We start from the raw sequence: 57,671 nt of genomic DNA on the forward strand, positions 1-57,671 counted from the left end.
TGACTGATGAGTCAGCTTGAAGGCTCGCCCTCAAAGCAGCAAGTGCCTTGAATGTTTGATCGTCATTTCGTTTGAGGGTGCAGTCAGAAGCGCGCCTCCTGCGCTTAAGGGCAGCGTGCCTCCTACGCGCTGCCGGTGCGCTGGCTTGCGGCCAGCAATCTCGATAATCGCAAGCCTGGCAACGGTCGAGGTCTCGTTTAATCGCTCGTTCTAGAGCGCGTCAGACTAAAGTCGGGGCTATCATTCCACGACACATCCTTGCTAAATTCACGATGTGGTTCCCTTCACCCGTAATAAAAATAAGACGGAGAACGTCATGGCCGACAGCGACAAAACAAATGCTGCTGCGTACTGGAAGGCGAATGTTCGCCTGATAACTTGGAGCCTGGTGGTCTGGGCTCTTGTCTCATATGGTTTCGCCATCCTATTGCGCCCTTTACTCGCCGGTATCCCGGTTGGGGGTACTGACCTGGGGTTCTGGTTCGCTCAACAGGGTTCCATCATCACGTTCATTTTGATCATCTTCCACTACGCGTGGCGGCTGAACAAACTGGACAAGGAATTCGGGGTTGAGGAGTAACCACAATGAGCCAATATTGGATCAACATGATGTTCGTGGGCGCCTCGTTCCTGCTCTATATAGGAATCGCGGTCTGGGCTCGCGCAGGGTCAACTAAAGAGTTCTATGTCGCCGGTGGTGGTGTTCACCCCGTAACCAACGGCATGGCAACGGCGGCAGACTGGATGTCTGCAGCTTCCTTCATTTCCATGGCTGGTCTGATCGCCTCCGGCGGTTATGCCACCTCGGCTTACCTGATGGGCTGGACCGGTGGCTACGTGCTGCTGGCGATGCTGCTGGCGCCTTACCTACGCAAGTTCGGCAAGTTCACGGTTCCGGATTTCATCGGCGACCGTTTCTACAGCCGTGGCGCGCGCCTGGTAGCGGTGGTCTGCCTGATCCTGATCTCCGTGACCTATGTAATCGGCCAGATGGCAGGTGCGGGCGTGGCGTTCTCTCGCTTCCTTGAAGTGAGCAATTCCACCGGTATCTGGATCGCAGCCGTGATCGTGTTCGCCTATGCGGTATTTGGCGGCATGAAGGGCATCACCTACACCCAGGTGGCGCAGTACGTGGTTCTGATCATTGCCTACACCATTCCGGCCGTGTTCATTGCGATGCAGCTGACTGGCAACCCGATCCCGATGTTCGGCATGTTCAGCACTCACACCGAATCCGGTATGCCGCTGCTCGACAAACTGAACCAGGTTGTCACCGACCTTGGCTTCGCCGCTTACACCGCGGACGTCGACAACAAGCTGAACATGTTCCTGTTCACCATGTCGCTGATGATCGGTACCGCCGGTCTGCCGCACGTCATCATTCGCTTCTTCACCGTACCGAAGGTGGCTGACGCTCGTTGGTCCGCTGGCTGGACACTGATCTTCATCGCTCTGTTGTACCTCACAGCACCGGCCGTTGCCTCCATGGCACGCCTGAACCTGGTTCAGACCATCTATCCGGAAGGCCCGCAGGCTGAAGCGATCCGTTACGAAGATCGTCCAGAGTGGATCCAGACCTGGGAAACGACTGGTCTGATCAAGTGGGAAGACAAGAACGCCGACGGTCGTGTGCAGATGTACAACGACACCAACGCTACCTTCGCTCCGACCGCTACTGAGCGTGGCTGGAATGGCAACGAGCTGACCGTGAACAACGACATCATTGTTCTGGCCAACCCGGAAATCGCCAACCTGCCGAGCTGGGTCATCGGTCTGATCGCTGCGGGTGCTATCGCTGCTGCGCTCTCGACTGCTGCGGGTCTGCTGCTGGCGATCTCCTCTGCCATCAGTCATGACCTGATCAAGACACTGATCAATCCGAAAATCAGCGAGAAGAACGAAATGCTGGCCGCGCGGCTAGCCATGACGGCAGCGATTCTGCTGGCGACCTGGTTGGGCCTCAATCCTCCGGGCTTTGCGGCTCAGGTGGTGGCTCTGGCGTTCGGTCTTGCAGCCTCGAGCCTGTTCCCAGCGCTGATGATGGGTATCTTCTCCAAGCGTGTGAACAGCAAAGGCGCTGTCGCAGGGATGCTGGTTGGTGTGATTTCCACCGCCGTGTACATCTTCCTGTACCTGGGCTGGTTCTTCATCCCTGGCACTGCAAGCATCCCGAACACGCCTGATCAGTGGTGGATGGGCATCTCCCCGCAGGCCTTCGGTGCCGTAGGTGCGATGCTGAACTTCGCTGTAGCCTACGCCGTGTCGATGGCTACCGAGGCTCCGCCGCAGGAGATTCAGGACCTGGTCGAGAGCGTTCGTACCCCGAAGGGTGCTGGCGTTGCGCTTGATCACTAACTGATAATGCAGCCGAACGTCAGACATGCTCTGACACAAGGTTGAGGTAGAAGTCGGGCTTCCATATGGAAGCCCGATTTTTTTAGGGGAGTTGTATATGTTCTGGCATCTAATCGCGGCAATCGTCGCGGGTGTGGCGGGGGCAGGTATTGGACTGCTGCTGCGCTCACTGACGCGTAAGCGGTTGCCGATGTGGATCATTCCTGTATGTGCGGGTCTGGGAATGCTGAGTTACACCATCCACTACGAATACACCTGGTTCGAAGCCAAACAGGCACGCCTGCCCGAGGGCAGCGTGGTCGTTTCGAGCGATGAGGGGGAAATGTTGTGGCGCCCTTGGACCATGATGTATCCCATGCCGTTGAGCTACACGGTACTCGATCAAGCCAACGCACAGGTTCAGGATACAAATCAGGGCCGTATCGCCCGCTTTGTTCTGTATCGCTTCGACAAGCAGCATCTGACTTCCACTGTGGTCAGTCAGCGCTATCAGATGATTTGCGCGGAGAAAGCCATGTTCAGGTTGAACGAGGCAGGTCAGGCCAAGATTGAAACCTTGACCGAACTGGAGGCCGATTCGTCGTTATATCAGCGCATCTGCGTATCCGACATGCGTTAAGCCTGTCGCGATCGAAGCGTTGTTTCGATCTGATGGAGCGCAACGCAGTTCGCAGCGACGCCTGGTCAGGAAGGCCGGGCGGCAGGCTGAAGCCTTGGGGAATGTCAGTCCTGGTTTCGAGGCTGCCCTGCTTGGGCGGGTGCTGTCATTCTCCTGCGCAGCAGCGGCCATACTCCAAGTGCTGCCGGCAGGCCTAGGCCGAGCCAGGCAAGCACATCCCACCAGCCATCCCCCAGCAGCGCAGCGAAAAGCCCGACGAGGCCGAGCCCCGCAATCAGGCCCGGCAGCAGGAAGTTTGATTCGCGCCAGCTCATGCAACTGCCTCGCGAGCTGAGGCCTGCATGCCACGGCGGCGTACCCACCAAAGATAAAGCCCGCTGCCGAGGACGATGATTGTAAGAACATCGAGCACGGCCCACAGAATCTGCATTGGTCGACCGCCGTAATCACCGAAGTGCAGGGGTTGAGACAGACCCAGTGCATCCATGTACCAGGGGCGATCGCCGACGGCAGTGGCCTGCAGCGTTTGCGCATCGATCAACACCGGGGTAAGCAGGTGCGAAGTCAGATGGTTGCTGCCATTCATGAATACCGTGTAGTGATGCTCGCTGGAAAAGCGCGTTCCCGGAAAGGCGATGAAGTCTGGCTGCATACCCGGCGCTGCCTGGGCTGCGATCTGCAGCAGATCGTTGGTCGGGGCGCGGGTCGTCAGGGGCGGCGCGTCACGGTAGGGCGCGAGCATCGTCGCCAGTGACTCAGCGCGCCATGCCTCGATCAGCAGATCGGCGCAGGCGCTGACCACGCCAGTAATGCCCACCACCAGTGCCCAGCTGAGCGTGACGATACCGATCAGGTTGTGCAAATCGAGCCAGCGCGTCCGGCTGGAGCGCTCATGACGCACCCGAGCGAACTTCAGCCGCCGCATGAAGGGCGCGTACAGCACCACGCCGGAAATGATCGCCACGATAAACAGAATGCCCATGGAGGCCAGGAACAGCTTGCCAGGTAGCCCGGCAAACATGTCCACATGCATGCGCAGGAAAAACATCATCAGCCCGCCATTGGCCGCCGGCATTTCAACCGCTTCGCCGGTACGTGCATCGAGCATGAAGGTATAGGACGAGTTGGGCTCGGTCGCCGCGGTGGCTGCGGTAATCGCCACGACGCCGTTGGGCTCGTCCGCTTCCCAGCCGAAATACTGCACGACCTCATCCTGGCGGTGCCGTTCGGCGGCGGTCACGAGTTGTTGCAGATCGAGATGCGGCGTACCGGGCGCCATCTCACGCAGCTCCGGAGCATCGCCAAGCAGATGCTCCAGTTCGTGATGGAATATCAACGGCAAGCCGGTGACCGCCAGCAACAGCAGAAACAGCGTGCAGATCAGGCTGGTCCAGGTGTGGATGAAGGACCAGCGGCGGATGGTGGCGGCCCGCATTAGAACTCCAACTGCGCCGATAGCTTGAGCGTGCGTGGTGCTCCAAGGTAATGGCTGCTCAGCCAGTATTCCTCGTCGGTGAGGTTGCTCAGGTTGGCGCGTAGGGTCAGGGCACGCTCATCCCCCAAGGCCATGCGATAGCGACCGCCCAGGTCGAATGTGGTGAAAGACGGGATGGTGTTGTCGTTGGCCTCGTCGGTGTACTGCTTGCCCGTGTAGAAGGCGCCACCAGTGAGTGTCAACCCGGGTACGCCGAATATCGCGTATTCGCCGTAGAGCTTGGCCAAGTGCCGCGCCACGTCGACCGGCCGGTTGCCGTCGTTGGCAGCATTCGCCGCGCCTTCCACGACTGGATCGAGCAGGGTGACGCCGCCCACCAGTGTCAGCGCTGGGGAAACGTGGCCGGTGATGCCGAACTCCAGACCCTTGTTGTGCTGCATGCCATCCTGAACAAAGAAATTGGCGGCGTTGGTGTAGGTGTTGGGCTTCTCGATGTCGAACAGCGCAACGGTGAACAGCGCACCGCCAAGCTCGGCTTTCGCACCGATTTCGTACTGTTCGCTGACGATCGGCGCCAGCGCCTGCCCGGAGTTGTTCGTGCCGCTCGGCGCTACGCCACCCGTCTGCAGGCCTTCGATGTAGGTTACATACGTGGTAAGCCACTCGATCGGCTTGTAGACGAGCGAGACGTTGGGCGAGGTTTCGGTTTCGCTGTAGTCCTCGATCACCGGCGCGCTGCCGAACGCGTCGACCCAGACGAAGTTGTCGCTGAAGGTCTTGATACGCGAGTGCGTCACGCCAAGGATCGTCGACCACTGCTCGTTGAAGGTGATGACGTCACCGATCAGCACACTGTCGCCCTGGCTGCGGCTGGCCAGATGGTAGTCGCCATCGCCGAGGTCGTAGGCCGGCTTGGCCACCTGCGGCCGCTCGCTGAAGGGCGCTTCGGGTGTTACCGATACATATTGAGGGCCCGGGAAGGGGATGTAATCGGTGTTGTAGCGAACCCGGGCGATGTTTCCCTGGTAACCGAAGGTCATCGCGTGGCCGACACCTGCGGTGTCGAAAACCGCATCGAGGAACAGGTTGCCCGAGGTCTCTTCGGTTTCTACCGGGGCGAATGCATAGAGCGGCTGAACGTACACGTCGGCCGAATTCACGGTCGGTCCCGTATAGGCGTATTCGGTGGTGTATTGGCTGTAGCCGAGCGCACCGCGCAGGCTGAACACGTCGCCCAGGCTCCACTGGAAGCGGCTGCCGACGCGGTCATGGCGACTGTCGTTGTAAGCCCAGCGCTGGCTATAGAGCTCGTCGTTCTCCAAGTCGTCGGCATCGGGCCGGAATGTTTGATCGGCGAAGTACCAGTAGCTGGTGAGGCCCCGCGTCTCGCTCTGCTTGTGCGAGGCGTCGAACTGGATGAGCAGGTCGTCGCTGACGTTCCAATCCAGCGCAACACTGGCCATGTGACGACGTTCGACCTGTCCGTCGATGGCGGTTTCACCATCCTGGGCGAGCAGGTTGACGCGGTAGGCAAAGCGGCCTTCGCTGTCGATCGGCCCGCCGAAGTCGCCATGCAGGTACTGGTTATCGCCGCCGGGGGTGCCGTAGGTCACGCTGTTGTAGCGCTCGGCAGTGGGGCGCTTGAGCACGTAGTTGACCAGTCCGCCGGGGCTGGCCGGACCATAGAGGAAGCCGGACAGACCGCTGAGGATTTCCAGCCGTTCCATTTCCTCGATGAAGTTGCCGCCATCGTAGCTGTTGCTGAAGCGCAGGCCGTCATTGGCGATGCTCAGGTTGCCGACGCCGCTGAAGCCGCGAATGGCCACTGCGCTGGCGTAGCCGGCGCTGGTCGGGGAGGTGAACTGAGTGGTGGGGCTGAGCTTGAAGATGTCGTCACTGGAGGTGGCCTGGATGTTGTCCATCAGCTCCGAGGAAATCACGGTTACCGAATAGGGCGCATCTTGAAGAGCCATTCCACCCAGCGCGCCGACGTTCTGCACGGCACTGGCGCGGTAGCCGCTTTCTTCGCCGCCGTTTGCCGCCGCCTCGGTTGCCATCACGGTCACATCCGGCAGAGCCATCGCATCGGTCACAGCAGGATGAAGGCTATAGCTACCCGACGCGCTCTGGCGCAGCTCAAGCCCGGTTCCTCGCAGCGCTTCCTGCAGTGCACCCTGGCCATCGAAGCGGCCTTGTACCGGCTCGGCCATGCGGTCGCGGGTCAACGCCGGATCGATGCTGAGCACCAGTCCCGCTTCGCCAGCGATACGGTTGAGCGTCGAGCCCAGTGGCCCGGCGGGCAGGGCGTACTCGCGAACCTCGCCAACAGCCGCTTCGCCGTTGGGCCCCTGGGCCAATAGGGGCAGTGGCGTGACGGCAATTGCAACGGCCAGGAGGCTGGGGCGAAACAGTGAAAACGATGGCATTTGTGAATAACTCCCGAATAGGAATATGTCTCAGTTATTCATCAGGCCGGATCAGAAATAAAAAGTGATAGGGGCAGCTGAAAATATTTTCGTAGGCCTGCAGCGCCCCTGTATGGGCGCCGCCGTTACTTGTCCGGCCGGCTGACGGGTTGCGCTGGCACCACCTTGACCCACCAATCGGTGTGGCGCTCGATTTGCACCGGTAGGCTGGGTGGCAGCGCAGCCAGCGCGCGGTCAGTATCGTGCAGCGGGAAGCTGCCACTGATACGCAGGGATTCGAGGCTTGGATCGAGACCAAGGTAGCCAGGGCGATACTCGCGAAGTTTTGCCAGCAGCTCGGCCAATGGCAGGTCTTCCACAACAAGCATGCCCCTGCTCCAGGCATCTGCCGCGGCCGGCGCCTGTTCATTCTGGTCGAGATGATCGCGGTGCATCAGTACCTGCTCGCCTGCCTGCACGGTGCGACCAGCTTGCAGGCCGCTGGGAAGCGCGGCCACGGCTGATCGGAGCACGACTAAGCGGGTTGCGTTACCTTCTTGCCGAACGATGAATCGCGTACCGAGCGCACGCAGATCGCCCTGTTCGGTTTCAACTATGAAGGGTCTCGGATCGTTACCCGGTGCTGTTTCAACAAGCACTTCACCGCGGTGCAGAAACACTCGGCGCTCTTGCTGATCGAAGTGAACATCCAGAGCGCTGCGGCTGTTCAGTTGTATGTAGCTGTTGTCGGCCAGCGTAACGCTCAGCTGTTCACCCGCGCCGGTGTGCTCGTCGGCCAACCACACGGGTAACGGCTGCGACTGCAGGGCCGTTCCGACACCCAACGTGCCCAGCAGGGCCAGACTGAGAAGCGCGCGCCCAGCCGTTCGCCGTCCGGAGTTCGCACTGAGCTGCAGCGCTCTTCGCGCGGTTGGGGAGTCAATGGTCCCGAGTTGCTGATCGATACCGCCTAGCTGCGCCCAGGCCTTGCCATGCTCAGCACTTTCGTTCAGCCAGCGCTGCAGCTCTTTTCTGGCCTGAGCGCTTACGGCACCGTCGCCAAGGCGTAGCTGCCAGGCGATGGCCTGGTCGAGAACTCGGGCTGATACCGGCTGCCGATCCAGGCTCATCTTGGCTCACCGTAAACGGCGATGTAGCACTGGCGCAGAGCCTGGGCGAGATACTGGCGCACGCGCGGGACGGATACGCCGAGCCGTGACGCGATCTCCGCATGGGGCAGACCGTCCAGACGGTTATAGAAGAAGGCTGCACGTGCATTGGCTGAGAGCTCGCCCAGCATCAGGTTCACTTCGCGCAATGCCTGAAGTACCTGCAATTGCTCTTCGGCACTGGGCTGCGTTTCTTCCGGCTGCTGGGCGAGTTCATCAAGGTAAGTACGCTCCAGTGCACTGCGACGAAAATGGTCGATCAACAGGCCGCGGGCAATCGTCGCCAGCAAGGTGCGTGGCTCACGCAAATCGCCTATGTCGTCACGCTTGAGCAGTCGGACGAAAGTGTCCTGGCTCAGGTCTTCGGCGCGATGAGGGCACGCCTGGTGGCGGCGCAGCCAGTTCAACAGCCAGCTGCGATGATCGCGATACAGCGAGCCGACGAACTGTTGATGGGTTGACCCAGCCGACAAGCGAATGCTCCAAGGCCGATGGATGGCCAGTAACGAGAACTATTCGCACATGATCGCAAGTTGTCGCCAGCGGCGCAACGCAGATGTCGCGCTCATTCATCCGTGACTGTTTAGCCGAGCGCTACATGAATTGAGCCTGTTGCCGTTTGCGCCAGTTAGCCAAGCGCAGGTTGATGGCATCCAAGCTGTCCAGCCCTTGTCGGTGCGCCTTGCTGAACAGAATCAACGCCAGCTCGGCGGTGGCCAGTGCATCGGCGCTGGCGTGATGGCGCTGCAGCACATGCAGCCCGAAATGCGTGCACCAGTCGTCCAGACCATTCTGTCGCGGGCGGTTGTCTGGGCAGAGCATCGGCGCCAGTTCGGCGACATCGATGAAAGGATGACGCAGCTTGTAACCGAGCGTTTGCTTCAGTGCACGGGTCAGCATGCGCTGGTCGAAACCTGCGTGAAACGCCAGGATCGGGCTGTCGCCGACAAACTCCATGAGATCCAGAAGCGCTTCGGCAGGGTCCTCGCCCGCTTCGAGTTCGCTGGGCGCGATCCCGTGGATCAGCACGCTCTCGCTAACCTTTTGTGCCGGGCGCAACAGGGTCGATTCGAACTGATCGCCCAGTTGGATGCCGCCTTGATCGATCACCACGGCGCCAATGGACAGGACGATATCGCGACGCATGTCCAGGCCGCTGGTCTCAAGATCGAGCACTACCATGCGCTGCGTGGGCAGCGGACAAAGGCCCAGCGCGGCGGGCTCGGCAAGCTGATCGCGCCGTTGCAGTTGTTGCAGTTCGAGGGTCGGGCCGCGATGTCTGAACCAAGGCATATTCATAGCTGATAGCGAACCGCCAGGCTGCTCTGCAGGCGCTGCGCCTGGCGAAAGGATTCACGCAGGATACGCCGGTCAAGATGGTTGAGGGTGTCGGGGTCGAGTCGGTTTGAATACGGCCGTCCTTCGCGCGCCTGCTGCTGATGCTGCTGCATGCGGGTCTGCTGGATGAAATGGTAGGCCTCTTCGTAGGCCGCGCCATCCTTCTCGTCTATGACATCCTTTTCGACCAGCTGGCGCAGGCGGTCCAACGTGTTACATGCGGTGATGCCGTGGCCCAGCGCGAGCAGGCGCGCGCCGTCGACGAAGGGCGTCAGGCCCTGCACCTTGAGATCCAGGGTCGCCTTGCCGTCGCCTTTGCGGGTCACCACGAAATCGCGAAAACGCCCCACAGGCGGGCGATGGCGCAACGCGTTTTCCGCCATCATGCGCTGGAACAATCGGCTCTCGCCCACTTCTTCAAGCATGTTGGCGCGCAGCTGCTCGCAGCCTTCGCTGGGCCCCCAGATTGCGCGCAGGTCGAAATAGATGGTGCTGCTCAGCAGATTTTCCGGTGTCGATTCGCGAACGAAGGCACTGAAGCGTCGCTGCCATTCCAGCCGTGACAGGCACAGCTGTGGATTGCTGGCCATGATGTTGCCTTTGCACAGGGTGAAACCGCAGGTGTCCAGATCGCGGTTGATGCGCTCTGCGAGCGGCAGCAGGGACCCTCGGATCTGTGCGGCTTCGGCTGCATCGGCGGCTTCGAAGAGTATGCCGTTGTCCTGATCGGTATGCAGGGTCTGCTCGCGACGCCCTTCGCTGCCGAAACACAGCCAGGTGAAGGGAATGCCGGGGTCACCGAGCACTTCGATGGCCAGCTCAATCACGCGGCAGACGGTATGGTCGTTGAGCAGGGTGATGATGTGGGTGATCTGTGTCGACGACGCGCCGTGTGCCAGCATGTTGTCGACCAGTTGCAGAATGCGGCTGCGGATGATCACCAGTGTCTCGACGCTGTCGGCGTGGGAAATCGCCTGCGCCAGGTGAACCAGGTCGACGCGCTGCAGCGAGAACAGGTCGCGTTCGGAAATCACTCCACTGAGCAGACCTTTATCGACGACACAGACGTGAGCGATATGACGTTCGGTCATCGCAATCGCGGCATCGAACGCGGTTGCATCCGGTGGCAGATGGAAGGGGTCCTGCGTCATGAACTCGGCAATCGGGACGGACAGGTCGGTCGTACCGGTACCGATCACCCGGCGCAGATCGCGCAAGGTGAAGATGCCCTGCGGGTGAAGTTCGAGGTCGGTGATCACGATGCTACCGGTGTTGTTCTCGTGCATCAGTGCTACCGCATCGGCCAGTGGCATCGATGGCAGACAGGAGACCGGATGGTGCAACGCGAGCTCGCCGATGCTTGTCTCCAGCGAGTATTGCTCGCCCAGGCTTTCCACGGCCCGCATCTGCGCCTGCTGATTGACCAAGTCGAGCAGGCTGCTGACGCCACGCATGGCGAAGTCACGAAATGCGGCCGATTTGGACACCAGCTTGATGAAGGCGGGCTTGCTCAACAGATAACAAAAGGTATCTTCGGCGGCGAAGTGCCCGGTGCGAGTGGCCCGTTCGCCCATTAGCGCGGCCATCGGGAAGCATTCGCCAACGATCACTTCAAAAGTGGTGTCGGTGCCGCGCTTGCTGGTGTGTGGGCGCTGGCCATGCACGCGGCCCTGCTTGATGATGTAAAAGTGTTCGACGACACCGTCATCGGGCGAAATAATGCAATCGCCTTCACTGTAGAAGCGCAGCTGGCAGTTCTCTACCAGATAGGCGAGATGTCCCGGTTCCATCTGGTTGAAAGGCGGGTACTTGCGCAGAAATTCCATGGTCCCATGAATGTTCTGCAGCACGGCGGTCTTGCCTGCCTCGGCGAAAGCATCGGCTTTGCTCATGGTTCGGTTCCATTTTTTGGGCCCAATGGTGGGCTGTGGGTCCGGCGTGGCACATTGGACGTAAGTCTAGTCGCGCGGGCGCCACATCGGGCTGACACGGGTCAGCTCATGGAGCCGGGGTGTTGCAGGGTTTTTCGCTCATAAAAAAACCGCCCGATGCAGACGCAAGGGACGGTTCTTTCAGTTGCAGGTCAAGATCACGGCAGGGTGAACAACACCTTTACCGAATCGTTGACTGCCGCGCTGTCGACGTAGCCGATGGCGTCGGCTTCCGCCGCAACTTTCGCGACCATTGTGGCCTCGTCGGCCACACTGGTCATCGGCTGGCCTTTACCAGTGAACACCAGACCGGACCAATACGACTTGAGCTGCGACTCGTTCTTGTTGGTCACCGCCGAGTAGAAGCTCTCTTTGGCCGGCGTCCAGTCCTTGAGGTCGACGCCTTTCATGGACTTGTCCTTGCCCAGAAAGATGTTGGCGACCTCAGACTGCGACGGCGCTTTGGCCGCGCCTGGATTGACGATGACGGCGACCTCGGCCTGAGCCAGGGATGCCATGCCAAGCAGTGCAACACTGCCGAGGATGCGAAGGGATGCTTTCATCTGGACGCTCCTCAGAATACGAAATCGACGCCGACGGAAACGATGTCGCCGTCGTAGTTGCGGGCAGGAACGCCGCCGCGTGCGCCACCGAAACGCTCGTATACGGCGTTTTCGTAGACTTCCTGGGCGTTGCGGGTGAACACGCCGTCATAGCCGTTCTTGGTGTCGACGCGCTTGTACTCGCCCTTGACCACGACGGTCGGGGCGGCCTGGTAGTTAAGGCCCAGGGTCCAGGAGCTCTGACGACCGCCGTTGTCGTCCAGCTGTGCATAGGTCACGTGTGGCAGAAAGTCGCCGAAGCGACGGCCGCCCATCAGGTAGAAGGAATCGATCGATTCCATGTCGTCGTTCTCGATCATGCGCGAGGTCCACTCGTTGCTGCTGACCCAGACGCCGTTGTCGTACTGGTAGCCAATCGAGGTGAACTTGCCTTTCTCTTTGTCCAGTGTGAGCAGGCTCAGGGGCGCAACCACACCCGGCGCTACGGTGACGGTGCCGCTGATGTCGGTGGTGATGTCGGCTTCCACATAACCGATGCGCAGGGTGCCGAAATCGTTGGTCGCCATGCTCACGCTGGCGCCGAACAGCTTGCCGTAGTCGATATCAAACTGCTCGTCGTAGGCATAGTAGTCACGATTCTTCGACTGGCCACCGGCAACCTGGAAGGTCACCGAGCCGTAGGACAGCGGCACGGTGTAGACCGCGTCAACGCCTTCGTAGTTGGTCACCTGAACTTGGCTGTAAACCTCATCGGGCAGGCGCAGCCAAGGGTAGCTGTAGCCGACGTCAAGGCTCTCCGAGTACATGTACACCGGGCTACGCAGGCGACCGGCACGGAGCATCAGCTGATCACTGGTCTGCCACGACAGGTAAGCCCACTCGAGGTTGGCTTTCCACTCATCCTGCTGCGCCTTGACCGTGGCCTGAACGGTCACACCGACGGTGTCGGTCACGCCGTAGCTCAACTGCGCACCTAACTTGGACAGCTGGTCGCCGCGCCAGGAATCGTTGGTCTGGCCTTGGACACCATAGCTGCGGCCTTCATCTTCGCCACCCAGGTGGGTGACGCCGACAGTGCCAAAACCGTTTAGGCGGTGCTCACCTTGCTCGAGAGCGAAGGCTTGAGTGGTTGCCAGGCAGACGGCTGCCAGGCCGATAACACGTACTGCGGTCATCAGGATGCTCCTAAAGCAATTTAAACGCGGAATTGGGCCGTGGCTGCACGCAGGTGATCGCCCGTGCTGACCAGTTGCTCGCCCAGTCGGGCAGTGGCTTCGGCGCCGTTTGCGGTTGCTTGTGCGTCCTGCTGCAACACTTGGGTCTCTTGTTGGATGGAACTCGACAGGCCGATCTGCTCCTGAGTGAACTGAGCGATACCGGCATTGAGTTCGTCGATCTGGTTGACGGTGCGGGCTATGGTTTCGAGCAACTGGGTCGCTTCGACCGAGCGTTCGATGCTGGCGCGCGATTTCTCGCCATTGCTGTTCATCACATTGAGCACGGTGTTGGCGCTGCTTTGCAGTCGCTGGATGATCTGCTGAATCTCGGCAGTGGAGGCGGAGGTTTTCTGCGCCAGGTTGCGTACTTCGTCAGCCACCACGGCGAAGCCGCGGCCCTGTTCGCCGGCGCGGGCGGCTTCGATGGCGGCGTTCAATGCGAGCAGGTTGGTCTGTTCCGCAATACTGCGGATCACGGTGAGCACCGAGCCGACTTCCTGGGTTTCCTCTTCCAGCTGCTCCATGGCCTTGACTGCGCCCATCACACTGTCGCCCAGGTCACTGATACCGGTCGACAGGCTGCCAACGTGCTCACGCGCGGTGGCGGCCTGGCGCGCGGCCGAGTTGGCTTCGTCCGAGGCCTGCTGCGAGCGCTGCGCGACCTCCTGGATGCTGCCGGTCATGGTGAGGATGTCGCGGGTGATGGAGTCAGTGTGGTGCTGCTGCGACTTGGCGTTCTCTTCCGAACCCTGAGTCAGGTTGTAGAGTTCCTTGGAGACCTGGCCCAGTGGGCTGGCAGCTTCGATGATCTGGCGGATGGTGCGCTGCAGCTTGTCGAGAAAGCCGTTGAACAGCTCGATCATGGCGCCGATCTCATCGTTAGACTCGACATTGACGCGTTGGGTCAGGTCGCCGTCTCCACGTGCGATGGACTGCAGAGAGGCGATCACGCCGCGTACGTTTGACATCACGCTGCGAATCACCAGCCAGGCGCCGAGGCCCACAACCACGATCAGCACCAGGCTCAGGATGATTCCCAGTCGAGTGGTGTTTTTGTTGGTTTCGCGGGTTTCGGCCAAGGTCTGTTGGAAATCCTGGTAGGCGCCGGTGCGGAAGTCAGTGGCCAGTTTCTGCGCTTGGGCAAGGTCACTGGCCATACGATCAAGACTGGGGCGTAGATCATCGAACGAGGCACTGCCGTCGATCAGCTTGGCGGAAGCGTCGAGCGCGTTGTCGGCGTACGCCTTGACCGCCTTGCGCCAGTCGTTGAGCGCCTGAAGCCGTTGCGGCTGGGTGTTCAGAAGCGTGGCGAGCGCCTGCTGCTGCGCATCGATTTCACTGAGCCCTTCGCGCGCTTCGCCGAGAATGCCCGACTCTCCGGCGGCCACGGCATTGTTCAACAGGCCGGGAATACGAGAGAACTGAAAGATCACCGCGTCAGTTTTTTCCAGAGTGGGATAGCTTTGTGTCTCGATGCTGACCAGGCGCGAATCCGTCGCAGACAGCTGCAGCGAGGTATAGCCGACATACAGAATCAGCCCGAGCAGGGCGACGGCGGGGACCAGCGACAGCTTCGCAGTGAGCGAGAAATTCTTGAACATGCATCGACTCCACAGTGGGTGGCGGATACTACGTAATGGCCACTAGAGGCGCATTGCCATCTGTCGGATAAATTGTGACTTATTTTGGCAATCCGGTCACGTTATCGGATGTCGCAGGCGGAACTTGAGCGCCGTTGGGCGGCAAACACCCATAAAAAAACCGCCCCGAAGGGCGGTTCTTTGTGCAGCGGCGTTGCGGGTTACAGGCCGTTCTTGGCCTTGAACTCGCGACGACGACGGTGCAGGACCGGCTCGGTGTAGCCGTTGGGCTGCTTGGTGCCTTCGAGGACCAGCTCCAGGGCAGCCTGGAAGGCCACGCTGTTGTCGAAGTCCGGCGCCATCGGGCGGTATACCGGGTCGCCCTGGTTCTGACGATCGACCACTGGCGCCATGCGCTTGAGGCTTTCGACCACCTGATCCTTGGTTACCACACCGTGACGCATCCAGTTGGCTACGTGCTGGCTGGAGATGCGCAGGGTGGCGCGGTCTTCCATCAGCGCGATGTCGTTGATGTCCGGCACCTTGGAGCAGCCGACGCCCTGTTCGACCCAGCGAACCATATAGCCGAGGATGCCCTGCGAGTTGTTGTCCAGCTCGTTGCGCTTCTCTTCCTCGGTCCAGTTGGTGTCTTGCGCCAGCGGGATGGTGAGGATGTCGTCGATGGACGCTTTCTCACGCTTGGCCAGTTCGACCTGACGCGCCTGCACGTCGACCTTGTGGTAGTGCATGGCGTGCAGGGTGGCGGCGGTTGGCGACGGTACCCAGGCGGTGTTGGCACCAGCCATGGGGTGGCCGAGCTTCTGCTCGAGCATCGCGGCCATCAGGTCAGGCATGGCCCACATGCCCTTGCCGATCTGCGCTTTGCCCTGCAGACCGCACGCCAGGCCCACGTCGACGTTGTTGTTTTCGTAGGCACTGATCCACTTCTCGGACTTCATCGCAGCCTTGCGTACTACCGGGCCGGCTTCCATGGAAGTGTGGATCTCGTCGCCGGTGCGGTCGAGGAAGCCGGTGTTGATGAACACCACGCGCTCGCGCGCTTCCTTGATGCAGGCCTTGAGGTTGATCGTGGTGCGACGCTCCTCGTCCATGATGCCGACTTTCAGAGTGTTGCGCGGCAAGCCGAGGACGTCTTCGACGCGACCGAACAGTTCGGTGGTGAAAGCCACTTCTTCCGGGCCGTGCATTTTCGGCTTGACGATGTACATCGAGCCGGTGCGGGTGTTCTTGCGGCTGGTGTTGCCCTTGAGGTTGTGGATCGCGGAGAGGCTGGTGAACAGGCCGTCCATGATGCCTTCAGGTACTTCGTTGCCGTCCTTGTCGAGGATGGCATCGTTGGTCATCAGGTGACCGACGTTACGGATGAACAGCAGGGAACGGCCGTGCAGAGTGAGTTCACCGTTGCCATCGGCCTGGGTGTAGACGCGGTCAGGGTTCATGGCACGGGTGATGCGCTTGCCGCCCTTGTCCAACTCCTCGGCCAGGTCGCCCTTCATAAGGCCGAGCCAGTTGCGGTAGACGATGGTTTTGTCATCGGCATCGACGGCGGCGATGGAGTCTTCGCAGTCCATGATGGTGGTCAGTGCCGATTCCATCAGCACGTCTTTGACGCCGGCTGCGTCGGTCTGGCCGATGGGGCTGGCCGGATCGATCTGTATCTCGAAGTGGATGCCGTTGTGCTTGAGCAGCACGGCAATCGGTGCGCTGGCATCGCCCTGGAAGCCGCGCAGTTGCGCTGGGTTCTGCAGGCCGGTGGTGTTGCCATCCTTCAGCGAGACGACCAGCTTGCCGGCCTCGATGCGGTAACCAGTGGAATCGGCATGCGAGCCGGTTTCCAACGGGGCGGCTTCGTCGAGGAAGGCGCGTGCATAGGCGATGACCTTGTTGCCGCGGATCTCGTTGTAGCCCGGGCCCTTGGTGGCACCGTCTTCTTCGGAGATGGCATCGGTGCCGTAAAGCGCGTCGTACAACGAGCCCCAGCGCGCATTGGCGGCGTTCAGCGCGAAACGCGCGTTCATGATTGGCACCACCAGCTGCGGGCCGGCCATGCTGGCGATTTCTTCGTCGACGTTCTGAGTAGTGGCCTGGAAGTCTTCGGCTTCCGGCAGCAGGTAACCGATTTCCTGCAGGAAGCTCTTGTACGCCGCTGCGTCGTGGGCCTGACCGGCACGCGCCTGATGCCAGGCATCGATCTGCGCCTGCAGCTCGTCACGCTTGGCCAGCAGCGCGCGGTTCTTCGGCGCCAGGTCGTGGATGACGCTGGAAGCGCCGGCCCAGAAGGCATCGGCATCAACGCCGGTACCAGGAATCGCTTCGTTGTTCACGAAGTCGTACAGGACTTTGGCGACCTGCAGGCCACCGACTTGAACGCGCTCAGTCATTACTCGCCTCACTTGGTTCTTCTTCAAATCTGTCGGACTGTTTCTTCTTGTAGTCCGGGTCGACGGATACTACATGAAGCCGTTCGGAAAATCAGTCCGCCACTCGGCGTAGGCCCAGGGCCCGCAATTGTCTGTTCATCGGGCAGCCAGAGGGCCTTGGAATCGACACTTTGCCGCGGCGTCGACGGTGTTTGTTCTATACCTATGGAGTCGCATGCCACGGGAGCGGTCCATTACTCTCTACAGCCGCACGGCCAGCGCCGGTTGCCGTATTTCCCTATTGAAGGAGCCACAGATGGATCATCTCGTACTTACCGTGATTGCCGAAGACCAGCCGGGGCTGGTCGAATGCCTGGCCAAATGCATCGCCGAGCATGGCGGCAATTGGCTGGAGAGCCGCATGTCGCGGATGGCTGGTCAGTTTGCGGGCATCCTGCGGGTGGCTGTGCCCGCTCAGGCCCACGCCGATCTCAGCGAGGCCTTGCAGCAGCTTGAGCAGCAGGGCATTCGTGTGCTCTTTGCCCAAAGCGGCGCCGAGCCGGAGCGGAGTTGGCGGATGATCCAGCTGCAGCTGGTAGGCAACGACCGCGCCGGTATTGTCCGTGACATCACGCAATTGCTGGCCCGGCACGGCGTGAACCTGGAAAGCCTGGACACCGATGTGCTGCCTGCACCGATGACCAACGAGTTGCTGTTCCGGGCCGATGCACGGTTGGCCGTGCCGACCGAATTGTCCCTGGACGACCTGCAGGAACACCTGGAAACGCTTGCCGATGACCTGATGGTGGAGCTCAAGCTGCAGCCTGCCGACTGAGCTGCCGTCAGCGCACGCTGGCTTTACGCATCAGTCGCCAGGCGTCGTAACTGTAGACGGCAAGGCCGGCCCATATGCAGACAAAGGCGAGCTGGCGATCAGCCGGAAAGGGCTCGTCGAACACCCACACCGCGAGCAGCAGCAGCAACGTCGGCGTGATGTACTGCAGGAAGCCCAGGGTCGAATAGGGCAAATGCCGGGCCGCTGCGTTGAAGCACAGCAGCGGCAACAGCGTGACGGGCCCGGCGGCCACCAGCCAAAGCGCTTGCGGTTGGGTCCAGAACGACCATTCGGTGCTCGGGCCGCTGCCAAAGAAGAACAGCCAGCCCAGCGCGATCGGCAGCAACAGCCAAGTTTCCACTACCAGCCCCGGCAGTGCGGCGACAGGTGCTTGCTTGCGCAGCAGTCCGTAGCTGCCGAAGCTCAATGCCAGAGCGATCGACACCCAGGGGAAGTCGCCCAGGGTAACCAGCTGCAGCAGCACACCGATGGCTGCCATCGCCACAGCCAGCCATTGCAGCGGGCGCAGCCGCTCGCGCAGGACAATCAGCCCCAGCAGCACGTTGACCAGCGGGTTGATGTAATAGCCCAGGCTCGCTTCGAGCATGTGGTTGTGGTTCACCGCCCAGACGTAGATCAGCCAGTTGCTGGCGATCAATACGCTGGAAATCATCAGTACGCCGATCCGCCGCGGATGGGCCAGCAATTCCTGCCACCAGCCGGGGTGGCGCCAGAGGCTCAGCACCAGCGTACCGAACAGCGCCGACCAGATGGCTCGCTGAGTGACGATCTCGAGCGCCGCGTACTGCTCGATGGACTTGAAGTAGAGCGGGAACAGGCCCCAGATGGAAAAGGTCATCAGACCCAGTAAGTAACCCTTGCGCAGATCAGCGGTGGCCATGGATGTCCTGATAAACGGGGCGGCGGAGAGCCGGTCATTTTGCGCTTAGGTAAAGGTATTTGTCTGCCTCGGGCGCTCTCGGAAGCATTCGCAAACACCCGCCATTGAACGTGCCCGGCTGCAGCCCGTCAGACATTGCACGACTCAGGGGTCGCCGCTGCGACTCGACAGCCACACGAGGTGTTCGATGAAACTGCAGAACAAGGTCGCCCTGGTTACCGGCAGCTCCCAGGGCATCGGCCGCGGCATCGCCATACGCCTGGCCAAAGAAGGCGCCGATCTGGTGATCAACGGGCGGCACGATGACGAGCAGGCGCGTGAAACACTCGAGCTGGTGCAAGCCCAGGGGCATCGGGCCTGCTTCATCGCCGCTGACGTTGCAGAGCCCGCCAACTGCTACCAGCTGATCGAACAGGCCATCGAGCAGATGGGCCGGCTGGATATTCTGGTCAATAACGCCGGAGTGCAGAAGCACGCAGCCTTTCTCGATGTGAGCGAGGCGGATTACGACCAGGTTCTGAACGTCAATCTGCGTGGCCCGTTCTTCCTGTCACAGGCCTTTGCTCGTCACCTGCGCGACACTGGACGCGGCGGGCGGATCATCAACAACAGTTCGGTTCATGAGGAACTGCCGTTCCCCAACTTCAGTGCTTACTGCTCCAGCAAAGGCGGACTCAAGATGCTGACGCGCAATCTCGCGATCGAGTTGGCCCCGCTGGGGGTCACGGTCAACAACGTTGCCCCTGGCGCGATTGAGACGCCTATCAATCAGACCCTGATGAACGAGCCGGAGAAGCTTGCCGGGCTGCTCGAGAACATACCGGCCAAACGTCTCGGGCAACCTCACGACGTGGCGGGAGCGGTGGCCTTTCTCGCCTCGGACGATGCCGACTACGTCACTGGCACTACACTGGTGATAGATGGTGGACTGCTATGGAATTACAGCGAGCAATGACCGATACCTCTTCGAACGCCTTCGATTACGACACCCGCGCGGTGTCGGCCGCAGATACGCTGAGCCCGGCGGACCGTTACCAGGAGCTCTTCGTGGCGGTGCAGATGCAGCGCGTGTTTCCTGACAGCAAGACCTTCGTCGACTGCGCCCCTCGGCAGCATCCAGAGCGCATCCTGGAAGCCTACCGGGCACAGAACAGCCAGCCAGGTTTCGATCTGCGCAACTTTGTCCTTGAGCATTTTGAGGTCTACCAGCGAAAGCCAATCGAGTTTGTCGCCGACCCCGACAATACCCTGGCGGAGCACATTGATCGGCTCTGGCCGGTGCTGACCCGAAAGCCGCGGCAGCACCCGGAGTTTTCCTCGCTGTTGCCGCTGCCCCACGACTACGTGGTGCCGGGCGGTCGCTTTACCGAGCTGTACTACTGGGACTCCTACTTCACCATGCTCGGTCTGGACGAAAGCGGGCATTGCGAGCTGCTGCGGTCAATGGCGGACAATTTCGCCTACCTGATCGACACCTACGGTCATGTACCCAACGGCAACCGTTCCTACTACCTGAGTCGCTCGCAACCGCCGGTTTTCGCGTTGATGACCGATCTGTTCGAGGAGTCCGGCGTGCACCGCGCCAGCGATTACCTGCCGCAACTGCGCAAGGAACATGCGTTCTGGACCGACGGCGACGATCAACTGCGCCCGGGCGAGTCTCATCGACGCTGCGTCTGTCTGGCCGATGGCAGCGTGCTCAACCGCTATTGGGATGAGCGGGACACGCCGCGCGAGGAGTCTTACATTGAAGACGTCGAAACGGCGCGCTCCTCCAGCCGGCCTGCCCATGAGGTTTATCGCGACCTGCGCGCCGGGGCCGAGTCCGGGTGGGATTTCAGTTCGCGCTGGCTGGGCGATCCTCAGCGGCTATCGAGCATTCGCACCACACAGATCATTCCGGTGGACCTGAACAGCTTTCTCTACAACCTTGAGCGCCAGATCGCCCGTCTCAGTCACGCCAAGGGCCAGCATGTCTGTGCCGAGGCGTTCCGTCAGCGTGCCGAAAAGCGTCTGGCTGCGATCGACCATTACTTGTGGAACGAGCAGCAAGGCGCCTATTTCGACTACGACTGGTGCCTGGCGCAGCCGCGGGACAACCTTACCGCCGCGACTCTGACGCCGCTGTTCGTCAAGCACGCCAGCGCCGAGCAGGCGGAACGGGTAGCTGAGGTTGTTCGTGAGCGGCTGCTGGCCCCCGGCGGACTTTCCACCACCGAAGTCAGTGGCAGCGGTGAGCAGTGGGACCGCCCGAACGGCTGGGCGCCGCTGCAATGGATGGGCATCCGTGGACTGCAGCATTACGGTCACGATGCGCTGGCACTGCAGATCGAAGAGCGCTGGCTAAAGATCGTTTCACTGCTGTTCGAAAGCGAGAGCAAGCTGGTGGAGAAATACGTGCTGCGGCCCTGCACCGAGCACGCCGGCGGTGGTGAATACCCGTTGCAGGACGGCTTCGGCTGGACCAACGGCGTGACTCGCAAGCTGATGCAGGCCGACCCGTCTCATGAAGCTCACCGTTGCCGAGCCGGCCGCTGCCGGGTGGAGTGAGCAGGGCGGACAGCTGCCGAGACTGTGGCGGGTCGGCAGCCCTGCCATTTGCGAGCAAGCGTTCCTACTCAACGAGACAGGATGCCTTTTGTAGGAGCGAGCTTGCTCGCGAAGCGTTGGGAGATGCCGGCAGCTAAGTTACCCGCTTGCCAGAGCGCGTTTGCCGGCTGCGAACCCTAGAGATCTACCGGCGATACGGGCTAGGCAATGCGCCGTTCAGATCAAGCGTGCCCTTCTCCACGAACCGCTGCGTGCCGAACGTCCTGCCGCCCGCCAGCTTGCCTCGCAGCACATAGGGCACTTCATCCATGGCGATATGCTCAGCCAGGCCCAGCGCTTGCCGCGCGGCAGAGAATGCCGAGATGGTCATCGGCACGCTCAATACGGTCTCGCCGAAGCGTGGGATGGTGCCGCTTGCGTCGCTGACGCCGCTGGCCAGGTTGCGCCCGTTGATTTCCAGCTCCAGCGCGATGCCGTCGTAATCCAGTGGCCGATCGTTGGGGTTCTGCACCCGCAGTTTCACCGCCATGCGCAGCTCCAGTCCTTCCCCGGGCAGCGGTTGGATGCCGGCCACCTGTACGTTGAGCGGGTCGTGCTTGAAGAAAGCCGCGCAGCCAGTGAGGGTCAGCATCAACAGGCAGACCGACAGCAGGCGAACAACGGGTACGGCGGAGCGCAAGGGCATAGGGGTCTCTACTCGGTTTTCTTGGTGAGGTTACCCATGCCCTGCAGCAGCTCCATGGGCAGCGGAAAGACGATGGTCGAGTTCTTGTCGCCAGCGATGTTGCTCAGCGTCTGCATGTAGCGCAGTTGCATGGCGCCGGGTTGGCGCCCGAGCATCTCGGCGGCCTGCATGAGTTTTTCCGAGGCCTGCAGCTCGCCCTCTGCATGAATGACCTTGGCGCGACGCTCGCGTTCCGCTTCTGCCTGCCGGGCGATGGCACGAATCATCGATTCATCCAGGTCGACATGCTTGATCTCGACATTGGCGACCTTGATGCCCCAGGCGTCGGTCTGTGCGTCAAGGACCTGCTGGATGTCATTGTTGAGCTGTTCACGCTCGGCCAGCATGTCGTCCAGATCATGTTTGCCAAGCACCGCGCGCAGCGTCGTCTGCGCCAGCTGGCTGGTCGCCGAGTGATAGTCCTCGACCTGGATGATCGCCTTCTCAGCATCCAGCACCCTGTAGTACACCACCGCGTTGACCTTGACCGAGACATTGTCACGCGAGATCACGTCCTGAGTCGGCACATCGAGCACCAGGGTGCGCAGGTCGACCCGTACCATCTGCTGGATGCCGGGAATGATCAGGATCAGCCCCGGCCCCTTGACCTTCCAGAAACGGCCCAGCTGAAACACCACGCCGCGCTCGTATTCGCGCAGGATGCGGAAGGTGGATGCCAGCAGCGCAATCACCAGCACTGCGACGGCGACAAAGCTCATTTCAAAACCCATGTTTCACCTCTTCTCGATTGAGGGCCCGTCGGCCGCGGTCACATCCAGTTGCAAGCCATGCCGTGCTACCACGCGAACCTGCTGGCCCACCTGCAGCGGCGCCGTTCCCCGCACTTTCCAGTGCTCGCCGTGCAGCTGCACCCAGCCATTGCCGGGACTATCGGCCTCGACACCGGTGACTCGGGTAAGCGTCCCGATCAGCTCGCCATCACCGGTGACCACGGGCTGTCGCCGGGCTTTGAGCGCCATGCTGACGATGGCAAAGACCAGCAGCGCGCTGATGACGCCAAGGGTGCCGATCAGGGCCAATGGAATGCCGAAGCCTGGCACCTCCGTGTCGATCAGGATCACTGAACCGGTGACAAAGGCGGCAACGCCGCCAAGGCCTAGCACGCCGAAGCTGGGCACGAAGGCTTCGGCGACCATGAACGCAAGGCCCAGGAGAATCAGGGCGACCCCGGCATAGTTGATTGGCAGCAATTGCAATGAAAACAACGCCAGCAGCAGACAGATCCCGCCAATGACGCCGCCGGCGCCGGTGCCTGGGTTGGAGAACTCGAAGACCAGTCCGTAGATGCCGATCATCATCAGGATCAGCGCAACGCTGGGGTTGGTAATCACGGCCAGCAGGCGGACTCGCCAGTCCGGGTCATGGCGCTCGACAGTGGCGCCAGCTGTCCTCAATGTCTGCGGGCCGGTGGTGGTCTGGATGGTTTGCCCGTCGAGCTGGTTCAGCAGGTCATCAAGGTCGTCAGCCAGGTAGTCGACTACGTTCAGCTCCAAGGCCTCGGTTGCCGACAGACTGACAGCCTCACGCACGGCCCGCTCGGCCCATTCGGCATTTCGCTCGCGCAGTTGCGCCAGGCCGCGAATATAAGCGGCTGCATCGTTCACCTGCTTGCGGCTCATGGCGTCTCCGCTCTTTTCGTTTTCTTTATCGGCCTCCGGTGAAGGCGCCGGTGGTCCGCCGCCGCTGCCACCGATCTGCACCGGGGTTGCGGCGCCGAGGTTGGTGCCGGGGGTCATCGCGGCGACGTGGCTGGCGTAGAGCAGGTAAGTGCCGGCGCTGGCCGCCCGCGAACCGCTGGGCGTGACGTACGTGGCGATCGGCAGAGCGCTGGCGAGGATCTCCTTGATCATCGCGCGCATCGAGATATCTAGCCCGCCAGGCGTGTCCAGCTCCAGCACCAGCAGCTGCGCATCGGTCTCCTGCGCCCGCTGGATGCCGCGGATGACGTAATCGGCGCTGGCCGGGCCGATAACACCGTCGACCCTCAGCACCATCACCGGCCCGGCCGCCTGTGCGGCACTGGCGAAGGCCAGCATCAGGCCAAGCAGCCAGGCGAATCGGTTTACCAGACGACGATGCATCAGCTGTAACCTCCCGGTCGGCGGCAGGCCGATGATTGATGAGGCGGTTCTCTGAGGATAGTCCAGTCGGCCGCAGGTTCCTCTTCGCTGTGCGGTACCTTGATCCAGGTCATCGGCAAGGGGCAGCGCCCCTGGTGGCCGGGTGATCAACGAGTCTCACATCTCGTGCGAGGCCGAACAAAAAGGGGGGCGATCAACGTCGCAGCGTGCCGTTGCGTGATGCTCCGCTCCGCCGAAGTTTTGAGTGCATTCATCATCTCAAACGCGGTGGATGTGGCTCGCTGGCGGCACGCTGTTTGACTGCCATGAGCATTGCCCCTTCTCGCCCCATGTGGCAGCGTGAAACGGACGCAGCGTGAGTGCTGAATAAAAGTGGCGAGGCGCTGATCAGCAGCAGCCACGTTAGCCAAGGCGTTGGAGCGCCTGCGGGGAGGTGGAATGGGACAGCAAGACGATGACCGCGTTGGCGGCGCGGTGCGGACAGCGATGGGTTACGTCAGGTGGATCGGTTTCGTAGCCTGTTCGCTCGCGGCGTTGGGCTACGCGGCGATCGGAAACTACAACATGACCGGGCTGATGCTGGCGTTGGCCGTGCTGTCATGGATCAACATCCGACGTAAGCGCAACAGGCCTGAACCGCCTGCTCGTCTTTAAGCAATAAAAAACCGGAATGTTGGGTGTCATGTTCGACTATTCGCTTATGGCGACGGGCTTGGATTATCGGCGATAGTCGGCTGGCCTCGCGCTGTTGCTTGGCGTTGCACGTGGCTCACAAGGCATACGGCATCGACGCATTCAGCTGACTGCATTCCAAGGCCAGCCGCGTTCTCTCCTTCTTGCGCCCTTCGGGTGCCCCAGGCGACTCAAACGGTCGCTACCGGATTTTGAAATCGCTGCCTTTGCGGCTGCGGTTGCTCCATCGAAACGTCCCGACGCGCTATCTGTAGGCGCGCCGATTGCTGCAGTCAAAGGAACCCCTTTCCGGCTAACCGGTCGATTCACAGTAGACCGATTGGCTAAACCAGACTTAAGGGGAACCACAATGGACCTGATCCGCATCATCATCGCGATATTGCTGCCGCCGCTGGGGGTGTTCCTGCAGGTAGGCCTGGGGGGCGCCTTCTGGCTTAACATTCTGCTGACCTTGTTGGGCTATATCCCGGGAATCATTCATGCGGTCTGGATCATTGCCCGTCGCTAAGGGTTGACCCGCGAGCAATCGGGCCCGGCCATTCGGCCGGGCTTTTTTGTGCTTGCAAGCGAGGCGGTGTAAAGTCCCCGATCGACTGCGTGGCTTGTGGCATCTCACGCGAATCACCAAGAACTTGTCGGGATCGGAGACGTTCGCCTCGCGCGGATGCATCTGCCGGCGTGGCCGTGGGCCACTGTCATGGGCACAGTGGCCTGGAAGGAACCAGATGGGCGACTCTTTCATCGATCAGAATCACTTCAAGCGAATCCTCAACCGCAACGTGGCGGTGCCTCTGGGTTTCGGTTTCCTCAGCGCGTTTTTCTTCAGTGCCATTGTTTACTTCCTGCTCAACGTCGGCCACTGGGTCGAGCGCTCGGTGGTGGGCGTCGGCTATGCCCACGACATGCTCAAGGTGATGGGGGATCTGGAGGCCTCGATGCGTGGCTACCTTATTGCGGGGGAAGAGGTGTTTCTCGAACCCTACCGTAATGAGCTGCCAGTGTACGAAAGCCTGTTCGAACAGATGACCACGTTCGCCGCCGACGATCCGGTACAGCTGAATAGAGTCGAGCGCATCGGCCGGCTGCATGAGCAATGGATCGCTTTCGCCGGGGAGGCGATCGAGCGCAGGGATCAGAACCAGCCTGTCATCGACTATGTCCGCAGCCACAGAGGGCTTGAGCTGAAGGAAGAACAGCGTCGTCTGCTCAATGAGTTCATCGCCCACGAACGGCAGGTCCGAGCCGAACGTACCGACACGACCGAAGCGATCACCACCGCGCTGATTGGCGGTTTTCTGCTGTTCAGCCTGATCTTCAGCGGCCTGCTGGTCTATTTCGGGCGGCGTGATCTGATCAGTTTGTCGGACAGCTACTCGGAGTCGCTCGAACAGCAACAGGCGCACGCCGCCGCTCTGGAAAAGCAGGCCTGGTATCGCACAGGCCAGACCCAGCTCAGTGAATCAATGATTGGCGAACAGGCCTTGCCGACCTTGGGTCAGAACGTGCTTGGCTTCCTCGCGCGCTACCTGGGCATGAGTGTTGGCGCGCTCTACGTCACGCAGGATGGCAAGCTGCAGCGCGTCGCGGAGTTCGGCTGGGACCGGGAACGTCTGCAATCCGGTCGCTCGTTGGAGCTTGGCGAGGGGCTGGTGGGCCAGGTGGCCCTGGAGCGCCGCGTTATGCGGCTCGACAATGTGCCGCAGGGTTACCTGAACGTCAGCTCGGCGCTGGGCAGCGCTGACGCAGCGTCGGTGCTGATCTTTCCTGTCGAGGACAGCGGCATGGTCAACGCCGTGCTTGAGATCGGTTTCTTGCGGCCCTTGCTTGATGAAGACCGTGAGTTGCTGCAGCGGGTCAGCGAGAACATCGGCTCGGCCATCGAAGCCGCGCGCTACCGTCAGCGTCTGCAGCGCATGCTGGCTGAAACCCAGCAGCTCAACGAGGAGCTGCAGGTGCAACAGGAAGAGCTGCGCGCAGCCAACGAGGAGCTCGAAGAGCAGTCCAACGCCCTGCGTGAGTCGCAGGCGCACATGGAAGAGCAGCAGGCCGAGCTGGAGCAGACCAACGAGCAGCTCGCCGAACAGACCCAGGCGCTGGCACTGCAGCGCGACGAAATGGACCTGAAAAACCATCGCCTGCATGAGGTGCAGCTGATGCTCGAAGAGCGCGCTGATGAATTGCAGCGCGCCAGTCGCTATAAATCGGAATTCCTCGCCAACATGTCCCACGAGCTGCGCACGCCGTTGAACAGCTCGCTGATCCTGTCGAAATTGCTGGCCGACAATCCGCACGGCAATCTGCAGGAAGACCAGGTGCAGTTCGCGCGCTCGATCTATTCGGCGGGCAATGACCTGCTCAATCTGATCAACGACATTCTGGATATCTCCAAGGTCGAAGCCGGCAAGCTGGATGTCCATCCCGAGCTGTTGATCCTCACGCGACTGGTTGATGGCCTGAAGAGCCTGTTTCTCGCCCAGGCGCTGGAAAAGACTTTGCAGTTCGACGTTCAACTCGACGAAAGCGTGCCGTCCAGCCTCTTCACCGACCGCCAACGGCTGGAGCAGATTCTCAAGAACCTGCTGTCCAATGCCTTCAAGTTCACAGAAAAGGGCTCGGTAGAACTTCGGGTCACGCGCCGTGACGACCAGCAGATCGCCTTTGCCGTGCGTGATTCGGGAATTGGTATTCCCGCCGATCAGCAGGATGTGATCTTCGAAGCCTTCCGTCAGGCCGATGGCACCACCAACCGCCGTTATGGCGGCACCGGGCTGGGCTTGTCCATCTCCCGCGAACTGGCCCAGCTGCTCGGCGGCACCATCGAGGTCAGTAGCGAGCCGGGGGCCGGCAGCGTGTTCACCTTGATCGTTCCGGAGAACTACAGTGCCCCGGTGGCCGAGCAGGAGCCCGAGCCTTTACCTGCACCGATCAATATCCAGGCAGCGCTTGCACCCGTGGCGACGCCTATTGCTGCAACGCCGCGACCGGTGCTGGAGCAAGCCCAAGGCGTGGCGTCCCTGACGGACGATCGCGAGCGCTTCCCGTTCGAGCGCTCGGTGCTGGTAATCGAGGACGAGCCGCAGTTTGCCAGCATTCTTCGCGACCTGGCCCACGAACTGAAATACAGCTGCCTGATCGCGCAGAACGCCGACCACGGCTTCGACACCGCGGTGCAGTACCGACCCGATGCGATCCTGCTGGACATGCGGTTGCCAGACCATTCCGGGCTTACCGTGCTTGAACGGCTCAAGGAAAACCCCATGACGCGGCACATCCCGGTGCACATCGTGTCGGTGGAGGATCGCAAGGAAGCCGCGATGCAGATGGGCGCCATCGGCTACGCGACCAAACCGACGACCCGCGAAGACCTCAAGGCCGTGTTCGGCCGCTTCGAGGAGAAGTTGGCGCAAAAGGTCAAACGTATCCTGCTGGTCGAAGACGACGCCCGTCAGCGCGAAAGCGTCTCGCGGCTGATCGAGGACACCGATATCGAGATCACCGCGGTGGAGTTTGGTCAGCAAGCCCTCGAGCTGCTGCGTACCACGGTGTTCGACTGCATGATCATCGACCTCAAACTGCCGGATATGGATGGCCATGAACTGCTCGAACGCATGGCGCGCGAGGACATCTGCTCCTTCCCGCCGGTGATCGTCTATACCGGACGTAACCTCACTCGTGATGAAGAAGCGGCGCTGATGAAATACTCGCGCTCGATCATCATCAAGGGCGCGCGTTCGCCGGAGCGATTGCTCGATGAGGTCACGCTGTTCCTGCACAAGGTGGAGTCGGACATGCCGCCGGAGCGCCAGAAGATGCTGAAAAGCGTACGCAGCCGGGAAAAGGCCTTCGAGGGCCGCAAGATTCTGGTGGTCGACGACGACGTGCGTAATGTCTTCGCCCTGACCAGCGCCTTGGAGCAGAAAGGCGCGCTGATCGAGATCGCGCGCAACGGCCATGAGGCCATTGCCCAGTTGCAGAACGTTGGCGATATCGATTTGGTGCTGATGGACATCATGATGCCGGAGATGGATGGCTTCACCGCCATGCAGGAGATCCGCAAGGACCCACGCTTCGCCAAGCTTCCAATCATTGCGGTGACTGCAAAGGCGATGAAGGATGATCAGGATCGCTGCCTGCGGTCGGGCGCCAACGATTACCTGGCCAAGCCCATCGACCTGGACCGTCTGTTCTCGCTGATTCGCGTCTGGCTGCCAAAGGTGGAGCTGCTCTGACATGCCGGACCGCAACCAGGCCATCGAGCTGAAGCTGCTGATCGAAGCGATCTACCTGCGCTACAGCTACGATTTCCGCGACTATTCCAGTGCTTCGCTCAAACGCCGCGTGCTGCTGGCGCTGAAGCAGATGCGCTGCGAGAGCATTTCGGAGCTGCAGCGCCGGATTCTCTACGACTCGCAGGCGTTCATGGAGCTGCTGCAGTTCCTTACCATCCCAGTGAGCGAGATGTTCCGTGACCCCAGCTACTATCTGGCGCTGCGTGAGCAGGTGATCCCGGTATTGCGCACTTACCCGTCACTGAAGATCTGGATTGCCGGTTGCAGTACGGGCGAAGAGGTCTACTCGATGGCGATCCTGCTCAAGGAAGAAGGGCTGCTCGAACGCACAATCCTGTACGCAACCGACATCAACCCAAGGTCGCTGGAGCGTGCGCGTCAGGGCATCTTCAACATCGATAACATGCGCCAGTACACCGATAACTACCAATGTGCCGGTGGCAAGCACAGCTTGAGCGATTACTATACGGCCGCCTACGACTCGGCAATCATGGATAAGTCCTTGAAAGAGAACGTAACGTTCGCCGATCACAGCTTGGCAACCGACAGCGTATTCGCCGAAACGCAGTTGATTTCCTGCCGCAACGTGCTGATCTATTTCAACAAGCCGCTGCAAGACCGGGCCTTTGGCCTGTTTCTCGATTCGCTCTGCCACCGGGGCTTCCTCGGCCTCGGTAGCAAGGAAACCCTCGAGTTTTCCGGCTATGCCGGGCGGTTCGAAGCCTTCAACAAGCAGGAAAGGATTTTCCGCAAGCTATGAAAGCGCCTGCCGAAACCTCAACCAAGCTGCCCGCCCGGCCTGTGGATGCCGTGGTGATCGGCGCGTCGGCTGGCGGGTTGTCCGCGCTCAGTGCGCTGGTGTCGGGGTTGCCGCGTACGTTTCGCTTGCCGCTGCTGATGGTTCAGCATGTGCCCCCGAAAGGGCCAACCCAGCTGGTGGAGATCTTCCAGCGCAAGACCGATCTGGCCGTGAAGGAAGCGCGCGACAAGGAGCCGGTGCATGGCGGCACGCTCTACTTCGCAGCGCCGGGCTATCACCTGCTGGTTGAGGCGGACATGACGCTGTCGCTCAGCCAGGATGAGGCGATGCATTTTTCAAGACCTTCGATCGACGTGCTCTTCGAGTCTGCGGCAGATGTCTGGGGCGACCGCGTTGCCGGCATCCTCCTGACCGGCGCCAACGAGGACGGCGCCGCCGGGCTTGAGGCGATCAAGCAGGCCGGCGGCCTCACCATCGTTCAGGAGCCCGGCGAAGCCGAGGTGCCGACGATGCCACTTGCTGCACTCCAGCGCTTCGCGCCGGATTACATTTTGCCTTTACGCGATATTCATCGATTGTTGCGTGATCTGGAGTGACTGATGCCCAACCAAACCGATGAAGCGAACCTGCTGATCGTCGATGATTTGCCGGAAAATCTGCTGGCGCTGGAGGCCCTGCTACAGGGCCCGGGCATCCGGGTGCATCAGGCCGAGTCGGCAGAACAGGCGCTTGAACTGCTGCTCCGCCACGAGTTCGCACTGGCCATTCTCGATGTCCAGATGCCCGGTATGGATGGTTTCCAGCTGGCCGAGCTGATGCGCGGTACCGAGCGCACCAAGCAGATCCCCATCGTCTTTGTCAGCGCCGCTGGGCGCGAGCTTGACTATGCGTTCAAGGGCTACGAAAGCGGTGCCGTCGACTTCATGCAGAAGCCGCTGGACACCCATGCGGTGCGCAGCAAGGTCAGTGTGTTCGTCGACCTTTATCGCAACCGCAAGCGACTGGCGCGTCAGCTTGAAGAGCTGGAGCGCAGCCGCCGCGAACAAGAAGTGCTGCTCGACGAGCTGCGCAGCACCAAGGCCGAACTGGAGAATGCGGTGCGCATGCGCGACGACTTCATGTCGATCGTCTCCCATGAGCTGAAGACGCCGCTCAATACGCTCATTCTGGAAGTGCAGCTGCGTAAGTTACAGCTCGGTCGCGAGAGCGCCGCGGTGTTCAGCGAGGACAAGCTTCGGCAGATGGTCGACAAGGATGAGCGCCAGGTTCAGAGCCTGATCCGCCTGATCGACGACATGCTCGATGTGTCGCGTATCCGCACCGGCAAGCTGTCGATTCGGCCGACGCAGGTGGATTTGGGAAAGCTCGTAGCCAGCGTGGTGGAAAATTTCGCCCCGCAAATGGAAGTGAGCGGCTGCACACTGCTGTTCCAGCGCCCCGAACCGATCATCGGTTGCTGGGACGAGTTTCGTATCGAACAGGTGCTGGCCAATTTGCTCACCAATGCCATGCGTTACGGTGCGGGTAATCCGGTTCAGGTGAGTGTCGGCGCGAGCGAGTATGGTGCCTGTATCGAAGTGCGCGACCAGGGCATCGGTATCAGCCCGAAGAGCCTGGAGCGCATCTTCTGCCAGTTCGAGCGCGCCGAAGGCAGCGAATGCAGTGCTGGCCTCGGTCTTGGGTTGTTCATCGCAGAACAGATCGTCAAAGCGCACAAAGGCCAGATTCAAGTCGAGAGCGAAGAGGGCAAGGGTGCGTTGTTCAGGGTTCTGCTGCCATTGAATGCCAACGCCTGAGGCGCATGGGTGCGCATCAGGTCCAGGTCAGCTGAGGCCATCCCCGGGTTTCGGCTTGTTCGCGCAATAGCGGGTCGGGGTTCACCACATGCGGATGCGCCACTTGCTCGAGCAGCGGCAGGTCATTGATCGAGTCGGAGTAGAAGTGCGCGCCCTCCAGCGATTCGCCCGCCGCCTCTGCCCACTCACGTAACCGCGTCACCTTGCCTTCACGGTAGGTCAGCACACCACGGGTGTTGCCGCTGTAGAAGCCGTGTTGTTCCTCCAGCTGAATGGCCAGCACTTCTCTGATCCCGAGGCGTTCGGCAACGGCCCCGACGAGGAACTCCGCCGAAGCGGAAATCACCAGAATGCGGTCGCCGGCCTTGCGATGCTCGGCGATGCAGCGCATGGCGTCGTTATAGATCAGCGGCTCGATCACATCCTCGACGAAGGGTTCGACGACATGGTCCACCTCTTCAGCCGTGCGGCCTACCAGGGGTGTCAGGCTGAAGGCCATGTAGTCTTCCATCGCCAGCGTGCCGAAGGCGTATTCAGCCATCAGCTCGGCATCCTTGCGCAGGAAGGATTCTCCATCCACCCAGCCGATCTTGGCCATTTCATGGGCCCAGAGGCTGGCGCAGTCGCCGTCTATCAGTGTTTCGTCCAGGTCGAAAATTGCCAGGGCCATCAAGCCACCTCGTGAATTGCCGAAGCGTCGATGGTAAGGCCAACCTGGCAGCCGCGGGGAAAGAGATCGGCGGCGGAGCGATTCAGTACATCGACCAGCAGTTCAACTCCGCGTGCTTCTACGCGGTAGCGAATCACGTTGCCAAGCAAGCTGTGGCTTTTGATCACGGCGGCAATGTTGCTGCCGCCGTCGGCCGAGTTGCTCAGCGCGATGGCTTCCGGACGGATCGCCACCTGCCCATCAACCGGGCGTTGCAGCAATCGCGAGGCGATGTCCGGGGCGAGCAGGTTGTAGTTGCCGATAAAGCCGGCGGCGAAGGCATCCACTGGTGCGGTGTAGAGGGTTTCGGCATCGGCGCTCTGGACGATGCGGCCGGCGTTCATCAGCAGGATGCGATCCGACAAGGTCAGGGCTTCCTCCTGATCATGGGTGACGAAAATGGTCGTCAGTCCCAACTCCTGCTGAATCGCGCGGATCTGCTCACGCAGATGCTTGCGGATGCGTGCATCCAGCGCTGACAAGGGCTCGTCTAGTAGCAACAGGCGAGGGCGGGTCACCAGCGAACGCGCCAGGGCCACGCGCTGGCACTGGCCGCCGGAAAGCTGGCTCGGGTAACGACGGGCGAAATCACTCAGCTCGACCATCGCCAGCACCTCGCTCACCCGCCGTGTGCTCTCGTCTCGGGCGATGCTCTGCATGCGCAGGCCGAAGGCGACGTTCTGCTCCACGGTCATGTTGGGAAACAGCGCATAACTCTGGAACACCATGCCGATCTGCCGCTTCTGTGGTGCAAGCGGCACGAGATCCTCGCCATCGAGCAAAAGCTGCCCGCCATCCACCTCGGTCAGTCCGGCGATGCAGCGCAGAAGCGTGGATTTACCGCAGCCAGACGGGCCGAGCAGGGTGATCAGCTCACCCTTGGCGACTTCGCAATTGATGTCGCTGAAGACTTGGGTATCGCCAAATGATTTATGCAGGCCGCGAATGGAAAGGTAGCTCATGAGGGTTCCTGTCTCGAATTGCCGCTGCGGTGGCATGGATCAATTTGAAAGAGCTGGGCCATACGGGGCACGCTCGACGAACTCAGCTACATTCCTGTGTAGGGTGGGCTTCAGTCCACCGTCTATCTCGAGAGCTAACGCCCACCTCTCGGAACTAAAACCCACCCTTGTATCTCGACTACCACGCTATGTTGGGGTGATAGTTCCCGACTGATCATCGGGGGAAGGCCAGGAAGCCGTATCCACCCTTAGGCTTTGAGCCTGCGACGTAGATAGCGCTGCGGCCTTCCGGAAAACAAATCGTCTGTGCAGCGATGCGCAAGCTGCTGCACATCGCCTATGGGGTACTTAAATCGGGCCAGCGTTTCGACCCTCAACTGGCCCTTGCTCGGTAATGGGGAAGACGGTATCTACGAAACTGCTCGCGCCGTCATGCTGTGCGCTCACGATTCAGCCGAGTCGCCGCCCAGGTAAACACCAGCACAAAGAAGAAATAGGAAATCACCAGCGCGCTGTTGAAGTGGCCGCTGCTGTTTTTCATGTTGTTCAGGTACACCTGCAGGGTTTCAAAGCGCGTGCCCACCAGCAGGTTGGCAAAGACGAATTCGCCGAACAGAAAGGAGAAAGACAGAAACAGCGACACCATCAGCCCCTTGCGCAAGTTGGGCAGCACCACCAGAAAGGCTGCCTTCCAGGTGCTGGCGCCGAGCAGGTGAGCGGCATCCATCAGGTCGCGCAGGTTGATCGCCTGCAGGTTGTTGCTGATCGCGCGATACATGAACGGCAGGGCGATGGTGAAGTAGGCCCCGATCAGGATCCACGGCGTACCGACCATCGCCAGCGGTCCCGAGCCATACAGCTGTAAAAGCCCGACCGAGGACACCACCGGCGGCACCGCGAAGGGCAGCAGGATCAGGATGTTCATCAGGCCGTCGAGCTTCGGGAAGTGGTAATGCACCACGAACAGCAGCGGCAGGATCAGCACCACCGCCAGCGCCAGGGCGCCGAAGCAGACCAGCAAGGACTGGCCGAAGGCACGAAGAAAGCGCTCTTCACTCCACAGCTGCAGATACCAATTGAAGGTCAGCCCGTCCGGCAGGATCGTGGCCGACCAGCTGCTGGATATCGAGTAGAGAAAAGTCGCCGCCAATGGCAGCAGCAAGATCAGGAACAGCAGCCACACCACAACGTGGTGGTAGAGTTGGCCGCGCCTGGCTTCAACGGCTCGCATGGTAGCTCCGCTTCAGCAGCAGCTGGTGCGCCACGGTAATCACCGCCATCAGCCCGACCAGCACCATCGCCAGCGCACTGGCCATGTTCGGGTCCAGCGAAATGTCCCCGGAGATCATCGCCGCGATGCGGATCGGCAAGACGTTGAAGTTGCCTGTTGTGAGGTAGTAGACGGTGGCGTAGGCGCCGAGTGCGTTGGCCAGCAGGATGACGAAGGTGCCGAGCAGTGCGGGCGTCAGCACCGGCAGGCCTATATAACGCCAGTAGCTCCAAGTTCCCGCGCCCAGCAAGGAAGCGGACTCGCGCCAGTCTTCGCGCAGCGCATCGAACGCGGGGTAGAGCAGCAACACGCCCAGCGGAATCTGGAAATAGGTGTAAAGCACGATCAGGCCGGTCTTCGAGTAGAGGTTGAAGTCCTCAATGATCCCGGCCTGCTTGAGCAGGATGGTCAGCGCCCCGTTGAAGCCGAGCAGGATGACAAAGGCGAATGCCAACGGTACGCCCGCGAAGTTGCTGGTCATGTTGGAGAACGCCATGACGAAGTCACGCAGCCTGGAATTAACCTGACGCAGCGAGTAACTGCCGAGGATTGCAATGACGATGCCGAACAGGCTCGACCAGAAGGCGATCTGCAGGCTGTGCTTGATGGCTTGCAGGTAGAACTTCGAGCCGAAGATCTTATGAAAGTTGGCCAGGCCCCAGCCTTCGGGCGTGTTCAGGCTGTTGACCGTCACCCACAGCAGCGGGGCGATCTGAAAGGCAAAAAAGAACAGGGCGAAAGGCAGCAGGCAGAGCAGCGCCAGGTGTTTGCCACGTGTTGGCCTGCGGCTGACGGCGGTCGGAGCCGCATGGTCGCGTATGGCCGCGGTCTTGACGTTGTTCTGGAGCGGCGCGGTCATATCAGCAGCTCCTGGCACAGCGGTTTGTCGTGGGCTACGCCGAGCAGCTCACACAGCGTGCCGCACAGCTCGGTCTGTTTCGGGGAGGCGGCCGGGTCGAGGCTGAACGCCGAGCCGAAAACGAACAACGGCACTTCACGCTCTTCCGGCAACAAGCCGTTATGGGAACGATCGTTGTTCATGCCGTGGTCGGCGGTGACCAGCACCTGATAGCCGTCATCCAGCCAAGGCTGCAGATACTCCGCCAGCAGGATGTCGGCGCGCCGCGCCGCGTTGCGGTATTGAGACGAATCCAGGCCGTGCTTGTGGCCGGCATCGTCGATATTCATTGGGTGCACTAGCAGGAAGTCAGGCTTATGCCGCAGTCGCAGGCTTTCCGCGTCGGCAAACAGATGTGAGTCCGGGTAATGGTCTTCGTAGTAGAAATGCCCGTGCTGGATCGGCAGCTCCGGGGTCTCGCTGTGACGGTCGCGTGCCGCGTGAAACGGCGCGCGGTTATAGAGCTCGCTGACCCAGTGATAGGCCGCGGCCGCCGTGCTTTTCCCGGCATCTTGCGCGTAGTGGAAGATGCTGCGCTCGGTGGACAGCCGTACCACATCGTTGTGAACGATGCCGCTTTCGATGGGCGGCACGCCGGTGAGGATGCACTCATACAGCGGTCGGGACAGCGCGGGCAGCTCGCACTGCAGCCGATACAAGGCGCCGCGACCGGCCATGCAATACGCCTGAAGGTGCCCCAGCGCGTGCTCGGCTACCGAATAGCTCAGGCCGTCGAGGATCACGAGGATGGCTTTGCGCATGAGGCGTTCCTGTTGAAGGCAGTCAGTAGATGGGGAGGGTGTGCGTCAGCCCACCCTCCCCGTCGATGCCTCACTCCATCTCGATGATCACGTTTTCCTGCCACTGCTGCGGCAGCGCCTTGGAGGTCGCTTCCCAGGCTTCGGCATTCTCGATGGGCTTGACCTTGGCGTACTGCTCGTTCGACAGCAGTTTGGCCTGCACATCGGCCGGAAGGGTCAGGTGCTCGGCACGAATTGGCCGCGCGTTGCCCTTGGCCAGGTTGATCTGACCGGCGTCGGACAGGATGTACTCACGTGCCAGCTTGGCGGCATTGGGGTGCTTGGCCCACTTGTTGATGATGGTCGAATAGCCGGAGATCACTGATCCATCGGAGGGAATCAGCACTTCGAAGCGGCTCGGATCGATCTGGTCGCGGTAGGACAGGCCGTTGAAATCCCAGACCACACCGACTTCCACTTCGCCACGCTCCAGCGTCTGGATCGTCGGGTTCGACAACGACAGGCGGCCCTGCTTAGCGATTTCGGCGAAGTAATCCAGACCCGGCTGGATATTCGTTTCGTCACCACCGTTGGCGATGGCGGCCGCCAGTACTCCGTTTACGGCCTGAGCGGCGGCGCTGACGTCACCGATGGCGACCTTGTACTTGCCATCCTTCAGCTCGGCCCAGGAGGTCGGCGCCTTGTCGACCAGTTGCTTGTTGACGATAAAGGCAATCGAGCCGGTGTAGGCCAGCATCCAGTGACCGTCCTTGTCCTTGGCCCACTCAGGGATCTGCTCCCAGGTGCTTGGCTTGTAGGCCTGGGTGACGCCCTGCTGTACGGCAATCGGCCCGAACGCGGCGCCAACGTCGCCAATGTCGGCCGTGGCGTTGTCTTTCTCGGCGGCGAACTTGGCGATCTCCTGCGCCGAGCTCATGTCGGTGTCCATGTGCTTGAGGCCGTATTTCTTCTCCAGATCCTGCCAGGTGTCCTTCCAGTTGGCCCAGCTGTCCGGCATGCCGACGCTGTTGACCTCACCTTCCGCACGCGCCGCCTCTTCGAGGCCTTTCAGGTCCGTTTGTGCAGCGTTTGCCGATGTCGCCAAGGCAATCGCCGATCCCAGCAGTGATGCCAGCAGCAGTCGTTTCATCAGAAGCTCCTTTCGCAGGTCAGTTTGGTCTAGATCAGCAAGACTGGAGCCAATCTAGGGGGTGCAAATGACATTTTGATGTCGTTGCCTCCGCCGCCGCCCGTTAGAGCGACACCGCGACAGGAGTGCCGTAGCAAGCCTAGCTCAGGCTGAGCGCCTTGCTTTGCGCGGTTTCATCTGATTTCACCGATACGCTTGATCGGGCCAGAGCAGACGCAAATGGGCTGCTTTACGCACTGATGTCATGCGCCGGTCATTTAGCTTGCCTAGCCTGAAAGTCGGCTTCAGCCAACAAATGATGGGAGCAATCGCTCCGCTTTGGCACTGGTCTGGACCAGCTTGGGGGGTAAGTGATGCGTGATGAAGCACCGCGAGCGGTTACGGCAATCTGCCGGTCCTTGCAGGAGCAGATCGCCCACGGGTTGCTCCAGCCCAGTGGCCAGCTACCGTCTGAGCGCAAGCTCAGCGAGCTGTTCGATACCACGCGTATCACGCTGCGCGAGGCGCTGGGCCAGCTGGAATCACAGGGGCTGATCTACCGCGAGGATCGTCGAGGCTGGTTCGTCTCACCGCCTCGGATTGCCTACAACCCGCTCGTGCGGAGCCACTTTCACGCCATGGTTCAAGAGCAGGGCCGGACCCCAGCGACGGAGGTCCTGTCGGCCCGGTTGGTGCCCGCTGCGGCAGACATGTGCGCGCGACTGGGATTGCCGGCGTTATCCGGCGTCGTCCAGATCCGCCGTGCCCGGCGTATCGATGGCCGCCTAGTGCTCTACGTCGAACACTACCTGAACCCCAGTTATTTCCCAGGCATCCTCGACTTCGACCTGACCCGCTCCCTGACCGAGCTATATGCCAGCGAATACGACATCCACTACGGCCGCGTCCGCTTCGATATGGTCCCCACTGCCCTCCATCCCGAAGCCGCGACAACCCTACGCACCGCCCCCGGCAGCCCAGCCCTGCGCATCACCCGCCTCAACCGCGACCAGCAGGATCGGTTGATTGATTGCGACGTGGAGTATTGGCGGCACGATGCGATTCATGTGTGCGTGGAGGTGCCGGAGTGAAGGCGGCCGCTCATGAATTAGCGCGGCAGGTATATTTGTGCCCTGGCTGGGAGGTGACTCATTGCGGCAGAGGGCCGGCTATACATCTAGCCCCCGTTCACGCTCCAGATCGATCAACCGCGTGGTTGGACCATCGGGTTGCAGGCGCTCGCTCACAATCTGTGGCCAGCGGTTGCGTGAGCGGCTTTTGGCGATTGTGTAGGTGTACTCGTGTAGCCAGTTTATGGGGTAATGCAGCACCTCCCAGACCAGCATGAAGGCATCGGTCCACTCCAGGTAGTTCTTCCCGCCATTGGCGGCTTTCTTCTTGGCTATCTTGGCCAGCGTCAGTGAGTGCCAGTCAGTACCTTTGATATTGCTGGCCTTGAGCATTTCCTTGATATAGGCATCCGAATCGCTGCGTTGGCCGTTTTCATCAAACCAGGGGCCGTTATCCATATAGGCACGCAGCCACTCCCAGAAGCCTTCTTGCATCTGCAGCGTCTTGCCCATGGGCAGCCCGAGACTGACGAGCAGCGCTTTATCCGGCTCCCCCAATCGGCGCACAAGAACTTCCAGTGAAGCGTTACGCATACCGCCGGTATGGGGGCCGACCATCACGTACTCGCCGGCCAGCGCTTGAATATTGTCCCATGGGCTGTGGTAGAGCTCACCGTTGTGGTCGAAATATACCTCGCGGGTACGGCGGTTGAAGAGGATCGGCAGGGGAAGTGGGCGACGGGTTTCCCAGAGAAAGGGGACGATGAACAAGATGACAGCCAATGTCAGTCCAATCCAAACGCCATCTATTCTCCCAGTCAGGATCAGAATGGCACTCATGAGGATTGTCGCTGCTCCGCCAACGCCGCCCAATACGCCAGTAAGCATTCCCCTATCAGTATCGCCTCCTGTCTTAAGGGCCAAATAGTGCTCGGTATGTTCGTCGGTAACGAACATTTCCCAGGGCTTTTCCCCCGTGGACTGGTCTGCGCGCAACAGTATGCTGGGCGCTTGCCCGAAGCGGGCGCGAGCTCGCTGGATCAGGTCGCTTACAGCCATGCGAGCTCCTTGATCTCGATAGGTGGCAGGGTCAGGCCTTCGATGGGCGAATAGCTCAGTTCGCCATGAATGGCATCGAGTTCGTTGCCGTTTTTTTCATGGTAAACGCGGCGGTAGACAGCAACGCCAGGTTCGGTTCTGACTCGGGTTCCGCCGTGATGATCGAAATCTCTACCCGTCCATTCCACCGCCTTGCGGGTTCCGCCGAAGCCAAGAAAGGTGCCCCAGGTTTCGTGCCCCTTGAAGTGGATCATCTCGTCGGTCAGGGTATCCCTGCCCGGTAGGCGCAGCAGTACATAGGTGCTGGTCTGCATGCCGTGATAGGGATTCAGCTCGTTGAAACGGTAAGCCTGGAAGCTGATGGGGAAGACGATTTTATAAAGCTCGGTCATCGATTGTTCGTAACTATCAGCCCAGTCGGCAGGGCGGATACCAAAGCGGGTGCGCTTGACCCAAGTTTCCAGTGGCGTGTCTTGAGTATATTGCCGGGCGATCACTCCACCGACAATCAGCAGGGTCCAGCCCAATGCGCGGGTGGCTAGGTGCGGGACGACGCTAACCCCTCGTCCTATGGCTGCAGCCTCTCCGGCGATTACCGCCGCACGGGCGGCGCGTATCGACCGAAAACTCTGCACGTACAAACGCAGGTTGGCGGCGGAGGCCAGGGAAAGCCCGGCATTAATACTCGCGGTATCGATATCGCCGGCTTGGTAGGACTCCAACGCCTCAATACTGAAGACCATTACATCAAAGCCTGAGGTGACAGATTGCAATAAAGCGGTGCTTGCGCCGATGTTCAAGGCTTTGGCCAGAGCGGCTTGAGACGAAAGAGACTGGGTGCCTGCAATCTTGGTGGTGGCTTCCCAGTCTACTTCGGCAACTTTTTGTGCTATCGCGGATGTAGCAGAAGCAACACCAAAAGCCCCTCCCGTAAAACTCAGCCAGCTTTTACCGGACTGCTTTTCGGTTAGCTGTGCCCCGCCCCAAACAAAATTCATCCCCGCGACTAGGGCGACCAAACACTTGACCGGAGCCTTTTCCAACCCGCTCTTGCTAAGGTCGAGCATTCCCTTGAGATTGACGTCGGCTGCCAAGTGCCCGGTCAATGCGGGCAGGTCTTTGGCCGGCAGCAGCCGGAAGAACGGCAAGGCATCACTGACCGCAACGCTTAATTGTGTGGGCCTGAGCTCGGCGGGCAGTTGGGGTCGTGTGCCCATCAGGTCGCTCATCCACTCCCCGACTTGGCGCTGACTGACGGCCTCGATAGCCAGGCGCTGCTGACTGCGCGCCAGCGCGGCGGCCAAATATAGGCGTCCGGCAGCCTTGGTGCCATCATTGGCTTGTTGCAGGCCTACACCAGCAATTGGGGCAAGGGCGGCGAACAGCGCCTCCCGTGCCGATCCCTGAATATGCCGAGTCAGTTGTTCGGCCGCCTGGTTAAGTCGTTCCGCCACCTTGCGAGCTTCAGTCAGAGCGCTAGCGCCATTGTCTCTGGCGCCATCGGCGAGCCCGACAATGGTGTTGATCTCGCCAATACCCAGGCGCTTACCCAGTCCCAATAGTGACCAGACCAGCCAGGGTTTACCTGCTTGTTGCTGAAGCATTAGGGCGTTAGAGATGGCTTGAGCACCGGGGCCGGTTGTCGCTGGACCAAGACACGCCGCGGCGAAGTGCAGCTCAAGCTCTGTTCGTGGACCCGGCTGGGTAATGTCGAAATGGCCACAAGCGGTATCTAGGCTCGCGGGACCACGTTGTGCCAGAGTGCTGAACCAGGCTGACCAGAGCTCACTGAGACGACGTACATCGGCACTGTATGCATCCTCTTCCTGAGTTTGCTCCTGCCAGGCGGTTTGCAATTTGCCGTAACTGGTCATGTTTCGTAGCTGCCCGCCAATTTGCGAATCGCTATCGGCCAGAGACTTGAGTACACCGGCCATGGCCCAATCTTCGCCACGGACTTCCCGGGTGACGTTGAAGGCTTGTTGGCGGGCGCGGAGTAATTCAGCCAGATCTAGCAGTACGCCCCATGGGTCGTCGATTAAGGCATAGGACTGCTGTTCGCACCGTTGCATATCCTCCAGCAGTTGTGGCCAGGCTGGACGATGAGCAGTGGATGGTTCGCAGCTCCAGCCATACCAGTTGGCGTCCATGTAGTCGCCGATACGCTCATGGACGTTACGTGCCTGGCCACTGAAGGGCCCCGCTCCTGGAATGATGGTACGCATCACTCGTTGGCGTACCTCTGTTTCGCTTTTGGCTGCCGCGAACGACGTATCGGACCATTGTCGTGGCGACCAAGACAACATAGCTGGTGTCCCGGCCGGGAGGAGTAGATAAGGCAAACTACGTCCGTCAATGACCTTCCCGCCACGGGCTGTCTGGGAAAAGGTTGCTTGGCTGACTCGGTACTCGACTAATTGCTGCAGGGTGTTTTGCCAAACGTATAACCAGCCATCACGCAAAAGGCGAGCGGTGTAGTTAAGAGGGCGGCCTTGCAAGGGCTCGAAGGAATCACCAATAGCGGGAAAGTTGCCCTGCATGATGGGCAGATTGTAGGCTGCGGTATCAACTGCTTGCGTTGGCCCGAGTGCGTAGCGCAACGGCAGTACGGCGCTAAGAAGGGGGCAGCCTGCTACCGTCAGGCTGGATGGGCCTGGCATTTGAGCAGTCATAGAAGAGCCTCCTGTGCCGTGTCGTTCTGCTCCGCGAGCGCTTCGAGCAGTCGCCAGTCGAGAGTCATTTGCGCTGCGAGGCCACACTCGGCTGGCGCGCCATCATTTTCTGGGTGTTCGTTTTGCCACGCACAGAAAGTTTTGCCTTCGTGATGAAGCCATACGCGTGAGATTCGATGCCAGAACCCTTCTGGCCATTGCACTCCGCGCTGCCATGCCTGAAAGAGTGGTCGGGCGTCACCCAAGCGCAGCCAAAACTCACCATGTTCGGGCGTGAAAACGCGGAGGCGTCGCCGCAGGATGCGCTGCATGTCGTCCATTGATGCAGTGCTTTCCAGCCAAAGCCCATCCTTGATTTCGGCTCCGTGACGCCAGGCTTCATAGGCCATGCTGCCGACTGAAGCATCAAGCAGGATAGGCCCCCCGTCGGCGATGGCTTCATAGGCCGTACCCAGGAGTAGCGGTGTTGGTTGATGGCTAGGAAAGTGCTGATACAGCCATGCCGTTGCGTGCTTGTATCGTGCACCATCCAACAGAATGAAGCCGTTCCCATCGGGCATTACGGAGCTCATGCCCTATCTCCCTTTGATGTCTTGGCGGCGTCGCATACTTCACAGATCCCCGCGCGGGTACTGCGAAACAACATGTTTTGCTTCACCAGAGCTTCCAATGACATCCCTGGCACATCCGCATCTGCCGGCTTGACTTGTCCCGGCAGCACCGGCGCCGCGCCTGTGCCTTTCCCCGGACTTCCGCCCGAGTTCATCCTGATCAAAGGCCCGACCATCGTAATGCCGCTGGCATCGAGTTTGATGAAGCTGCCACCAGCCTTGAAGGTCAGTTCGCTGCCTGCTTCGAGCACGACCTTCAGGCCGCTGGAGAGGTGGATCTCGTTGCCGGCTTCGATGAAGTGTCCACTGCCGATCTTCACGTGTTGGTTGCCGACAGCAGTAAGGTGGTCGTTGCTGCGGACTTCGGTTTTGCGATCTGCGTGGGTGGTGCGGTGTTCCTCGGCCTTGAACTCGCTGTAGCTGTTGGCCTCGACGGTGTCATGGCGCTCGTGGCCGATGCGGATTTTCTGGTCGTGTTCGATGTTCTCGTCCCAATCGCGCTGGGCATGGAGGTAGATCTGTTCGGCGCCCTTGCGGTCTTCGATGCGCAGTTCGTTGTAGCCGTCACCGCCGGGCGAGCTCAGCGTCTTGAACACGCTGCGAGTCTTGTTGGCCGGCAGGTCGTAGGGGACCTGATGTTCCTTGTGATACAGGCAGCCAGTGATCAATGGCTGGTCGGGATCGCCTTCGAGGAAGGTGACCAGCACTTCCATGCCGACGCGGGGGATGGCAATGCCGCCGTAGCGGTCGCCGGCCCAGCCGGACGAGACGCGCAGCCAGCAGCTGGTTTGTTCATTGGCTTGGCCTTCACGATCCCAGAAGAACTGCACCTTCACTCGGCCGTATTTGTCGCAATGGATCTCTTCGCCAGCCGGGCCGGTCACTACCGCGCTTTGGCTGCCCAGAATGCGGGGTTTGGGGTGATTGAGTGCGGGCCGGAAGGGGACAACCCAGGGCGTGGCGGTGAAGTGGTTGCGGTAGCCCTGGGTGAAGCTGCTGGCTCCGAATCCTTGGGCGATACCCTCCAGCTCCTCATCTCTAAGCCCGGCGCTCCAACGCTCTTCCCTAAAGGAAGAGAGGGTTGGTGCGTGCGGGAGCGATGCCTCGGTGACTGACTCTTCGAGGACTTGCGGTTGTTTGCCTTCATGGTGGATAGCGGTAAGCAGCCACAGCTGGTTCCAGTCGGCGCGGGGATGATCGGCTAGGGGCAGAAACTGTCCGGAGGCCAGCAGTGGTTGGTCGCTCACGCCCTCGGCCAGCTCGAAATCGTGGCGGTGCCGCTCCAGAGTACGCCGGGACAGATGTTTGCCTCGCTCGCGATCGACGAAGCGGCCTGGATAGTCATAGTCCTCAAGGTCCGGCTGAGTGCTGCTGCTAACCTCCGATTCCATCGTCAGACGAGGTTTCTCGAAGTCGTAATCGCGCCGGGTAACGCGGCTGGTGCGGGTCTCGACGCGCACGCCGAAGCGCTTGATGACCGGCTTATCGGCGACCATACCGCTGTCCTGCTGATAGGCAACGGAGGCAAGCGTCGGGAACACCGTCTGGTCATCACCAAATACCAGCAGGTGGCCGGTTTCGCTGTGCTGAAAGTGGTAGTGAATGCCTTCTTCTTCGCAGAGGCGCTGGATGAAGCGCAGATCCGTTTCATCGTACTGAACGCAGTAGTCCCGCTTGGGATAGAGCACCGGTCCAAGGTCGAAACGATGGCGATCGCCAGCAAGGATGCCGTGCTCATCAAGCACCTTCGCAATGATCTGCGGTACCGAGAGTTGCTGGAAGATACGTTGGTTAGTACGGTGTGACAGATAGGTGAGCTGTGGACGCAAGGTGACGCGATAGCGCGTCAGACGTTTGCCTGAATTGCCTTGCGCTGCACTGTAGATCAGGCCATGGATACCCTTGCCGCCAAGCGACAGGGTTAGAAAGGCGCGCTGATGCAGCAGGCTTTCCAGGTCGAGATCGGGGCGTTCGCTGACCAGTTCGAGATCGAAAGCGAAGGGCTGTGAGATGGCCTCTCGCCCTTTGAATTCGAGTACCTGCAGGTCATGTTGGACGCCTTCAACAATTAGGCTGAAATGCGTTTCGTTGGCCGGATTGAACATTCCCTGTTCCTTTGTAACCAGTCCATGGCAGCGATCCGATAGCGGTTCGCAAGGCGGCAATGCCTGTGTTTCAGGCGTGCCGTAACGCGGATTGGAGCAGCACCCAGTTCCGCAAAAATCTGGCAGCTATTTTCGCCCTTTTGGGAAATTGGTCGTGTGAAGCACTGCGTTGTTTACTGCATCTGTCGGCTGAAAACGCATCGGCCAGGTAAGCCTGGCCGATGTGAGGTAACAGTGGCCGCGAGGCCTGATCCGGGCTTAGGCCGAGATCGGGGTGCGCCAGTCATCGGAGCCGGAAGTGCCGGAGACTTCGTGGGTCCAGACGATTTTGCGGTAGGTGAAGTACACGTCTTCCAGATGAGTGAAGTGGGACATGTTCGGATCCTGGCAGTTGGGCATGCGTGACTGCACGTCAACAATTACCGCGTCTTCCAGTTCGATGGTGAAATAGTGCTCCTGAGTACCCGTCGAAGACGTGCGGTACCACTCCAGGCGGCACTTGTTCAGTCGCTCGCCGGAAGTCAGGGAGTTAAAGATCAGTGGCGACGACTTGTCGAATACTTTGGTGATCATCAGCGGCTTATGAACGCGCTGGCCGGTTGGTTGGCCGGACTGCGGGTCACGCGGAATGATGACCTGGTGCTGGAAGGCCTGCACCAGAATCTGGTCTTCGTGTCCTTCCTGGAAAATATTGCCGACCGAGTCCTCGGTAAAAGTGCCTGCAGTGATCAGGCCTTGCTTGGTGCCTTCGAGGGACAGATACGCTGGTGTTGGCATGAACGCTCTCCTTGCCTTGTTGAGTGCCGGAATGGCCCAAACACTAGTACAAGGTGCATGCCAAAGTATAAAAGTATATGTAGATCAGTAGCTTAGATAGGATTCCGTTCTATGTTTCAGCCCGAGTGGGGGACGGCTCACATTTAGCTGGGCAACTTTCTGCCGAGCGCTGCGCAAGGTTTGGCGCAAGTGCGCTCAAGCCCTGCGACTGTGCGCCTTGCAGCTGGGGTAGCCAGGTTCAGCGGTTAAACAATGCGCAGCATATTGCGCAGTCCCGGACTCAGGATGAGCAGCTGATTTCCAGGTGCTTGCCCCACTCCGGAGGACGCTCAGCGTAGCGCTCCATGCCTGGTTGCTCGTCGAAGGGGCGGCTTAGCACCTGATGCAGCTCACGCACCGGGCCGTAATCACCGGCCTCGGCGGCCTCGATTGCCTTTTGCGCCAGGTAATTGCGCAGGATGTACTTCGGGTTGGCCGCGTGCATGCGTGCCCGGCGCGCTTCGTGATCGTTGCCTTCGCGTTCGCTACGTTGGCTGTAAGTAGCGGCCCAGTCATCGAAAGCCGTGATGTCGATGAAATCCTCGCGCAGCCGCGCGAGGACCAGCTCTGCCGGGCTGTCGCCGAGTTCGCGGAAGAAGCGCGTGTAGTCGATGGCGCTGCTCTGCATCAATTGCAGCAAGCGCTGAATCAACTCTTTGTCGCTGTCCTCGGCGGTCTGCAAGCCCAGCCGCTTGCGCATCAGATCCAGCCACGCCGCTTCGTAGATCGGCAGGAACAGGTCCATGGTTGCGCGCAATTGTTCGATGGCGATAAAGGGCGTCAGTGCCTGCGCCAGCGCGGCGAGGTTCCAGTGCGCAATCGGCACCTGATTCTCGTAGGAATACCGACCGGCGTGGTCGGAATGATTGCAGATGAAGCGCGCATCGAAGTCATCGAGAAAGGCGTAGGGCCCGAAGTCGAACGTGATGCCGAGGATGGACATGTTGTCCGTGTTCATCACGCCGTGGCAGAAGCCGTACGCCTGCCATCTGGCGACCATCTCGGCGGTGCGCTCCAGCACTTCACGGAAGAAGGCATGGTAAGGCTCCGGGTGCTCCAGGCATTCGGAGAAGTGGCTCTCGACAACATGATCGAGCAGCTTCTTCAGCTCGTCGTGCTGCTTGGTGTAGTAGAAGAATTCGAAATGGCCGAAGCGCACATGGCTGGGCGCGAGGCGCATCAGCATCGCGCCGCGCTCTTGGCGCTCACGGTAGACCGGCGTATCCGAACCGGTCACGCAGAGCGCGCGGGAACTGGGAATGCCCAGCGCATGCAGGTGCTCACTGGCCAGGAACTCGCGGATCGATGAACGCAGCACAGCACGGCCATCACCCATGCGGGAATAAGGCGTCATGCCGGCGCCTTTAAGGTGCAGATCCCAGTGTTCACCGGCCTCGTTGACCACTTCACCGAGCAGCAGCCCACGTCCATCACCCAGCTGCGGGTTGTAGCTGCCGAACTGGTGGCCGGAATAGACCATCGCCCGCGGCTGCGCCGTGGCCCAGAGCTTGTGGCCTGAGAACAGCTCGGTGAACAGCGTATCGTCGCGGCTGGGTGGGTCGAGATCGAGCAAGCCCATCGCGGCTTCGCTGGCGACCACCAGTCGCGGCTGTTCCAGCGGCTGGGGTGTGACCTCGGTGGAGAACACGTCGCCAAGGCGGGCGAAGCGATTGTCGAACTGCAGCTCGGTAAGCGTTTTCACAGCGGCTCCGGCAATGTGCGGGTCGGCGCCCGGTTACGGGCGCGCTCAGGTTTTGGAGTGCCAGGCCGCCGTTGATGTTCCTCAGGTCTGGCTGTCGGCTGGCGGCGCGCTTGGCTTGTCGTCAGGTTGATTCAATCGCGGCGCTGTACCCAGCTGCAGCACTTTGCCGTCAAGGTTTTTCAGGAACACATCGACCTGACGGAACGCGATATTGATCCCCGCCTTGGAAAACTCGCGGTCGATATAGCGGTTGATCTCGTCGGTTGCCGGGTTGCGGTCGCCAAGGTCGCGCACGTGGATACGCAACTCGTGATCCAGCGTGCTTTCGCCGAAGTTGAGGAACAGGACCAGTGGCTCCGGGTCCTTGAGCACTCGCGGGTTTTCCTGGGCGGCTTTGTAGAGCAGTTTTCTGGCCAGATCCAGATCCGAACCATAGGCCACGCCGACCTTGATCGTCACGCGGGTGACGGTGTCGCTCAGCGACCAGTTCACCAGCTGGCCGGTGATAAACGTCTTGTTCGGAACAATGATGTCTTTGCGGTCGAAGTCAGTGATGGTGGTGGCGCGGATACGTATGCGGCTGACCGTACCCGACAGGTTGCCAATGGTCACCACGTCGCCGATCCGTACCGGGCGTTCGAAGAGGATGATCAGGCCGGAAATGAAGTTGGCGAAGATCTCCTGCATGCCGAAGCCGAGACCCACAGAAAGCGCAGCCACCAGCCACTGCAATTTGTCCCAGCTGACGCCAAGGGTCGACAGCGTGGATACGATGCCGATACCGGCCAGCAGGTACGACAGCAGGGTCGTAGTGGCATAGGCGCTGCCCTGCGCCAGATGCATTTTCGACAGCACCAGCACTTCCAGAAGCCCCGGCAGATTGCGTGCCACCGCTATCGTAATGGCGACGATCAGCAGGGCGCCGAGCAAGTTGTTCAGCGTGATCGCGTTGGTGGTGGCCGCATCGCCCGTGCCACTGACGAATTCGTAGAGCACCACGTTATCCAGGTACGAGACGACACTGATCAGGTCGGCCCAAACCCAGTAGAGCACCACAAAGAACAGGCCGAACATCGCCAGTCGTGTGAGGCGCAGCGACTGCTGGTTGACCTGCTCGATATCCAGCGCGGTGTCGCCGGTTGACTCGCTGTTGTCCATCGCCTCGTCGGTCTGGGTTTCGCGCTTGGACAGCGCCCGCTGATAGGCGAGGCGTCGTGCGGCCACAGTCAGGCCGCGGATCAGCGTCGCTTCGATGACGATCCAGGCCAGCAGCAGATACAAGGTGTCGATCAGGCGACCTGTCAGTTTCAAGGCCGTGTAGTAATAGCCGAAACCCACCACCAGGATCAGCGCCAGGGGCAACACGCTGAACAGCAGGCCGATGAAACGCCGCACCGGCGGCGCGTTCTGGCTCGACGGGCCCTTGCGCAGCAGGCGCATCAGGCGCCAGCTCATCAGCGCAAAACAGACCAGCACCACGACGATGCCGACCACGTCGTCGACCAGGCCGGCCGGCTGATGCTCGGCAATTGCCACCACGGCCACCAGCGCCATGACCACCAGGCCCAGCCGCCGGATTTCGTTGCGCAGGAAGGCCACCTGCGGCCGGAACCAGCCGAAGTGCGCCTCGGCGACGCGATTGGGCGAGAGCATGCGGTAGGCGCTGTAGAACACCAGCCAGGCCTGGGCCATTTGATAGAACGCGGCACCCAGGCTGATGTTCTGCCCGCGGCCGTCCATCTGCAGCAGATAGCCGCACAGCGCGAGGAAGAGGGCTCCCGGCAGCGCCAGCAGCAGGTTCAAGAGCAGTGCCAAGGGGGTGTGTAGCTGGCTGTCATGGCGGAAATGACCGATGTCAGCGCTTAACGAGTCGAGCTTGGCGTTGATCGCGTTGCGGCGCCAGAGCAGCACGCCGATCAGCAGCAGTAGCGGCACGAAGAACAACGGCCGCTCGATCAGACCGGCGCCCAGCGCACCGAATGCCGAGCCCCACGGCATTGCGCGTAACTGGCGATCGAGCAGCGTCGGCACGCTTTTGAACCAGTCCAGGTCCAGCGGGCGGTTGCTGGGAATCCAGAACATCTGCTCGTCCAGCGTGTTGCGCAAGGCTTCTGCCTTGCTCTGTAGCTGGCGCTGATTCAGCTGCAGCGTGATCGATTCGCTGAGCAGGGCGTTCAGTGAGTGGTTGAGCCGATCAAGCAGCTCGCTGCGGGTGCGAACCAGCTCCAGCAGCGCACTGCGCAGCTCAGGCGTCACCTCGCCGGGGGGTTGGTTGGCGAGTTGCTGCTCGACATAGTCCTCGACGTTGCCCGCGGTTTCACGGCGCTGGTTCAGTTCGAACTGGTAGAGGCGAATGTCAGCGATTTCATCGGCGAGGTCCTTGTCCAGCGTCAGCTGCGGCAGGGCCTGCTTCTGTTGATAAAGAATCTTCGACAGCAGCAGGCTGCCTTCAAGCACGGCGATCTGCTCTTCCAGCGCCTGATCGGCCTGGTTGAGTGTGTCGAGCTGTTGTCGGGTCTGCAGGTTTAGCTGGGTCAGGTCGTTGAGCCGCTCGGTGGCGCGTAGCAGGTAGCCAGACAGGCGCTTGTTCTCGGCGCTTTCCGCCGGCAGCAGCTTGTCGGAGCCGGCCTTCTCGGCTTTCAGTGAAAACTCGGCAACCGTTTGTTCGGATTCCTCGCGACGCTTGTTGTTGATGGCCGCCTGCAGCGCCATGGTTTCGCGCTCGGCGCGGGTGATGCGTTCTGACAGCAGATCGCGGCGGGCGATGCCCAAGTCCTGCAGCAGGCTGTTGCCGGCCAGCTCGTTGCGGCGCAAGTCGATCTGGGCATTGAGTGCGGATTTCTCCGCGGCAAGCAGTTCGCGGCGTTCATCACTCAGTGGCTTACCGCCTTCACGGCCGGTCTTGAGCAGATTGTTGATCTCGTCGATCCGAGTCTGCGACTTGCTGATGTCGGCCTGGGCGCGCTCGGGGCGGGTTTGCGCGCTGATGATCATGCTGTTGGCGGCGGTCAGAGCCGTTTGCCAGGTCGATAGCTCCTCGACGCGTTTGGCCAGGCGCTGCTCCAGTGCCGGGACCTTCAGCTTGGCCAGCCTGTCGGCCAGGTCGCTGGTGTCGATGCCTTTGAGTTTGCTCAGCGCCCGCTGGGACTCGACAATTTCCTTCGGCGCACTGGCCAGTTCGGCCTTCAGTTCGGTCAACCGTTGTTGTGCGGTAGCGGCCTGCTCGGCAAGGCGTTGGGCGCGCTCGTCCGCGCTCGGCTGTGCGGGTTTCGCCTCCTCGGCAGCCGGCTTGCTGCCGGTCAGCCCGGGGATGGACTGGGCGAAGGTCGAAGCGGGAGCGAAGGCGAGCAAGGTCGCGAGCAACAGGGTACGCAAGGGTGCCATGAACGTTATCGAGTGAAGAAAAGAGTGCGGAGTCTAAGGGCTGCAGGAGGCCGAGGCGAGCCCATAGATCGGAACGCTCTGGCGCGGGGCGTTGCGCTCGTTCAGCGATCAGAAATGCAGCGAGGGACCTGGTTTGTTGCCCTCGGGAAACTTCAAGCCGACCTTGCGCACCCGGCCGTGCTCCATGGTCGCGATGGTCCAGGTCAGGCCATTCCATTCGATCTGATCGCCGGTGACCGGCTTGCCACCGACGCGCTCGGCCATGAATTCCCCGATCGTCTGGTCGCCGGCGACATCCCCGAGTTTCAAACCGTACAGCGCCGCAAGGGCGCTCATTTCGGCCTCGCTTTCGAGGATGAAGTCACCAAAGAAGCGCATGTCTCGCCCGCGCTGTGGCGCCTCGCTGAACAGTTTGCCGAGCGCCGGCAGGTCTTCTTCGTGGCCGATGACACAGAGAATGTCGTCCACCTGCAAGCGGGTGCTGCCGGAGGGGTGCAGCAGGGCCTTGCCGCGGAACAGCGCGGCGATGCGTGTACCGGTGGGCATCTTCAACTCACGCAGTGCGGCGCCGATGCACCACTTCTTGGCGGTCAGGCGATAGATGAACATTTCCCACTGGCTGGTGGTGTGAATCTGCAACCCGGCGCGGGAGATCGGCAGTGGCGAGGGCGGCACCTCGACCTTGGCCTTCTTCGCCGCCCAGGTCAGCGTGGTGCCTTGAAGCAGCAGCGAAACCAGCACGATGAAGAACGCCACGTTGAAGAACAGTTGAGCGTTTTCCAACCCGGCCATCAGCGGAAAGACCGCGAGGATCACCGGCACTGCGCCGCGCAGGCCGATCCATGAAATGAACAGGCGCTCGCGCAAGTGGAAGCTGCGAAACGGTGCCAGGCCGATGAACACGGCCAATGGGCGTGCAAACAGGATCATCCACAGCGACAAGCCCAGTGCCGGCAGGGCGATGGGCAGCAGCTCGCTGGGTGTGAGTAGCAGGCCGAGCACAAGGAACATGCCGATCTGGCTGAGCCAGGCGAGGCCGTCGAACATGTGCAGAATGCCGTGGCGGTTGCGGATCGGCCGGTTGCCCAACAGCAGGCCGCAGACATAGACGGCGAGAATGCCGCTGCCGCCGATGGCGCCGGACAGCGCGTAGATCATGATGCCGCCGGCCACCGCCAGCAGCGGATAAAGACCGTCCGCCACCGAGAGACGGTTGATCAGGTGCAGCAACAGCCAGCCGCCGGACAGCCCGAGGAGGGTGCCGATGCCGAATTGTTGCAAGAGGCTGAGGAAGAAGCCCCAGCCGAACCCGGTCTGACCGGATGCGAGCATGTCGATCAGCGCGACGGTCAGAAACATGGCCATCGGATCGTTGCTGCCCGACTCGATCTCAAGCGTCGAACCGACCCGTTCGTTGAGCCCCCGGCCGTTGAGCAGGTTGAAGACCACAGCAGCGTCGGTGGAGCCCACGATGGCACCGATCAACAGCCCCTGCATCAGCGGCAGATCGAACAGCCAGGCCGCGGCCAGGCCGGTCAGGCCGGAAGTCACCACGACACCTGCAGTCGCCAGCGAAAAGGCTGGCCAGAGCGCGACGCGGAAGGTGGCGGCGCGGGTGCGCATACCGCCGTCGAGCAGGATGATCGCGAGCGCCAGGTTGCTGATCAGAAAGGCCAGCGAGTAGTCGTCGAAGACGATGCCGCCGATACCGTCGACGCCTGCGAGCATGCCGACCGCGAGAAAGATGACAAGGATGGGCACGCCGAGGCGTGTCGACAGAGAGCTCATCAGGATGCTCGCCGCAACCAACAGGGCACCGACAAAGAACAGTTGGTTGATATGGCCGATATCCAAACGCGCTCTCCGAAGGTTAGTGCTGGCAAGCATGCAGGCTGCATGCCAGCGATTCTAACCCGCGGTTTTGACGTGCTGTCAAAAAAGCCCGGCAGAGCGACGGGCGTTTCGAAGAGGGCGCAGAGCCGCTGCTAGGCGGCAGGGGAGTGGTGAGACGCCGACACGCGCCAGTGCAGCGCGTGCCGGGTGCCCGGTTAGAACCAGTTTTCCTGCATGCTCAGGCAAGTGTCGTCACGACCGGCCAGCAGATCCAAGTCGTGATGGCAGCTCGGCACTTCCCAGGTCAGGAAGTAGCGTGCAGCCTGGAGCTTGCCGCGGTAGAAATCGACATCTGCCTCGTTACCCTTGGCCAGGCCTTGTTCTGCGCGTATCGCCTGTTCCAGCCAGCGCCAGCCGATCACGGCATGACCGAAGACCTTCAGGTACAGCGCCGAGTTGGCCAATGCCTGATCGATCTTGCCAGCCATCAGATCGCCAAGCAGGGCCTGGGTGACCTCGGTCAGACGGGCCAGAAGCTTCTCCAATGGCTGACGCAGTGCATCCAGCGAGCTGAACTCGCCAGCGCGCTTGCAGGTGCCCTGGATCAGGCCGAGCAGTTGACGCAGCCCCGCGCCACCGTTCTGCGTCAGCTTGCGTGCCAGCAGGTCGAGCGACTGGATGCCGTGGGTGCCCTCGTGAATCGGGTTGAGCCGGTTGTCGCGGTAGTACTGCTCGACCGGGTATTCACGGGTGTAACCGTGGCCGCCGAGAATCTGGATCGCCATCTCGTTGGCCTTGAGGCAGAACTCCGACGGCCAGGATTTGACGATGGGCGTCAGCAGGTCCAGCAGTTCGTGGGCATTCTTGCGCTCTTCCTCGGTTGCCGCAGTCTGCTCTTCGTCGACGATGCGCGCGGCATAGAGGCCAAGATCAAAGGATCCTTCGACATAGGCTTTCTGCATCAGCAGCATGCGCTTGATGTCAGTGTGCTGAATGATCGGCACCTGCGCCGATGCCGGGTTCTTGCCATCGGGCAGGCGGCCTTGCGGACGCTCGCGGGCGTAGTTGAGCGAGTACAGGTAGCCGGCGTAACCGAGCATGATCGCGCCCATGCCGACCCCGATACGCGCGTCGTTCATCATCTGGAACATGTACGACAGGCCCTTGTGCGGCTCGCCCACCAGATAGCCGACGCACTCGCCGTTATCGCCGAAGTTCAATGCAGTAGAGGTGGTGCCGCGCCAGCCCATCTTGTGGAACAACCCGGCAAGGATCACATCGTTGCGCTTGCCCAGCGATCCGTCATCGTTGACCAGGAACTTGGGTACGATGAACAGGCTGATGCCTTTTACGCCGGGCGGAGCGTCCGGCAGCTTGGCCAGCACCATATGCACGATGTTCTCCGATAGCGGATGGTCGCCGCCGGAGATGAAGATTTTGTTGCCCTTGAGGCGATAGGTGCCGTCGTCCGCCGGTTCGGCGCGGGTGCGCAGGTCCGACAGGGATGAGCCGGCATGCGGCTCGGTCAGCGCCATGGTGCCGAAGAAACGGCCTTCGAGCATCGGCTGGAGAAAGCGCTGCTTCTGCTCGTCACTGCCGAACACTTCGATGAGGTGCGAGGCGCCCATGGTCAGCATCGGGTACGAAGAGGTGCCGATGTTGGCCGACTGGAAATGAGCGAAGCAGGCACGGGATAAAAGGTTGGGCAACTGCATGCCGCCGTCGTTGAAGCTGCGCGAGGCGTTGTGGAAACCGGCCTCGATGAACGCATCGACGGCAGGCTTCACTTCCGGGATCAGTACGGCTTCGCCGTCCTTGTAGATCGGTTCGTTCTCGTCGGCCTTGCGGTTGTGCGGGGCAAAGAGGTTCTCGGCGATGCTGCGGGCGGTGTCGATGGCCGCGTCGAAGGTTTCGCGACTGTGGTCAGCGAAACGCTCACGCTGGGTCAGGCCTTCTGCGTCCAGCACTTCATAGAGTTCGAAGGCGAGGTTACGCGGGCAGAGCAGAGTCTCGGGCATGAAAATTCCTCCGTTTACATGCACTCGAGTCTAAGGAGCCGGCGAGACGGCTGCCTAGCACCATACATTCGAGTGATGGGTCGACACAGCAGCGTCTTCTAGGACTTGCCCCAGCGGGCTCAGTGTGGCCTTGCGCAGAAATATTCGAGCAACTGCGCGAGGTGACCGTCACCGATGCCTGCGTCGATCAGGTGTTGTTCGGCACGCGCCAGGTGGCCTTCGACATGCTGGCGAGCCGCCTCGGGGCCGAGCAGGGCGACGACGGTGCTCTTGCCGGCGTCTTTGCCTGAATCCTTGCCGATCTGCTGCGGGCTGAGCCCGTCGGCCAGATCGTCGAGGAGCTGGAAGGCCAGCCCGAGTTCGGTGGCAAACCCGTTGAGGTGGCGTGTGCAACTGGCGCTGGCGTCGGCCAGTAACGCAGCGGACTCCACCGCCGCCGTGAACAGCGGGCAGGTCTTCAGGCGGTTGGTATGGGCGATGGCTTCCAGCGGGCGGGCGCGCTGCCCCTCGCGTAGATCGTGAAACTGGCCGCGAACCAGACCCTGCGCCCCGGTGGCTTGCGACAGCAGACGCACCAGCTGATTGCGTATCGATGCCTCAATGCCGGCTGTCGTGGCCGCTATGCTGAAGGCTTGGCTGAGCAGTGCGACCGAGCCCAGGACCGCGACATCTTCGCCGAACTGGCGGTGGATGGTCGGCCGGCCGCGGCGCAGCTCGGCGTTGTCCATGCACGGCATGTCATCAAGAAACAGTGACGCCGCATGCACCATTTCCAAAGCACAGGCCAGATCGAGCCCGGTATCGGACGCCGTCGTTTCCTGCTGCAGATCCTTGAGGGTCAGCAGCAGGAGCAGTGGGCGGACGCGCTTGCCCGGCGCGAGGGTTCCTTCGCGCATGGCCGTGGCGATGGCATCCTGCGGGGGGGCTAGCGGTAGCCATTGGCCTAGCCGTTCGTCAACCTGGGCACGCAGCGTACTGACTGTCCGTTCGAAGTCGTGTTGCGCGTCTGGCAAAGCGATGGCCATGACGACCTCCTGTATCGTTTTTCGTTAGATATCGTGACAATACCTGTACAGAGTGTATAAGTCTTGGCACTTTTAATGACCACTACCGTCCACATAAGGTCATCAAACGAGGCGCTGCATGACTAAAGAAACTATTGCGGAACGTAAGAACGATCATCTGGACATCGTTCTCGACCCGCGTCGCGCCTGTTCCATGGTAGACCCGGGCTACGCCGCCCTGACCTTCGAGCACTGCGCGGTGCCGGAGTTGCGTCTGGACGACATCGATATTCGCGCCTCGTTGTTTGGCCGGACCCTTTCGGCCCCATTGCTGATCAGCTCGATGACGGGCGGCGCGGCACGGGCCACGCAGATCAATCGAAACCTGGCAGAGGCGGCGCAGGTGCTTGGCATTGCGCTGGCGGTTGGCTCACAACGAATCGCGCTGGAAACTGATGCGGATCAGGGGCTGACCCTGCAGCTGCGCGAACTCGCGCCCTCGATCCCATTGCTGGCCAACTTCGGCGCCGCCCAGCTAGTCGCCGGTTACGGGTTGGACGAGGCGCAGCGAGCCGTCGACATGATCGAGGCCGATGCGCTGATCATTCACCTCAACCCGTTGCAGGAAGCGGTGCAGGTCGGCGGTGATCGCAACTGGCAAGGCGTGTACGCAGCGCTCGAAGCGCTGGCCTCGCGCTTGCCGGTGCCGTTGGTGGCCAAGGAGGTCGGTGCGGGTATTTCGCCGAGCGTGGCGCAGCGACTGCTCGATGCAGGTGTGTCGGTGATCGACGTCGCCGGCGCAGGGGGCACCAGCTGGGCAGCGGTGGAGGCTGAACGCACCCTGGACCCGCAACAGCGCGCCATCGCCAAGGCATTTACCGGCTGGGGCATACCCAGCGCGCAGGCGATCTCGAACGTTCGCCGCGCCTGCCCGAACGCGCAGCTGATTGCATCAGGGGGCATTCGGGACGGTATTGATGCGGCCAAGGCAATTCGCCTCGGCGCCAACCTGGTGGGCCAGGCCGCCGGTGTGCTGGACGCGGCGCTGATCAGTCCGGACGCCGTGGTCGCACATTTACAGGTGTTGAGCGAGCAGCTGCGCATCGCCTGCTTCTGCACCGGTTCGGCGAGTCTGGCGGCGCTGGCCAAGGCGCCGCTGCTGGCACCCTTCGATCCCTCGACGCTGTGATGCAGCGGCACGACTGCCAACCGGCCGACCGGCGAGGTTCGCTTAAATGACTCATTTCGCCGTGATCGGGCCGGCGTTTCACAGCCATGTGCGGGCCATGGAGGCGGTCGCCGGTGAGCTGCTGGCACGCGGTCACCGGGTGACGGTCGTGCAGCAGGCAGACGTTGCCGCGATGCTGCGCGACCCTCGCCTGGGGTTTGCCCAGGTCGGCGCGGGCTCGCATCCGCCAGGCTCGCTCCAGGCGGTGATCGACCGTGCCGCGCGGCCCGGCGGGCCATGGGGCATACGCCGCGTGATTGCTGATATGGCCTCAGCGACTGATATGTACTGCCGAGAGGCGCCAGCTGTGCTTCGCGCCATCGGTGCAGACTGCATAATCGCCGATCAGATGGAGCCGGCCGGTGGGCTTGTGGCCGAGCATCTCGGGCTGCCGTTCGTGTCGGTGGCCTGCGCATTGCCGGTCAATCGCGAAGCGCTGGTGCCGCTGCCGGTCATGCCCTGGCGCTATCGTGCTACGCCCTGGGGCGAGCAGCTGAACTTGCACAGCAGTGGTGTCTATGACCGCGCCATGCAAGCGCACGCCGCGGTCATCGCACGCCATGCGGCCGCGTTTGGCCTGCCGCCTCGCCAACGCCTCGATGAATGCTTGTCGCCGCTGCTGCAGCTGAGCCAGACAACCCCCGGTTTCGATTTCCCGCGTACGTCGCTGCCCGAACATTTCCACGGCATCGGCCCGCTGCGTTCGGCGCTGAGTGACGAGCCACCGCTGGATATTCCGGTCGCGCCCGGCAGGCCATTCGTATTCGCCTCGCTGGGCACCCTGCAGGGCGATCGCTTCGGCCTGTTCCGGCGCATCG

General features: G+C 61.1%; 46 protein-coding genes (1 of these 46 running past the window's edge). 15 read left to right on the top strand and 31 right to left on the bottom strand.

Going from position 1 to position 57,671, the window contains the following annotated elements; all coding sequences use genetic code 11:
• Positions 1–316: 316 nt before the first annotated feature.
• The 3 genes from ALTERO38_RS01005 (at position 317) to ALTERO38_RS01015 (ending at position 2,974) form a co-directional block, all read left to right on the top strand.
• The gene (locus ALTERO38_RS01005; RefSeq protein ID WP_102836722.1) at positions 317–580 is read left to right on the top strand and encodes a DUF4212 domain-containing protein; all 264 of its coding nucleotides are present in this window, start codon (positions 317–319) and stop codon (positions 578–580) included.
• Between the two features lie 5 nt (positions 581–585).
• Positions 586–2,355 carry a sodium:solute symporter family protein gene (locus ALTERO38_RS01010; RefSeq protein WP_159966939.1) on the top strand — a complete coding sequence of 590 codons (1,770 nt, stop codon included), beginning with the start codon at positions 586–588 and terminating at the stop codon, positions 2,353–2,355.
• 97 nt (positions 2,356–2,452) lie between these two features.
• Positions 2,453–2,974, top strand: coding sequence for a hypothetical protein (locus ALTERO38_RS01015; RefSeq protein WP_159966940.1), 522 nt, complete (start codon positions 2,453–2,455; stop codon positions 2,972–2,974).
• A 104-nt stretch (positions 2,975–3,078) separates the two neighbouring features.
• Here ALTERO38_RS01015 and ALTERO38_RS01020 read toward each other — a convergent pair whose 3' ends face one another.
• The 11 genes from ALTERO38_RS01020 to ALTERO38_RS01070 all read right to left on the bottom strand — a co-directional run bounded on the left by ALTERO38_RS01020 (position 3,079) and on the right by ALTERO38_RS01070 (position 17,014).
• Entirely contained in the window at positions 3,079–3,288 is a 210-nt protein-coding gene (locus ALTERO38_RS01020; protein ID WP_159966941.1) for a hypothetical protein, read from the bottom strand.
• A complete protein-coding gene (locus tag ALTERO38_RS01025; RefSeq protein ID WP_159966942.1) occupies positions 3,285–4,409 on the bottom strand; it encodes a PepSY domain-containing protein in 1,125 nt (374 codons plus the stop codon). Before ALTERO38_RS01025 ends, ALTERO38_RS01020 begins: the two co-directional genes overlap by 4 nt.
• Positions 4,409–6,835, bottom strand: a complete 2,427-nt coding sequence (locus ALTERO38_RS01030) for a TonB-dependent receptor (RefSeq protein WP_159966943.1) — start codon at positions 6,833–6,835, stop codon at positions 4,409–4,411. Before ALTERO38_RS01030 ends, ALTERO38_RS01025 begins: the two co-directional genes overlap by 1 nt.
• Before the next feature lie 125 nt (positions 6,836–6,960).
• Complete coding sequence (locus tag ALTERO38_RS01035) at positions 6,961–7,944, bottom strand: FecR domain-containing protein (protein ID WP_159966944.1); 984 nt, start codon at positions 7,942–7,944, stop codon at positions 6,961–6,963.
• Positions 7,941–8,456, bottom strand: coding sequence for an RNA polymerase sigma factor (locus ALTERO38_RS01040; protein WP_102836729.1), 516 nt, complete (start codon positions 8,454–8,456; stop codon positions 7,941–7,943). Before ALTERO38_RS01040 ends, ALTERO38_RS01035 begins: the two co-directional genes overlap by 4 nt.
• 121 nt (positions 8,457–8,577) lie before the next feature.
• Complete coding sequence (locus ALTERO38_RS01045) at positions 8,578–9,282, bottom strand: PolC-type DNA polymerase III (protein ID WP_148925413.1); 705 nt, start codon at positions 9,280–9,282, stop codon at positions 8,578–8,580.
• Positions 9,279–11,213, bottom strand: a complete 1,935-nt coding sequence (locus ALTERO38_RS01050) for a putative nucleotidyltransferase substrate binding domain-containing protein (RefSeq protein WP_159966945.1) — start codon at positions 11,211–11,213, stop codon at positions 9,279–9,281. Before ALTERO38_RS01050 ends, ALTERO38_RS01045 begins: the two co-directional genes overlap by 4 nt.
• A gap of 197 nt (positions 11,214–11,410) precedes the next feature.
• On the bottom strand, positions 11,411–11,815 hold the full coding sequence (locus tag ALTERO38_RS01055) for a phosphate ABC transporter substrate-binding protein (RefSeq protein WP_159966946.1): 405 nt from the start codon (positions 11,813–11,815) through the stop codon (positions 11,411–11,413).
• Positions 11,816–11,826: 11 nt separating this feature from the next.
• Positions 11,827–12,990, bottom strand: coding sequence for a hypothetical protein (locus ALTERO38_RS01060; protein ID WP_159966947.1), 1,164 nt, complete (start codon positions 12,988–12,990; stop codon positions 11,827–11,829).
• Positions 12,991–13,010: 20 nt separating this feature from the next.
• The gene (locus tag ALTERO38_RS01065) at positions 13,011–14,633 is read right to left on the bottom strand and encodes a methyl-accepting chemotaxis protein (RefSeq protein WP_159966948.1); all 1,623 of its coding nucleotides are present in this window, start codon (positions 14,631–14,633) and stop codon (positions 13,011–13,013) included.
• Between the two features lie 200 nt (positions 14,634–14,833).
• Positions 14,834–17,014, bottom strand: a complete 2,181-nt coding sequence (locus tag ALTERO38_RS01070) for a malate synthase G (RefSeq protein WP_159966949.1) — start codon at positions 17,012–17,014, stop codon at positions 14,834–14,836.
• Between the two features lie 295 nt (positions 17,015–17,309).
• Between ALTERO38_RS01070 and ALTERO38_RS01075 the strand changes: the two genes are divergently transcribed.
• Complete coding sequence (locus tag ALTERO38_RS01075; RefSeq protein ID WP_102836736.1) at positions 17,310–17,828, top strand: glycine cleavage system protein R; 519 nt, start codon at positions 17,310–17,312, stop codon at positions 17,826–17,828.
• Between the two features lie 7 nt (positions 17,829–17,835).
• On the opposite strand, the gene rarD is transcribed toward ALTERO38_RS01075, so the two are convergent.
• Entirely contained in the window at positions 17,836–18,729 is an 894-nt protein-coding gene (gene rarD / locus ALTERO38_RS01080) for an EamA family transporter RarD (protein ID WP_102836737.1), read from the bottom strand.
• Positions 18,730–18,916: 187 nt separating this feature from the next.
• Here rarD and ALTERO38_RS01085 point away from each other — a divergent pair, with 187 nt between their 5' ends.
• Together ALTERO38_RS01085 and treF are read left to right on the top strand one after the other, a co-directional pair.
• Positions 18,917–19,684 carry an SDR family oxidoreductase gene (locus ALTERO38_RS01085; RefSeq protein WP_159966950.1) on the top strand — a complete coding sequence of 256 codons (768 nt, stop codon included), beginning with the start codon at positions 18,917–18,919 and terminating at the stop codon, positions 19,682–19,684.
• Positions 19,681–21,279 (top strand): alpha,alpha-trehalase TreF, encoded by a 1,599-nt coding sequence (treF, locus tag ALTERO38_RS01090; protein WP_159966951.1) that lies wholly within the window; start codon positions 19,681–19,683, stop codon positions 21,277–21,279. Before ALTERO38_RS01085 ends, treF begins: the two co-directional genes overlap by 4 nt.
• 184 nt (positions 21,280–21,463) lie before the next feature.
• Here treF and ALTERO38_RS01095 read toward each other — a convergent pair whose 3' ends face one another.
• Genes ALTERO38_RS01095 through ALTERO38_RS01105 form a run of 3 tightly spaced genes read right to left on the bottom strand, consistent with a single transcriptional unit; the run spans position 21,464 to position 24,105 of the window.
• Positions 21,464–21,964: an LEA type 2 family protein gene (locus ALTERO38_RS01095; RefSeq protein ID WP_159966952.1), complete on the bottom strand. Its 501-nt coding sequence runs from the start codon at positions 21,962–21,964 to the stop codon at positions 21,464–21,466.
• Positions 21,965–21,972: 8 nt separating this feature from the next.
• Positions 21,973–22,734, bottom strand: a complete 762-nt coding sequence (locus ALTERO38_RS01100) for a slipin family protein (protein WP_159966953.1) — start codon at positions 22,732–22,734, stop codon at positions 21,973–21,975.
• A gap of 3 nt (positions 22,735–22,737) precedes the next feature.
• Entirely contained in the window at positions 22,738–24,105 is a 1,368-nt protein-coding gene (locus tag ALTERO38_RS01105; protein ID WP_159966954.1) for a nodulation protein NfeD, read from the bottom strand.
• Between the two features lie 438 nt (positions 24,106–24,543).
• Here ALTERO38_RS01105 and ALTERO38_RS01110 point away from each other — a divergent pair, with 438 nt between their 5' ends.
• From ALTERO38_RS01110 to ALTERO38_RS01135, 6 genes are all read left to right on the top strand, one after another.
• Positions 24,544–24,759, top strand: coding sequence for a hypothetical protein (locus tag ALTERO38_RS01110; RefSeq protein WP_102836743.1), 216 nt, complete (start codon positions 24,544–24,546; stop codon positions 24,757–24,759).
• Between the two features lie 388 nt (positions 24,760–25,147).
• Positions 25,148–25,306 (top strand): YqaE/Pmp3 family membrane protein, encoded by a 159-nt coding sequence (locus ALTERO38_RS01115; RefSeq protein ID WP_045423855.1) that lies wholly within the window; start codon positions 25,148–25,150, stop codon positions 25,304–25,306.
• A 217-nt stretch (positions 25,307–25,523) separates the two neighbouring features.
• Positions 25,524–29,027, top strand: a complete 3,504-nt coding sequence (locus ALTERO38_RS01120; RefSeq protein WP_159966955.1) for a response regulator — start codon at positions 25,524–25,526, stop codon at positions 29,025–29,027.
• Between the two features lies 1 nt (position 29,028).
• Complete coding sequence (locus tag ALTERO38_RS01125) at positions 29,029–29,847, top strand: protein-glutamate O-methyltransferase CheR (protein WP_148925402.1); 819 nt, start codon at positions 29,029–29,031, stop codon at positions 29,845–29,847.
• Positions 29,844–30,443, top strand: a complete 600-nt coding sequence (locus ALTERO38_RS01130) for a chemotaxis protein CheB (RefSeq protein ID WP_159966956.1) — start codon at positions 29,844–29,846, stop codon at positions 30,441–30,443. Before ALTERO38_RS01125 ends, ALTERO38_RS01130 begins: the two co-directional genes overlap by 4 nt.
• Before the next feature lie 3 nt (positions 30,444–30,446).
• Positions 30,447–31,643 (top strand): hybrid sensor histidine kinase/response regulator, encoded by a 1,197-nt coding sequence (locus ALTERO38_RS01135; RefSeq protein ID WP_159966957.1) that lies wholly within the window; start codon positions 30,447–30,449, stop codon positions 31,641–31,643.
• Positions 31,644–31,659: 16 nt separating this feature from the next.
• On the opposite strand, the gene ALTERO38_RS01140 is transcribed toward ALTERO38_RS01135, so the two are convergent.
• The 6 genes from ALTERO38_RS01140 to ALTERO38_RS01165 all read right to left on the bottom strand — a co-directional run bounded on the left by ALTERO38_RS01140 (position 31,660) and on the right by ALTERO38_RS01165 (position 37,372).
• Positions 31,660–32,313 carry an HAD family phosphatase gene (locus ALTERO38_RS01140; protein WP_021206430.1) on the bottom strand — a complete coding sequence of 218 codons (654 nt, stop codon included), beginning with the start codon at positions 32,311–32,313 and terminating at the stop codon, positions 31,660–31,662.
• On the bottom strand, positions 32,313–33,314 hold the full coding sequence (locus ALTERO38_RS01145; RefSeq protein WP_159966958.1) for an ABC transporter ATP-binding protein: 1,002 nt from the start codon (positions 33,312–33,314) through the stop codon (positions 32,313–32,315). The genes ALTERO38_RS01140 and ALTERO38_RS01145 overlap by 1 nt, the downstream gene beginning before the upstream one ends.
• 430 nt (positions 33,315–33,744) lie before the next feature.
• A complete protein-coding gene (locus ALTERO38_RS01150) occupies positions 33,745–34,545 on the bottom strand; it encodes an ABC transporter permease (protein WP_159966959.1) in 801 nt (266 codons plus the stop codon).
• Positions 34,532–35,443 (bottom strand): ABC transporter permease subunit, encoded by a 912-nt coding sequence (locus ALTERO38_RS01155; RefSeq protein ID WP_256663743.1) that lies wholly within the window; start codon positions 35,441–35,443, stop codon positions 34,532–34,534. The genes ALTERO38_RS01150 and ALTERO38_RS01155 overlap by 14 nt, the downstream gene beginning before the upstream one ends.
• Positions 35,440–36,243 (bottom strand): alkaline phosphatase family protein, encoded by an 804-nt coding sequence (locus ALTERO38_RS01160; protein ID WP_159966960.1) that lies wholly within the window; start codon positions 36,241–36,243, stop codon positions 35,440–35,442. The genes ALTERO38_RS01155 and ALTERO38_RS01160 overlap by 4 nt, the downstream gene beginning before the upstream one ends.
• A 70-nt stretch (positions 36,244–36,313) precedes the next feature.
• Positions 36,314–37,372, bottom strand: coding sequence for an ABC transporter substrate-binding protein (locus ALTERO38_RS01165; protein WP_159966961.1), 1,059 nt, complete (start codon positions 37,370–37,372; stop codon positions 36,314–36,316).
• Between the two features lie 353 nt (positions 37,373–37,725).
• Between ALTERO38_RS01165 and ALTERO38_RS01170 the strand changes: the two genes are divergently transcribed.
• A complete protein-coding gene (locus ALTERO38_RS01170) occupies positions 37,726–38,442 on the top strand; it encodes a UTRA domain-containing protein (RefSeq protein WP_159966962.1) in 717 nt (238 codons plus the stop codon).
• Positions 38,443–38,520: 78 nt separating this feature from the next.
• Here ALTERO38_RS01170 and ALTERO38_RS01175 read toward each other — a convergent pair whose 3' ends face one another.
• The 10 genes from ALTERO38_RS01175 to ALTERO38_RS01220 all read right to left on the bottom strand — a co-directional run bounded on the left by ALTERO38_RS01175 (position 38,521) and on the right by ALTERO38_RS01220 (position 55,646).
• Positions 38,521–39,480 carry a hypothetical protein gene (locus ALTERO38_RS01175; RefSeq protein ID WP_159966963.1) on the bottom strand — a complete coding sequence of 320 codons (960 nt, stop codon included), beginning with the start codon at positions 39,478–39,480 and terminating at the stop codon, positions 38,521–38,523.
• Complete coding sequence (locus tag ALTERO38_RS01180; RefSeq protein ID WP_159966964.1) at positions 39,471–42,152, bottom strand: toxin VasX; 2,682 nt, start codon at positions 42,150–42,152, stop codon at positions 39,471–39,473. Before ALTERO38_RS01180 ends, ALTERO38_RS01175 begins: the two co-directional genes overlap by 10 nt.
• Positions 42,149–42,724 carry a DUF4123 domain-containing protein gene (locus tag ALTERO38_RS01185; protein WP_256663744.1) on the bottom strand — a complete coding sequence of 192 codons (576 nt, stop codon included), beginning with the start codon at positions 42,722–42,724 and terminating at the stop codon, positions 42,149–42,151. Before ALTERO38_RS01185 ends, ALTERO38_RS01180 begins: the two co-directional genes overlap by 4 nt.
• Complete coding sequence (gene tssI / locus ALTERO38_RS01190; RefSeq protein WP_159966965.1) at positions 42,721–44,868, bottom strand: type VI secretion system tip protein TssI/VgrG; 2,148 nt, start codon at positions 44,866–44,868, stop codon at positions 42,721–42,723. The genes ALTERO38_RS01185 and tssI overlap by 4 nt, the downstream gene beginning before the upstream one ends.
• Positions 44,869–45,126: 258 nt before the next feature.
• A complete protein-coding gene (locus ALTERO38_RS01195) occupies positions 45,127–45,645 on the bottom strand; it encodes an Hcp family type VI secretion system effector (protein WP_159966966.1) in 519 nt (172 codons plus the stop codon).
• A gap of 280 nt (positions 45,646–45,925) precedes the next feature.
• Positions 45,926–47,386 (bottom strand): protein adenylyltransferase SelO, encoded by a 1,461-nt coding sequence (gene selO, locus ALTERO38_RS01200; RefSeq protein ID WP_159966967.1) that lies wholly within the window; start codon positions 47,384–47,386, stop codon positions 45,926–45,928.
• Positions 47,387–47,467: 81 nt separating this feature from the next.
• Positions 47,468–50,770: a mechanosensitive channel MscK gene (mscK, locus tag ALTERO38_RS01205; RefSeq protein ID WP_159966968.1), complete on the bottom strand. Its 3,303-nt coding sequence runs from the start codon at positions 50,768–50,770 to the stop codon at positions 47,468–47,470.
• A 108-nt stretch (positions 50,771–50,878) separates the two neighbouring features.
• Positions 50,879–52,624 carry a potassium/proton antiporter gene (locus tag ALTERO38_RS01210; protein WP_148925389.1) on the bottom strand — a complete coding sequence of 582 codons (1,746 nt, stop codon included), beginning with the start codon at positions 52,622–52,624 and terminating at the stop codon, positions 50,879–50,881.
• A gap of 194 nt (positions 52,625–52,818) precedes the next feature.
• Positions 52,819–54,621, bottom strand: coding sequence for an acyl-CoA dehydrogenase (locus ALTERO38_RS01215; RefSeq protein WP_159966969.1), 1,803 nt, complete (start codon positions 54,619–54,621; stop codon positions 52,819–52,821).
• 119 nt (positions 54,622–54,740) lie between these two features.
• Positions 54,741–55,646 carry a polyprenyl synthetase family protein gene (locus ALTERO38_RS01220; protein ID WP_159966970.1) on the bottom strand — a complete coding sequence of 302 codons (906 nt, stop codon included), beginning with the start codon at positions 55,644–55,646 and terminating at the stop codon, positions 54,741–54,743.
• Positions 55,647–55,764: 118 nt separating this feature from the next.
• Here ALTERO38_RS01220 and fni point away from each other — a divergent pair, with 118 nt between their 5' ends.
• Complete coding sequence (fni, locus tag ALTERO38_RS01225) at positions 55,765–56,814, top strand: type 2 isopentenyl-diphosphate Delta-isomerase (protein WP_159966971.1); 1,050 nt, start codon at positions 55,765–55,767, stop codon at positions 56,812–56,814.
• A gap of 46 nt (positions 56,815–56,860) precedes the next feature.
• Positions 56,861–57,671: the 5' portion of a glycosyltransferase gene (locus tag ALTERO38_RS01230; RefSeq protein WP_159966972.1), read on the top strand. The gene runs 479 nt beyond the window's last position; 811 of the gene's 1,290 nt are visible here — the first part of the coding sequence; the start codon lies at positions 56,861–56,863; its stop codon lies off the right edge, out of view.

The sequence above is a fragment of the Pseudomonas sp. 9Ag genome, from assembly GCF_902506445.1.
GTDB lineage: Bacteria > Pseudomonadota > Gammaproteobacteria > Pseudomonadales > Pseudomonadaceae > Stutzerimonas > Stutzerimonas stutzeri_AB.

Bases quoted from the DNA above. Each gene is read 5' to 3' on its own strand.
- ALTERO38_RS01005 (WP_102836722.1), top strand. From the start codon at position 317: ATGGCCGACAGCGACAAAACAAATGCTGCTGCGTACTGGAAGGCGAAT.
- ALTERO38_RS01020 (WP_159966941.1), bottom strand. From the start codon at position 3,288: ATGAGCTGGCGCGAATCAAACTTCCTGCTGCCGGGCCTGATTGCGGGG.
- ALTERO38_RS01170 (WP_159966962.1), top strand. From the start codon at position 37,726: ATGCGTGATGAAGCACCGCGAGCGGTTACGGCAATCTGCCGGTCCTTG.
- ALTERO38_RS01135 (WP_159966957.1), top strand. From the start codon at position 30,447: ATGCCCAACCAAACCGATGAAGCGAACCTGCTGATCGTCGATGATTTG.
- ALTERO38_RS01145 (WP_159966958.1), bottom strand. From the start codon at position 33,314: ATGAGCTACCTTTCCATTCGCGGCCTGCATAAATCATTTGGCGATACC.
- ALTERO38_RS01155 (WP_256663743.1), bottom strand. From the start codon at position 35,443: ATGACCGCGCCGCTCCAGAACAACGTCAAGACCGCGGCCATACGCGAC.
- ALTERO38_RS01215 (WP_159966969.1), bottom strand. From the start codon at position 54,621: ATGCCCGAGACTCTGCTCTGCCCGCGTAACCTCGCCTTCGAACTCTAT.
- ALTERO38_RS01060 (WP_159966947.1), bottom strand. From the start codon at position 12,990: ATGACCGCAGTACGTGTTATCGGCCTGGCAGCCGTCTGCCTGGCAACC.
- ALTERO38_RS01055 (WP_159966946.1), bottom strand. From the start codon at position 11,815: ATGAAAGCATCCCTTCGCATCCTCGGCAGTGTTGCACTGCTTGGCATG.
- ALTERO38_RS01035 (WP_159966944.1), bottom strand. From the start codon at position 7,944: ATGAGCCTGGATCGGCAGCCGGTATCAGCCCGAGTTCTCGACCAGGCC.
- ALTERO38_RS01045 (WP_148925413.1), bottom strand. From the start codon at position 9,282: ATGAATATGCCTTGGTTCAGACATCGCGGCCCGACCCTCGAACTGCAA.
- ALTERO38_RS01140 (WP_021206430.1), bottom strand. From the start codon at position 32,313: ATGGCCCTGGCAATTTTCGACCTGGACGAAACACTGATAGACGGCGAC.
- ALTERO38_RS01220 (WP_159966970.1), bottom strand. From the start codon at position 55,646: ATGGCCATCGCTTTGCCAGACGCGCAACACGACTTCGAACGGACAGTC.
- rarD (WP_102836737.1), bottom strand. From the start codon at position 18,729: ATGGCCACCGCTGATCTGCGCAAGGGTTACTTACTGGGTCTGATGACC.
- mscK (WP_159966968.1), bottom strand. From the start codon at position 50,770: ATGGCACCCTTGCGTACCCTGTTGCTCGCGACCTTGCTCGCCTTCGCT.
- ALTERO38_RS01025 (WP_159966942.1), bottom strand. From the start codon at position 4,409: ATGCGGGCCGCCACCATCCGCCGCTGGTCCTTCATCCACACCTGGACC.
- ALTERO38_RS01185 (WP_256663744.1), bottom strand. From the start codon at position 42,724: ATGAGCTCCGTAATGCCCGATGGGAACGGCTTCATTCTGTTGGATGGT.
- ALTERO38_RS01015 (WP_159966940.1), top strand. From the start codon at position 2,453: ATGTTCTGGCATCTAATCGCGGCAATCGTCGCGGGTGTGGCGGGGGCA.
- ALTERO38_RS01110 (WP_102836743.1), top strand. From the start codon at position 24,544: ATGGGACAGCAAGACGATGACCGCGTTGGCGGCGCGGTGCGGACAGCG.
- ALTERO38_RS01030 (WP_159966943.1), bottom strand. From the start codon at position 6,835: ATGCCATCGTTTTCACTGTTTCGCCCCAGCCTCCTGGCCGTTGCAATT.
- ALTERO38_RS01075 (WP_102836736.1), top strand. From the start codon at position 17,310: ATGGATCATCTCGTACTTACCGTGATTGCCGAAGACCAGCCGGGGCTG.
- ALTERO38_RS01115 (WP_045423855.1), top strand. From the start codon at position 25,148: ATGGACCTGATCCGCATCATCATCGCGATATTGCTGCCGCCGCTGGGG.
- ALTERO38_RS01160 (WP_159966960.1), bottom strand. From the start codon at position 36,243: ATGCGCAAAGCCATCCTCGTGATCCTCGACGGCCTGAGCTATTCGGTA.
- ALTERO38_RS01010 (WP_159966939.1), top strand. From the start codon at position 586: ATGAGCCAATATTGGATCAACATGATGTTCGTGGGCGCCTCGTTCCTG.
- ALTERO38_RS01050 (WP_159966945.1), bottom strand. From the start codon at position 11,213: ATGAGCAAAGCCGATGCTTTCGCCGAGGCAGGCAAGACCGCCGTGCTG.
- ALTERO38_RS01065 (WP_159966948.1), bottom strand. From the start codon at position 14,633: ATGTTCAAGAATTTCTCGCTCACTGCGAAGCTGTCGCTGGTCCCCGCC.
- ALTERO38_RS01070 (WP_159966949.1), bottom strand. From the start codon at position 17,014: ATGACTGAGCGCGTTCAAGTCGGTGGCCTGCAGGTCGCCAAAGTCCTG.
- ALTERO38_RS01100 (WP_159966953.1), bottom strand. From the start codon at position 22,734: ATGGGTTTTGAAATGAGCTTTGTCGCCGTCGCAGTGCTGGTGATTGCG.
- ALTERO38_RS01180 (WP_159966964.1), bottom strand. From the start codon at position 42,152: ATGACTGCTCAAATGCCAGGCCCATCCAGCCTGACGGTAGCAGGCTGC.
- ALTERO38_RS01195 (WP_159966966.1), bottom strand. From the start codon at position 45,645: ATGCCAACACCAGCGTATCTGTCCCTCGAAGGCACCAAGCAAGGCCTG.
- ALTERO38_RS01175 (WP_159966963.1), bottom strand. From the start codon at position 39,480: ATGGCTGTAAGCGACCTGATCCAGCGAGCTCGCGCCCGCTTCGGGCAA.
- tssI (WP_159966965.1), bottom strand. From the start codon at position 44,868: ATGTTCAATCCGGCCAACGAAACGCATTTCAGCCTAATTGTTGAAGGC.
- ALTERO38_RS01120 (WP_159966955.1), top strand. From the start codon at position 25,524: ATGGGCGACTCTTTCATCGATCAGAATCACTTCAAGCGAATCCTCAAC.
- ALTERO38_RS01150 (WP_159966959.1), bottom strand. From the start codon at position 34,545: ATGCGAGCCGTTGAAGCCAGGCGCGGCCAACTCTACCACCACGTTGTG.
- ALTERO38_RS01165 (WP_159966961.1), bottom strand. From the start codon at position 37,372: ATGAAACGACTGCTGCTGGCATCACTGCTGGGATCGGCGATTGCCTTG.
- fni (WP_159966971.1), top strand. From the start codon at position 55,765: ATGACTAAAGAAACTATTGCGGAACGTAAGAACGATCATCTGGACATC.
- ALTERO38_RS01095 (WP_159966952.1), bottom strand. From the start codon at position 21,964: ATGCCCTTGCGCTCCGCCGTACCCGTTGTTCGCCTGCTGTCGGTCTGC.
- ALTERO38_RS01085 (WP_159966950.1), top strand. From the start codon at position 18,917: ATGAAACTGCAGAACAAGGTCGCCCTGGTTACCGGCAGCTCCCAGGGC.
- ALTERO38_RS01130 (WP_159966956.1), top strand. From the start codon at position 29,844: ATGAAAGCGCCTGCCGAAACCTCAACCAAGCTGCCCGCCCGGCCTGTG.
- treF (WP_159966951.1), top strand. From the start codon at position 19,681: ATGACCGATACCTCTTCGAACGCCTTCGATTACGACACCCGCGCGGTG.
- ALTERO38_RS01125 (WP_148925402.1), top strand. From the start codon at position 29,029: ATGCCGGACCGCAACCAGGCCATCGAGCTGAAGCTGCTGATCGAAGCG.
- ALTERO38_RS01105 (WP_159966954.1), bottom strand. From the start codon at position 24,105: ATGCATCGTCGTCTGGTAAACCGATTCGCCTGGCTGCTTGGCCTGATG.